Source organism: Candidatus Jidaibacter acanthamoeba (assembly GCF_000815465.1).
Lineage (GTDB): Bacteria > Pseudomonadota > Alphaproteobacteria > Rickettsiales > Midichloriaceae > Jidaibacter > Jidaibacter acanthamoebae.
Genome location: NZ_JSWE01000036.1, coordinates 57672 through 115342 on the forward strand (window position 1 = coordinate 57672; position 57671 = coordinate 115342).

The following is a 57671-nucleotide window of genomic DNA, read 5'->3' on the forward strand; positions in this document are numbered from 1 at the left end:
GATGATAGTGATTTTTATATTCTTTTGTTTTTTTAAATTTTGCGCGGCAGTAAGCCCAGCGAATCCTCCGCCTACTATTACTATATGAGAAAATTCCCCTTGCATGGCCATAACAATTACCTGTTTTATTTAATTCTACCTAAACCCCTTTTTAAATTTTAACTTAGTTTCTTTGCATAGCAACATATAATAAAATTAATAGAGCTATAAAACTGCTTAAATAATTGATTACTAAAGTTGCAATTTGGTTATAAGAGAGTTATAATTTATTTAAAATCTTCTTTTTCTATTGATTTATGAATTTTATTGGCCTTACTTCTCTTGTTAAACGCCTCCCATTTTATGCTGACGATGTTAAGCAAAATATAAAAGAACTTTTTTCAAAAGAACTTGAAGGCCTTGCAATAAGGCAGATGTACGGCATCGCTCTTGCAGCCGGGTATTACTTAAAAAATGAGCAGATGTTAAATTGTATTCGTGCGGAAGCTAAAATCCATTTGGAGGAAGCAGATGCTACTGCAGCTAAATTTGCCGTAGTTGTTACAAGTATGACCAGTACTTATTATAATTTTAATTCAAGTGTTACTGATGAAGAAATAAAAGCACTACCTGCAGATTTGCACTTAAATGCTTTTTCGGATCCTACTATCTTAAAGACTGATTTTGAGCTATATTGCTTAGCTATTTCTATATTTTTAAAGTGTAAATACTGTACCGACCTTCATATTAAATCTTTAATTTCCCAAGGGATATCAAAGGTAGCTATTAATAATGTAGCAAGAATTGTTTCCGTACTAAGGGCAGCAAAAGCAGCACTGGAAATTGAAAATATAAGAAGCTATGAGTTCATAGCCCGAGGCCCTAACTTTTAAATTTAATTAGAAACTTATGACATTTACAGTTGCGATTACAGGAAAGCCGAATGTCGGCAAATCCTCACTATTTAATAAACTAAACGGTAGGAGGCTAGCAATTGTCAATGATATGCCCGGTGTAACCCGCGACAGCAAAGACTTTACTGCTGATATAGACGGTCACTTAGTTAAGTTTATTGATACTGCCGGATGGGAAGATAAGGATAGTATTCTAAGTAAAAAAATGGTTGAGCAAACTTTAAAAGCAGTATCAAGAGCTGATCTGGTACTATTAATGCTGGATGCAAGAAACGGGATCACCCCTGATGACATACAATTCGGCGGCATTGTAAGAAAATCAGGTAAGCCCTGCGTTATAATCATCAATAAAAGCGAAAGTAAAATAAACATTCTTGAAAATGAAATTTACAAATTCGGCTTCGGTGAACCGATTTATATTTCAGCTGCACACGGCAAGGGTATTGCTGATTTATTTGAGAAGGTAATATCTCATAAGACGAAATTCTATCATGAGCAGGAGGAAGAAAATCCGGAAGATGACCAATTAAAGCTTACTATAGTAGGAAGACCTAATGTCGGTAAGTCTACCCTATTTAATGCTATTCTCGGTTTTGAAAGAGCTATAACTTCAGATATTGCCGGTACAACCAGAGATGCAATCAACCATTATTTAACTTATAAAGATACTGATATTGAGCTCATTGATACTGCAGGTCTCAGAAAAAAAGCCAATGTTAATGAAATTATTGAAGAGCTTTCCACTGCGGAAAGCATTAATGCGATTAGAAGATCTCATATAGCTTTCTTAGTAGTTGCAGCAGACCAGCCCCTTGAAAAGCAGGATTTAGCCATAGCACGAATTGCTATCCAAGAAGGAAAGCCTTTAATTTTGGTAATCAATAAATGCGACTTAATCAAAAACTTCAGGGAGTTTGAAGAGGAAATAGAATATTTAGTTGCCGATAATCTATCTGAAGTAGTCGGGCTACCTATTGTTTATATTTCAGCATTAAAACAGCAAGGTATTGATAAAATATTTGATAAAGCTTTAGAGGTCGATCAAAAATGGAAGATGAAAATATCTACAGGCAAACTTAACAGCTGGCTATGCAATGCTACTACTCACTATATTCCGCCGCTTGCGAACAACGGACGCAGAATTCGTATTAAATATATGACCCAAACCAGAGTTAAACCCCCGACCTTTAATTTTTATTGTAATATCCCTGAGGATTTGCCTGAAAGCTATAATAAATATTTACGTAATTCTTTGCGAAAGGAGTTTGATCTGCAAGGCATCCCGCTTAGAATGATTTTTCATAAGAATAAGAACCCTTATAAGAATAGATAGGATCAACTGACAAAAAATATATTAAGTTAATTGAAATAGTAAAATTAGATATATGATAGAATTTGTTAATGTAATTCCTAATGAAGTTGAAGAAAAAATGTATAAAGACATGGTAAAATATGAATATAATCATGGTATTGATGTAAATTATAAACAATTCTCGCTTATTCTTACTGAAGATAGTAATGAAGTAGTAGGCGTTTTAAAAGCATATACCGCCTTTGCAGAAGTGTATATTGACGAATTATGGGTTGATAGTTCACATCGCAGGAAAGGACATGGTAGGAAGCTTATGCAAGAGCTTGAAAACCATTTTCACGGTAAAGGGTTTAATAATATAAATTTAGTAACAAGTAATTTTCAAGCCCCGGGCTTCTATTTAAAATGTGGATTTACAGCTGAATTTGTAAGGATAAATAAGAAGCACCCGAATCTAACTAAAACTTTTTTTATTAAATATTTTACTGAGGAGTTACAAACTCAAGGCATCCTTTAAAAAGAATAGAAATATAATAGATTTTATATATTTAAATTTATTATATTTATGTTTCCTTGGCTTACAAATTAGCTATTAAGATAATAAACTCATGACATATCCACGTTAATTTTGTTCACACAACCTAGCTATACTAACAATATATTATTTCGCCTTCTTAATCAGTGTTTCAGCAGCTAAAACTGATTCTCTAGTTACATCTTCTCCTGATAACATACGGGCGATTTCATGCAGCTTCTCTTCGTAAGTTAATTCTTTGACATCTACGTTCGCTTTATTATTGATAATGTTTTTACTTACCAAATAGTGATTATCCGAGTATGCCGCGACTTGCGGTTGATGGGTGATTACCAGCACTTGGTGTTCGCCGGATAAAAACTTTAGCTTCTTACCTATACTGTCCGCAACTGCTCCCCCAACACCAACGTCAATTTCATCAAATATAATTGAAGGCGATGACTTAACCTTAGAAAGCGCTACTCTTAAACTCAAAAACAACCTTGAAAGCTCCCCGCCCGAGGCAATTTTATTTATATATCCGAATTCACTGCCCGGATTTGTTCTGGCTAGAAACCTTACCTTATCAATACCATGCGCTGCCCACTCATTTTCATTTGCAGTAACACTTTCTATCATAAAATCAGCATAGCCCATTTTTAGCTGCTCTAATTCAACTTTGACCGCCTTCTCTAAAATTATAGCATTCTGTTTTCTAATTATTGAAACTTGCTCGGCAATCTTAAGATATGCTAATTTGCTTTTCTCAGTATCAGCTTTAAATTCCTGATAAAATTTATTATAGTTACTTACTCGATCTAATTTTTCTTTAGTAAGTATTAGAAACTCTTCTAAACTATTCGGATCAACCCCGTATTTTCTGGCGATGTTTTTAAGATTAAATAGCCTTTCTTCAACTGAATTTAGGTTGAATTTTTCAGAAGCTATTGTGTCATAAACTTTTTCAACTTGGGCGATACCTTCATTGATTTCAATCAACCCAATTTCAAAGCTTTTTTCAGCTTCTTTAAATAAATTCGGTACTTTTGTAAGCGCCTTAATTAAATTATTTAGCTTTGCAACTATTCCGCTACCTGAGTTAGCCTCATTTAATACTAAACTAGATATATCCTGAATTTTTGCTTTTTCCCTCAAAGAATTCCTTAAATTGCTTAGATATTCTTCTTCACCGACTTTCGGATTGAGCTCGGATATTTCTTGAATAATATGAGTTAAGTAATTTCTCTCATCTTCAGCTTTTGACTTATTTCCAATAATCTCATTTAATTTATGCTCGTTCTCCTTCCATAGTTTGTAAGCAGAGCCTACTGCCTCCAATTCTCTATAATTACCGGAGAATTCGTCTAATATTAAGCGATGGTGTGAAGTATTAAACAAACCCTTTTGATCATGCTGACTTGAAATCTCGACTAACAGCTCCCCGATTGCTTCCAATGCGGCCACACTGGAAAGAATATCATTAACATAGCATTTAGTTTTACCGCTTTGTTCTAATACACGCCTCAATATTAAAGTTTCGGCTAGCTCAAAGCCTTGTGAGACTAAGTATTCTTTTATATGAGGGAATTGCTCTATATTAAACGCGGCTGAAATAACTGCATTACTGCCCTCACTCTTTATCAGTTTGGCATTCGCCCTTCTTCCTAAAGCTAAACCTAATGCATCAAGTATGATTGATTTACCTGCACCTGTCTCACCGCTTAACACGCATAATCCTTGATTAAAATCCAGGTTTAAAGAATCGATCAGAATAAAATTTTTAATTGAAAGTGAAACTAACATAAAATATTAGTTAAAATTACTTAGATCTATCTTTCTACGATTAGCAAGCTCAATAGTCAAATCTTTTGCTCGATCTGAGCTCATTAAACCAAGTATCGCTGCAAGTTTAGCTTCCTTCATCTGAGATGAAACATCGACCAATATAGGCATTTCAAGCTCATCAAATATTCTTGCCGCATCTTTTGGCTTCATGTTTTCATATATCTTAACCAAGGTAAGTATTTCCTGATTTCGCTTCTCATTATATTTATCAAGGATACTTTGAGCTTGAGTAATTAAATTTTGTAAAGCATCAATCTTTTGTTGAATACGCTTTTCGGTAACTTTTAGTACATTTTCTTTTAAGCTTATATCCTTTTCCCTTATATTAAGCTCCTCTCTTCGTTTAACCAGACTTTCCAGAACTTCTACTTCTGTAGAGGAAAACTGGTTTTGCCAATCAGCTTTATTACCGGTTTTATTGTCATCATCGCCCTGAGAACTCGGTTCTGCGGGATTCGTAGATTGCTGTTTAGTATCTTCCACATTTGAAGTCGGGCTAGATGTAGGTACATCCTTAGAAGCTACAGGCTCTTTGTTACTTGTATCTTGAGCATTCAATTCGGAAGCTGAGAAAATTTCCGGGATATGCTCAGAAACATTCATTACCTTTGAAAACACTAAGATGAATAAAAACCCGATCAAAAATGGTAAAAGTCTAAGCATTATATAATTCTCAAGTTTGTTTTATTAGTTTAATTGCATTACGCAAATCATCTTTAGTTTTTGAAGATCCGTTACTACTGATTACTTTTGAATTATTAAGTGTAAGAGGTTTCGTCATCTTACGGTCAAGTGCATTTGCAGAGGGAAACTGAGGTTTTGGTTGCCCTTGCTGAGCCACTTCATTTCTTGCTACACCTATCGCATTTTCTAATCTATCAGCTAGTTTTGCTGCAGTATTAGTCATAAATGAAAGATCGGAAATCAACTCACCCGCTTTATCAACATACTGCTGCAACTCTACAGAGGAAGTTTGTGACATTACCTTTAAATCAGCTATGCTTTTATGAGTTTTTATAATTGCTGCATCGAAAGTCTGCACTAGAATTCCTAAATCTTTTTTACTGTCTTTTAACTCAATAATTTTTTTATTTAGCCTCCAGCAAAAACCGATTGTTATTATAAGTAGTGAAATTACTGTAATATTAAGTAAAATATCCATCCCCTTACTTTTTATACCTCTCTAAATTAATGCTGTCATTTAGTTGTATAGCAAGCTTATCTCCGCTTTTGCCGGGTTGACCGGCGGAGATGATAGTTTCATTTAATTTTATATCCCAGTCAGCTCCGACCATCTTATCAAGCATTATAGTTTTACCTACTTTCAGTTCGGCAACATTTTTTAGCCCCGCAGGCATGCCGTCCAGACTTACTTTTATTGTAACCGTCGCTTTACCGATCTCGTTCTCAAAATGCCTTGTCCAATTAGGATCTTTGCTTCCTCTCTCACCTATATAAGGTTTAGACAATATTTTTTTAACCGGTTCAATTGTAGTATAAGGTAAAATAATATGAATATTACCTGAGCGAGTATCCATAGTAACTTTTAAATTAAGCACTATAGCTACATCTTCAGGCCGCACAATCATTGCAAATTTAGGATTAGTTTCAACTCTATCAAGCTGGAAATTTGCAGAAGTAACCGGATTAAATGCTAAACTTAAATCATGCAAAACTATTTCAGTTATACTTTTAACCACACTATTTTCTATTGAGGTAAAAGAACGCCCTTCGACTTTTAAAGAGGGTGGTGTTTTTCTTCCCCCGAACAATACCTCAACGAAAGCATAAATCATTGTGGAGTCAAAAGCTAATATACAAAAATTATCCCATTCTATTACTTTAAATACTGAAAACATTGAAGGTGCACCGATTCTGGACAAACAGTCTCCGAATCGCTCAGTTTTCATGCTTTCTATTTCAACATCAACGTTATCGGCTGTATAATTTCTTAAAGAAGTAGAGTTAATTCTTACAAATCTATCAAATGTAATTTCCAGCATTGGAAGTCTAATAGAAGTTTGTAAAATTTTATCTAATAATAGCTCCACTCCTTTAGCTTTATGGGAAGTAGAAGCAGGCTGGTTAACTCCTTCCCGGTTTAAGCTTTGAGATTTCTCATTTAATGCCTGTTCCCAAGTTTTATTAGAACTATTTTTTTCTGTTTCTTGGGTAATACTTTGATCGTGAGCCATAGTTTACTGAACAAATACATCTTTAAATAGGATATCATTAATCTGGGCAGGATATACAATTTTGTTAACCCTTAATAACATTTCGGTTTTCAACTTATATAGTGCTATAGAACCTTGCATATCTTCAGGTCTTAACTCTCTTAAATATATTATAAATGTATCCCTAATCTTAGGTGAATACATTTTCACCGCATCAAGATTTTTACTTCCTGTAACTTGCAGAGTTATTTTAAGTTTTAAGAATCCTTGACCTTTACCGCCGGTGTTCAAATTCATTAGTATTTCATCGAGATCGAAGTAAGCTATTTCTTTTTCAGCAGCCTTCTGCTCTAATTTTTTCTTATCTTCTTCGGTTTTTTGTTGTTTCAAATAAAATAAGATCCCCCCTCCAGTACTAAGCAGCAGAATAAGAAATACAGCTATAAATATAATTTTTTTCTTGTGGCTTTTAGGAGGTGGAGCTGAAGAGCCTTCTGCTTCGGTTTGCTCACCTTCAGCAACCCCTTCCTTATCATTTTCAAGTTGCTCTTTTTCTTCAGCTGCCATTTATTTCCCTTATGTAACAATACTTATTAACATATTCTTACACAAATAACATATTGGTTACAACTTTAAAAAAAATTATTCTAATTGATCAATAAAACTTGCGATCATATTTAGTCCTTTTTTCCAAAATCCTGAATGTGAAGCATCAAGACCGAATGGCTTTAATAGCTCCTTGTGCCGTAATGTACCCCCTGCTTGCAACATGATTATATATTTTTCCTCAAAATTTTCTATTCCGTCTAAATATGATTGGTACAGTGAATTGACTAAACAATCCCCGAATGCATATGAATAGACATAAAACGGCGAATGAATAAAATGCGATACATATGCCCAATAATATTTATATTCATCATGGAACTTAATACCTTCTCCTAAGCTTTCTTTCTGGGTTTTGAGCCAAATCTCACAAATTCTTTCCGAACTTAATTCTCCCCTTTCTCTACGCTCGTTATGTATCATGTTTTCAAATTCACAGAAGGCAATTTGCCTGACTACAGTATTTAGCATATCTTCAACTTTATTTGCGATCAGCAATTTTTTGTTACGCTCATCTTTTTCAATATCAAGTAAGTATCTAAAAGCAAGCTGCTCACCGAAGACTGAAGCAGTTTCAGCTAATGTAAGCGGAGTACCGCACATTAAAGCTCCCTGTTTATTAGAGAGTAATTGATGTATACCATGCCCGAGTTCATGTGCTAAGGTCATTACATCTCTAGTTCTACCTAAATAATTCAGCATCAGGTAAGGATGAGCGGAAGGAACTGTCGGGTGGGCAAAGGCTCCGCTTCTTTTCCCTGAACCGGTTGGCACATCTATCCAATTGTTTTCGAAAAAGTTATTAGCTACCTCCAGAATTTTCGGAGAAAAGTTAGCTAAGGAAACTTTAACTAATTCCACGGCTTCCTGCCAGGAATATACTTTATCCGTTTTGCCGGGGAGAGGGGCATTCCTGTCCCAATAATCCAAGCTTTCCACTCCGAACCATTTGGCTTTTAGCTTATAATATCTATGGGAGAGCTTAGGATAATAGGATTTAACCGTATCAATAAGTGCTTGAACCGTTTCATCCTCAATATAATTAGAAAGGTTACGTGAAGAGATTGGCTTAGAGAACTTCCTTAAAGTATCAATAGTCTGTTTTTCTTTAGCTAAAGTATTAGTAATTAAACTAAATAACTTGGTGTTTTTACCCAGTACTTCTCCCAAAGATTTTGCAGCTATTTTTCTCGTTTCACTATCCGGTTCGGAAAGTTTGTGTAAGATTTCACTACAAGTCAGTTGTTCTTCTTTGAAAGGGAATCTTAAATCAACCATAGTCTCATCAAACAAACGGCTCCAAGCTTGCCCACCGGTAACAGAAGTATGATGTAATATTTCTTCCTCTTTATCAGATAACTGATGTTTTTTAAAAACTCTTAAATCTCTAAACCAAGGTTTATATCCGGCTAACTTTTCATTCTTCAGCAGATTATCCAAGTGTTTATCTTCCAGCTGATTGATTTGCAAGGTAAAGAAAATTAAAGCAGCAGAAAGTTGAGTAAGTTGCTCCTGCATATTTTGAAAAAAAGCAGCCTTCTCGGGATTGGCCATATCAGTTGTATAGTAAAGAAAAGCAAAACTCCCTATCTTACCCATCAGATCACTAATGTTCTCATATTTAATTATAGCTGCATAAAATTCCTCTCCCGAAAGTTCGGCAATTTTGTTTTGGTATTCCTCAGCAAACTTTTGAATATCAGACTCCAGTCTGCTTAGGTCATCGGCTAAAGCCTTATCCTTCGGGCTTTGATAGAGGTCTTTCAGATCCCATTTCGGCATAAATCCAAGTTTGTTATTTTCTTCTATTTGTATATTATTCATGGAATCCTCTTTTTAATTTGCTGTTTTTGTTATAAGGTATAGTTGAGTTATAACCGATTTCAACTGAAACAATGCTACTGAGATACTTTTTTGCCTTCTTTTCGCTCTTACTTATTACTTCATGCGGCTTTCATCCTGTATACAGTGATAATAACTTTGGCAAACAATTAAGTGGAATAAAAGTGGGGAGTATCAGTTACGAGAGTAAAATTCCTACCCGTGAATCCATTGCACTAACTTCGGCGCTTGAGCACGAATTTAACTGGTCTTATACCGATTCTCCGAAAAACTATACTCTCGATCTTTCCTATGTAATTTCGATTGAAGGCGTCGCAATCCAAAGCAATGCTCTTGCAACCAGAAACAATTTAAGAGTTACCTTAAATTATGCACTCACTGATAATAACAGCGGTAAAGTTATTGAACGCAACACCTTAATCGGGGTAGAAAGTTTTGATATTCAATCTTCCCCTTATTCTAACTATGTTTCTAAAGAGGAAACGGCAGTGAAGGTGATGAAATCTTTGGCTACCGAGCTAAAATTAAGGCTTACCGGGTTGGTTGGGAATAATATAAAATCATAAGATAGTTAGTAGGAAAGAACTATCCTATCTAGTCATTTCCTCATCAAAAACCAATAAGCGTATGCAACCGTCATTGATGAGATAACAAGAATAATAGTGTAAAAAATATATATCTTATAATAATTTCCTAAAAGCCACTTAGCTATTATAAGACCAATAACGGAAGCTAAAAACAGCAAGCGCTGTAATGTAAGGAGCTTGTAGCGTCTCAGTATCCAATATAACGGCATACCAATACATAACAACCCTACATATGCAAAAATGACACCAATAAAACTTCCAGATATCATAACTCGCATTATAAAATACACTTCACTTAAAAAGCTTTCATACGAAAATTTTACATAGCAGATGAAACAAGAATATATACCTAGAACCAGCGCTAAAGGAATAATAGAAAGCGGTGCAACCAGAAACGCTACGATCTTTTTTCTTAAGCTGCTTATTCTATTTTCTCTCATAATTTATCAGTAAAGAGAACTATACTCCCGTTGAACCGAAGCCGCCAGCACCTCTTTCGGTCTCAGGTAGTTCTTCGACTATATTCCAATTAACTTTAGAATATTTAGCTATAACCATTTGGGCTATTCTCATCCCCCTAGTGATCACAAAATCTTTATCACTTAAGTTAATAAGTATAGCGCAAATTTCTCCTCTATAATCCGCATCAATTGTTCCGGGAGCATTAGCAACAGTTATACCGCTCTTCAGTGCAAGGCCTGATCTTGGCCTAACTTGTGCTTCATAACCTTCGGATAAAGCGATTGCAATACCGGTCGGGATTGCTTTTCTTTCCAAAGGCTTTAGAGTTATATCCTCTTCAATGGCTGCCGTTAAATCCATTCCTGCACTATTTATCGTTGCATAGGAAGGAATCGGTAATTCATTTAGATTTGAGAGTTTCTTAATTAAGATATTTTCAATCGACATAATACTTTACCCTATAAAAGTAGGTTGCTTTTCAGTTTTTTTGGAATTTATTTGAGGAATTATATCCTCAGATTTATTATTGTCATCTTCTTTTAGGATTTCATTGTTGTTTGGCCTGCTTTTAACTGGTTTTTCATTTTCTTCTTTCATATTTAATATCTTTTCTAAAACGACCTCATTTGACCAATCTAACGGACGCTTATATGAAGCAATAATATATCCGCCCTTATTAATTAAGAATGAACTCGGCAACGAGTGTACACCTAATTCTCCCATTATCTCTTTTTTAGGATCAAGAAAAAAATCTATATTTTCAATATTCCTTTGTTTTAAAAATATTTGCAGTTGCTGGGGAGATTTAAAGTCAATTGTGATCGGAAGGATTACTATATCATCAACCTCTCTATACTTTAATTCTCTCGCGAGCTGATCAAGCTTAGTTAACTCATTAATACAATCGGTGCACCAGCTTGCCCATAAATATAATACAATAAATTTATTTTTAAATTCTTTTAAGAGATGGGCGCTTCCGTCTTTATTGAATATCTTAGCTCTGGGTACTTTTATTTTGTGCTTTAATATCCCCGCCTCAAACATTTTATTTACTTCTATGCTCTTCTTGCTTTTATGTATGTCTATTGGAGATGCTTTTGCAACACTTATACAATTAAATCCAAATTCTATAGCAAAAATAAGGGTGCAAACAAAAAAAAACGTTGATATATACAAAAAATTTGTTACAAATCTTAAAAGAAGTTTTTTTAAAATTTTGTTAAACATTTGATAACTTATTTAACCCGATAAAAATTAGTATTATGACAGCACGCAAACTCAATAAACAAGAATTAACTCCGGATGTTGCAAATAGCAATGATAATTTAACATCCTCTATTTCACAAGTAGAAGGAGCTGTGAATCCTCTTTGGGGTGGCTTCTTTAACAATAGTACCAATGAACTTACCAGAAAAATGCTAAGCTCATTGAATATTGATAAAAGGCTTTATGCGGTAGCTATTGAATCTACTAAAGCTCAGCTTAGAATGCATGTGAAAAGAGAAATTATTGCAGATCAGGATGGTAAGAAGCTGATTGAAGGCTTAGATATCATTAAAAAAGAGATATCTGAAGGCAAGTTCAATTTTGATAATACTCAAAATGATATTTATGATAATATTGAAAGAAGATTAGCTGAACTTTGCGGTGGTGCCGTTGAAAGCTTATATATCGCCAGATCTAAAAATGATCAGATTTCAGGCGATTTGAAGCTATGGGTCAGAGATGCATATGATAGCCTTGATAGCGGTCTACTAAACCTACAAGCTGCATTAATTGACAAGGCGGAAGAAAACGTTAAAACATTGATGCCTGGTTATACCAACATGCAAGTTGAACAACCTATATCTTTAGGACATCACCTGATGGCATATGTTGAAATGCTCGGTCGTGATAGGGGTAGAATTAAAGATGCAAGAGCAAGGTTGAATACTTCACCTTACGGTTCTAATTCATTAGCCGGATCCGCTTTCTATATTAACCGTGAGATGGTAGGAAGAATACTCGGCTTTGATAAAGCTGCGCCGAACTCTATTGATTCAGTAACTGATAGAGATTATGTAGTTGAGTTTTTATCTTTTGCTTCTATTTGTTCCATGCATTTATCAAGAATTGCAGAAGACCTGATATTCTGGCATAGCCCTAATAATAATTTCATCTCATTTTCAAACGCGTTTGTAGTACAAAGTTCTATAACTCCTTTCAAGAGGGATCCGAAAATTATTGAATTGGTTAGAGGTAGAACCGGGAAAGTTTATGGTGCATTAGTAAATATTTTAACTACGCTAAAAGGCCTTTCAGTCGGCTTCTCGGAAGATTTACAGGAAGCTGCGGAACCGGTATTTGAAACTTATGATACCTTATTAAATAACATAAATGTTATGGCTGCATTATCTGCTGACTTTATTGTAAACAGAAAAGAAATGAAAGAAGCTGCTCAATATGGTTATTCTACGGCTCCGGACTTAGTTAACTGGTTAATTATTAATACCGGCATGAAGCCGAAGAAAGCTATTAACACAACTCAAAAAATTGTTAATTTAGCAATTCAAAAAGAATCTAAGCTTTCTTTACTTGAATTAAATGAACTTCAAGCAATTGAGCCGAAAATCAATGATGATATCTATAGTGTATTAATTGCATCAAGAGCAGTAATCAGCAGAAGAACTACCGCCGGAACCAACCCGGTACAGGTTAGAAAAGCTATAAGATCTGCAAGAAGAAGATATTTATAATAATTAATAGGAGAGGGCAAAATGATTAAGAAAACTTTACTTTCTATTATGCTATCTTTAGCACTATGTTCTTGTGGTATTAAGGGAGATTTATCTTTGCCCGATGAGGAAGGTGTTTATATTCCTCCGCAAGATAATAAATAAATCCCACTATACAAGATACCGAGTATTATAAGAACTCTTTTTGTACTACCTGCAAAAAGAGTTCTTTTAATGGCCTGGTCAAATATGCTTTTGTATAAAGCAATTGCTAACTTTAAATATTTAAAGTTATAAATGTAAGCGTTATTAGCGAAATAATAGAACTTAGAGCTACTATCATTTTAATCTTTTCCTGCTCAATAGAAAATTGCTTAGCAATCAAGTAAACAACGAAAGCCGTTGGCGCAGAAGCAGTAATTATTAGTGAATAAAACCAATACCTATCTAGATGGAATACATAGCACCCTACCAAAAAGGCAGCTATAGGATGTAAAATATTTTTTGTAAATATAATAAATATTAGCTCTTTTTTTAAGACATACTTAGATATTTTTACACTGCCAAGGCTTAACCCAAAAGTAAATAATGCCATACCGGAAGCACCGTTTCCTAGATTTCTTGTAATATCGGTTAGTGATGTGATATTAGGCTGTAATTGAAAGTAATTTAATAGCAAAGCAATAATCGGCATTGCAACTAATGGACTTGAAAGGGAAGCAAATATCCTCTTCGAAACTGATTTTTCGTGGTGGTTTAATAAGCTTAACAGAGTTACAAAAATAGTTTGAATAATAATTACTTGGATTAGGTTACCTAATATAGCAGCACTTGGATCATTAAATAAAAATGTAATAACGGGAATAGAATAAATAGCAGCATTAACATATCCGGAAGCAAGTATTTTCATAGTTATTTGAGAAACGGAGTTATTATGAAAGTAGCATGCAGCTACCAACGCCATGGCTAAAAAGGAGAGTAAATAACTATAAATATAATCAGGATATAAAAAAACTGAAAGATCATATTTTAAGACAGCCGTAAATAAATAGCACGGGATACCGACTTTAAATAGAAACAATTCAAAGCCTTCTATTTGGCTATGATTAAAAACTTTTCTTTTTTCACAGATCACCCCTAAAGCAATAATTACAAAAATAATTACTAAGTTTTGAACTAAGATCATAAATTAACCTATCTGAAATGATATTATGATGAGGAATTTCTAAGTATTCGCTTCCTCAATTTTTCCCTGCACCTTAATCCAATCAGCTTCTATAACTTCCATTTCTTTTAAAACCAAAGAAAGTGACTTATTCAAATTTTCAATTTTGCTATACTCACCTTTAGTTGAATAATCTGCAATCTCGCTTTCAATAAGTTCTTTTTTGTTGGTGAGCTCCGCTATTTTTTTCTCTAATTGTTTAGATTCTTTATCTAACTTAGAAAGTTCTGTTTTATTATGATTTGATTTATTTTTATTTTGAGATTTTTGCTTAGTACCAGAACGTTCTTTTTTGCGTTGCATGATAACCAAATCACGATACGCGGCTATATCTTCCTCATAAGGTTTGCAGGTGCCGTTTGCCACCAACCATAGTCTATCAGCAACCGCGCCTACCAAATGCGGATCATGGCTAACCAGAATTACTGCGCCCGTATAGTTATTCAGTGCCTGGGTTAAAGCTTCGCGGGCTTCTATATCAAGATGGTTAGTCGGTTCATCCAGCAACATTATATGAGGAGCATCAAAGCTCATAAGTGATAATAAAAGCCTTGCTTTCTCACCGCCTGAAAGCTCTTCCACCTTAGTATCCGATTTAAACTTGTCAAAACCAAATTTTCCTAAGGCTGCCCGAACTTTAGCTTCAGCTTGATCTTGCATTTCTCTACGCATCAGTTCATATGGAGTTTGTGTTATATCCAGCTCCTCTGCCTGGTGTTGCGAGAAATAGCCGATTTTTAACTTACTTGGTTTCTTTACCTCTCCGCTTAAGGGTGTAAGACGACCGGATAATAATTTCACCAGGGTGGATTTACCGTTACCATTTGCTCCAAGCAACGCAATACGGTCATCCATATCTATATTAAGGCTCAAATTACGCAGTACCGGCACATTTTCATAACCGACATCAACATTATCCAATACGATCATAGGAGAATATAACTGCTCAGGCTCAGGGAATATAAAAGGCTTTGTGCGTTCAGCAATTACCGCATCAACAATATCCATTTTCTCAATGGCTTTTAACCGGCTTTGCGCCTGTTTAGCTTTACTTGCCTTGGCACGAAAACGCTCGACAAATTTCATCATTTTATTTTTTTGTGCCTGTTGCTTTTCATGTATAGCTTGTTGGCTGATTAATTTTTCTGCACGTCTACGTTCGAATTGATCATAATTTCCGGTATAATTTTCTAGCCCTAAATTATTAAGATGAACTATATGGGTTACGGTTTTATTTAAAATATCTCTGTCGTGACTAATTATAATTAAGGTTTTTTCATAACGCATAAGGTAATTTTCAAGCCATACCATGGCTTCAAAATCCAGATGGTTAGTCGGTTCATCAAGCATTAAAAGATCAGGATTACGAAATAATGCCGCAGCAAGCGCAACCCGCATACGCCATCCCCCGGAAAACTTTGATATAGCGCTATTTTGCGCTTCTTCGTCGAAACCAAGTCCGGAAAGTATACTTGCCGCCCTTGCAGGCGCTTCATAAGCTCTTATTTCTTCTAATCGGGTATATATGTATCCGATACGATCGGGATCCTCCGTAGTCTCCGCTTCCTTTAAAAGACTATCTCTTTCCGTATCCGCTGCAAGCACTACATCTATAAGTTTAGTATCATCATGAGGCAAATCCTGCCTTACCATACCGACAGAAATGTTTCTTACCAGTGCTATTTCTCCGGAATCGGGAAGCAGTTCTCCGCAAATAAGTTTGAGTAAAGTAGATTTTCCTGTACCGTTGGCTCCGACTAGCCCGATTCTTTGGCCGATGGAAACTTGCAGTGAGGCATTGTTAAATATCATCCTTCCAGCAATTAGATAGGTAAGATTTGTTACTGAAAGCATATATTGTAACTTATAATAATTTATGTAAATTTGGGCTTAATATTACATAAATTTGCTTCAAGAACAATCTCTAATATTTTTTATATATTTACAGGTAAAAAGAAAAGTACTCAGCTAATATTAAAATTTTATTTTTCCTATCCATATTGCAAGTAAGACTAAGAGCCCGTATTGCAGATTAGATCTGAATTTTTTGCCTGCATCGTTCGGGTCATGTATATCCACAGTTTCCGCTTGCCAATAGAGATGATAAGTCGCAAGCCCCATGAGTATATAAAAGCCCCAGTTCATATGAGTGTTCAATCCGACTATAAATAAGCATATGGCAGCAATTCTATATAAAACCCAAATTACTTGGCTAGCAGCATCACCAAGCTTAATTGCAAGTGATTTCACACCGACTTCAAGATCATCTTTTTTATCTTGAAGGGCATAAATAGTATCATAAGCAACCGTCCAGGATACGGCGGAAATATAAACTAATAGGGGTATTAAAGAGAAGGTGGGCGAAACAGCCGCCCATGCCATAATCACCCCTAAATTAAACACGAAACCTAGAAACACTTGAGGATAATAAGTATACCTTTTTAAAAAGGGATAAATAACTATAGGAATTATACTCACAATCCCAATAAAAACTGCTGCTTTGGGTAAAAACATGAGTAAAAAGAAAGCAATTGCAAGTAGCATACAGAGGAGTATATATGCTTCTTTTAAAGAAACCTCATTACTTGCAAGCGGCCTAGTTTTAGTACGTTCAATCTTGGCATCAAAATTTTTATCCACAATATCATTAATTATACAACCTGCACTTCTAGTCACCATTGCACCGAAAGCAAATAATAGTGAAAATATTATTTTTTGTAAAAAACTACTGGTTGCGAATCCGATTGACCATAAGCAAGGCAACATTAAGAGCAAAGACCCTACAGGCTTATCTAGACGCATTAACCTCGCATATTTATTGCCGCCGATAAATTTTTGTAATGCTTTAAGGCACTCAAAATCTAAATTTGCAAACTTTATCAGTCCTTCCGATAAAGCGCTATTAATACTACTTATCTTGTTTTGCTTTTTCATCGCCAGGCAATATATATTCGGTTCCTTCCCACGGGCTTAAAAAATCAAAGCTTCTAAATTCTTGAGTAAGCTTGACCGGCTCATATACCACCCTTTTCTTTTCAATGTCATACCTGACCTCAACATGCCCAGTAAGCGGAAAATCCTTTCTCATCGGATGCCCTTCAAAATTATAATCAGTCAGGATTCTTCTTAAATCATTGTTATTGGAAAAGAAAACTCCATATAAATCCCAAGCTTCTCTCTCAAACCAACCTGCACAGCTAAATACCGGAGTAGCACTGGGAATAATAGTTTCCTCATCCGCAAAAACTTTTAATCTTATTCTCATATTATATTTTAAGCTAAGCAGATTATAAACAACTTCAAATCTCTTTTCTCTCTGCGGATAGTCCACCCCGCAAATATCAACTAACATACTAAATAAACATTTCTTATCATCACGCAGAAACTTTAAAAACCGCTCTATAGCTTTTGCTTCAAGCTCAACGATTAATTCATCATTATTGATTAAGACCTGTGTAATATCAGCCTTGCGTTTAGAATTTAGTAAATATTCCTTTAGTTCTTCCAGCTTTTGCATAAAGTTCTCTTGTTTACTATACTTATAAACATAACAAAATCATTTAAGAACTGCAAGCTAGTGCTTGAGAAAAACAAATGAAAGCTTATTATATAGTACTGAATAACAATTTAATGATAAAATTATGGCAGGTCATTCAAAATTTAAAAATATTATGCACCGTAAGGGAGCGCAAGATAATAAAAGAGCTAAGATGTTTACTAAGCTGGTAAGAGAAATTTATGTAGCGGCAAAATCCGGGCTGCCTGATCCTGATTCCAACTCGAGATTAAGAGCTGCGATAAATGCCGCACGAACGGCTAATATGCCTAAAGACAAAATAGAAAATGCCATTTCCAAAGCGACTAATCCCGGAGATGTAGATAATTTTGAAGAAATCAGATATGAAGGTTACGGCTCAGGCGGTGTAGCTATAATAGTGGAAGCGTTAACCGACAACCGAAACCGTACTGCCTCCGATGTGAGGTCAGCTTTTACCAAACATGGCGGAACTTTAGGCGAAACGGGAAGCGTAGGCTTTATGTTCAGTAAAGTAGGCGTTATAACCTATCCGGCAAGCAAAGGTTCAGCAGAAGTATTTTTAGACGCAGCAATCGAGGCCGGAGCTAATGATTCTATTTCCGATGAAGAAACCCATGAAATTATTTGTGATCCGGAAAATTTTAACGAGATTAGAGATAAATTTGAACATAAATTCGGAGCTTATCTTTCGGCCGAGATTACTTGGAAGCCACATAACACTATAATGTTAAATGAAGAAAATGCTGAAAAAATTATTAAAATGGTAGATGCGTTAGAAGATAATGATGATGTACAAAGCGTAGTGGGAAATTTTGAATTTCCGGAAACAATTTTGAATAAGTTAAAAAATGAAGACTAAAATAATCGGGCTTGACCCGGGCTTGAATTGTACGGGTTGGGGAATAATTGAAATATGGGGTAGTAATTTAGGCTATATTGCTTCGGGGGTAATTAAAACTAAGAGCACCAATTACCTTTCTTCCCGGCTGGCTTCAATATTTGTGACTTTAAATGATATATTGGAGGAATTTGCTCCTAATGCCGCGGCGATTGAAGAAACTTATGTGAATTCGAATTTCGGGTCGTCATTAAAACTTGCTCATGCAAGGGCAGCTGCTATGCTAAGTTTAGAAACAAAAGGGCTCCCTCCGGCATCTTATCAGGCAAAGCAAGTGAAAAAAGCAGTAGTAGGATACGGCGGAGCTGATAAATTACAAATGATCAGAATGATTAACTTACTCCTTCCTACTGCAAAACTACAAAAAGCCGATGCTGCCGATGCAATTGCAATTGCGATTTGCCATTCAAGTTATCACAATTTTAAAGCGTTATAAAAAGGATTTTTAAAGATGCTAAAAGACAAGACTTTTCTGATCGGCTTAGGTGTTTTAGTGTTACTATACCTATCTTATTTAATAAAAGGCATAATGCTGCCTTTTGTTATGGCTTTAGTTTTTGCATATCTACTGGACCCGTTTGTGAGAAAATTGAGATATTTTAAAATTTCAAGAACTATGGGAACTATATTTGTGACTTTGGTTTTCTTTATCATAGTCGGCTTCATTTTAATGATGATAGTACCTATGATGTATAACCAAATTTATAAACTCACAGATTTTTTACTAAAATATAAAAGCTCATTAAATAACCAAATAGTACCTACACTAATTTATAAAATAAAAGGAATCCCTCCCGAATATACGAGTAGAATAGAACAAGGGTTAAGCGATGCGTCAGGGTATATAGTCACCTTTACTACTAACCTGTTAAAAGAAATTTTTCATTCGGGCGCTGCGGCAGTAAATACCATTTCTTTAACATTACTTACCCCGATTATAACCTTTTATGTGCTAAGAGATTGGGAAAAAATTCCGCGCACGGTTAAAACTTTTGTTCCTAAACGTTTTTATAATTCGGCTAACCGACTATTTAAAGAACTTGATATAACTCTTTCAGGATACTTGAGGGGGCAAACTTACGTATGCCTAATTTTGGGGTGTTACTACGCAACCGCATTAAGTATAATGGGGCTTGAATCAGGGCTATCGCTTGGTATTTTAACCGGTATGTTCAGTTTTATACCTTTTGTAGGGATATTATTCGGAACAACCCTTGCAGTTATTACTGCGGCCTTGCAATTTCAAAGTTTAAGCCATGTGATCGGGGTAATTGCAATATTCGTCTCAGGGCAAATTATGGAAGGTAGTTTTATTACTCCAAAATTAATAGGTGATAAAGTCGGGCTCCACCCGGTTTGGATTATTTTCGGCCTTCTTGCACTGGGAGCATTATTCGGATTTATTGGAGTTCTTGTCGCTGTACCCTTGACTGCAATTGTAGGAGTAGTTATAAGATTTGCAATTACAAAATATAAACAAAGTAAATTTTATAATAGTTTATTATAATAGTATATAAAGGAGTATTATGGCAGTTGGCGGAATAGCTTCAGACGTTTTAAAACAATTTATTGAAAGAATTGAAAGGCTGGAGCAGGAAAAAAGAGAAATATCCGAAAATATTAAAGACTTATTTGCCGAAGCAAAATCTGGTGGGTTTGAGCCAAAGATCATGAAGCAAGTAATCAGAGCACGTAAAATGAAAAAGGAAGAACTGGCTGAAGAAGATGCACTGCTTGAAACATATAAGCGGGCTATCGGCTTAATTATTGAATAATACTTACTATATAGATAATCTGCTATTATTTCCCGCATAAACCGATACAATGAGCGAGGAGTGCAGTGTAGATTTATCTACATAAATGACGAGCAAATCAGTAGCATTTAAAATGGAAAATAGTATAAAGCTTAGTGCCAGGGTCTTAACTTATGCACTGAGCCGCTGTAGGTTGTTTTTATATTATTTTCAGTTAACCATATTGCAAGATTACCGCCCCTTTTAAGCTCCAGCAAACCTATTGATTTAGTCCTCAGGTCACATTTTACAGACTCTTCACTAAGGTTTATAATTAAGTCCAGGTTAACTGAGCTACAGTTTATATTGCCTTTAGAATAGATAAATATATTTTTACCGTGCTTGTTATATAAACATGAGCCTAAAGTACATGTCGGGATTTGTAGTTGCTTCAGGGTCTTTATCTCCTTTTGCATGTATGCCTGTTTCCATGCTTCACGGGTAAACTTTGCTCCGCCTCTGGAAGAAAAAATTAATTCATTTCCTATCCTAACTGCAAATATTTTCCCGTTATTTTCAATAAGTATATCCGGATCAAGGTAAGGATTTTTAGTAAATAGACCGATTAAGAGGGGAATAATAAATATAAACCTCAAGTGAGTTACTGAAACAAATAAACCTATGCTACCCAGATATATCAGAAATATACCTATATTGGAAAAACTCGGGATACTAAAAGAGGAATACGGAAGCGCACTTATTATACTTGCTACCTTAAAGATTAAGCTAACCCCATATCCCATTACGGCGATAGGAATCTGTTCTGCTCCCAAAGGCATGAGAATTAAAGATAATAATCCGAAAGGCATTACCCAAAAATCATTAATTGGTATAGCAATTAAATTAGTTAAAACACTATAAGGCGAAAACTGATTAAAGTGATAAATGATGAAAGGCGCGGTAGCGAGACCGGCAATAAGAGTTGAAAATATAATTGATATAAAATAATTAAATAATTTTATATACTTCTTATCACTATTTTTAATTAGAAACTTATTGAAAAACCCAAAACTTGAAATGAGCGCGAGGGAAGCAACAAACGACATTTGCAAACTTGGGCTCAGCACCTCTTCAGGAGTTATCACTAAAATAATAATTGCTGCAATTGCCACAGCTCTAAGCGCTGAGGAATTATGATCCGAAATTATTGCAAGCAGTATTATACTCGACATTATATAAGCTCTCTGGGCGGAGACAGGTGCTAAAGTTAGCAGCAAATATAAAGTGCTTCCTATTAGAGCTACAACTGCGGCCGCTTTTTTAGCATCTACTCTAAGCGCAAGATATTCCGACCTAATTATTAAAAAACGAATACTGATGAAAAGTATAGCAACCACTACTACCATATGCATTCCAGAAATAGCCAATAGGTGAGCTATACCTGAAACCCTGACGATATCATAATCAGCTTTTGATATAGAGCTGGAATCCCCAACCAATATACCGTTTGCAATCCCTGCCATCGGCTCGGAAAGGTTTGCTTTAACTCTTTCAATAACCTTATTTCTAAGATTAACAAAAAAGTTTCCTAAACTGCTTTCGGATTTTTCTACTACTCTTATTTTATTTACTGCGTAGCCTATAGCACTTAAATTCTTAAAATAAGCATACCTGGAAAAGTCATACCCATGCGGGGTAACCGGCTTTGGGGGCGGAAGCAGAACTGCCGCCAGTTTAACCGTATCACCTATACTTAGTCCTTCGCATTTTGTTCTTATACTCAGTCTAACATTATTAAGTCGGTTAATATTTTTATTATATATTTTTACGTCTCTTAATAATATTCTCTTCCCTACTTGCATATGCTGGATTTGAGCAACTTTACCCTTTACCCAAACTTTTCCCGTTTCTTTTTCTAAAGTTTTCGTATCTGCAGAATAAGTTCTAAGTGAAGCTGAACTGAACCCGAGCGCGATACAAAACATTAGCAGCGAAACTTTAAATAGATTAAACTTTTTAAAAAAAGATATAACAAGTATTATAAATAAGATCCCGCTAAGCACAAAACTAAAATATAAAGACGGTTCTATAGGCAGTATAAAATAAATTAAAATACCGAAACTTAAAAATACCGGAATCCAAGCAAAATAGTTTTCAAATTCTTTTTGAAGATATTCTTTTAATTTTCCCGTCACTTATTTAATATAAAGCTATTTTCAGCTAATTATTAACTCGTTTAGAAATTAAGTTCCAGGCATATTTTTTATAACTTTTTGCAGCTTTTTGAAATAAATACCAATCACTTCTCAAATAATCATCTTTCCACCGGTACCCCTTAGCGGTTTTAAGGTATGCTGAATTCTTCCATAATTTTTTATTATATAATATTATTCTTCTGTTAGAGTATTTTAGCGCTAAATTCTGATAGTTATTAATTCGCTCTCTATAACTATATTGCCCTATCTCTCCGATGGCTTGCTCCAAATCCGAACTAAGTTCTCTTAGCTCCTGCTCTATCGCACGTCTTGAAGATAAAAGATTGCTGTATTCTAAAAACAGCTCTTTTGCAGCAGCAATGAACTTTTTTTTATTATTAACTTCAGAAACTTTTAACCTATCATCATGCCAAATTAGATCTATCCTATCTGGTTTATTAAAATAATCAGCATGGCCTAGGTTAGGAATTAATGAGTTTAATAGGTTATTTCCGCTGTTGAAATCACTGTAAGTACCAACAAAATTAGCATGTGCCCAAGTATCAGCAAAAGCATGTGAAGCAACTCCTATTTGGTAAAGATCTTGGGAATCAAGAGAAACTCTTAGTATTTTGCGAGCGAGGAAACTACCCGGAGTGGTTGCAAGCAGATGTTTTGCATTATCTTTTCTTAAACCGGCAGCTTCTATAAATTCTCCGGGAATAAAATGAAAGCATAAATAAGTTTGAGTTAGTTTATTTTGGTTTATAAATGGAATATAACTTTGTGTTAAAACAGAGTTGAAAGGCTGGTTTTCTTTATTATAAACCACTATTTCTTCAGTATTATCATCAACAAATTGTGCACTATAAGCAATTTTATAAGCTTGATTTAAATTAAATCCTGCTTTCACGGCAATTAAATAATTAATATAGTAGTGAAATTCAATATCCATAAATATATCTGAAAAAGGGTAAGAAATGCTATCTTACCCTTTAAGCTTATATCTACGGAAGCCCCTTTAACCTTTTAATTTTTGAACTAGTAAATCATTTACGATCGACGGATTGAATTTACCTTGAGACAGCTTCATCACTTGTCCGACAAAGAAGCCGAACAGTTTATCTTTGCCGCTTCTGTACTCATTAACCTTATCTTGATTCTCAGTAAGCACTTGTTCGATTAATTGCTCAATGGCTTTAGTATCGGAAACTTGTACCAAGCCTTCCCTTTCAACAATTGCTTTAGGCTCGTCACCTGTTTCAAACATAATGTCAAAAACTTGTTTAGCAATTTTCCCTGAAATAGTGCCGTCTTTTATTAGTTTAACCAGATCCCCGACCTGCTTAGCTTTAATTGGTGATTGCTCGATTTCAAGGCCGGCTTTATTTAATCTGCCGAACAGCTCTGCGGTAATCCAGTTAGCTACAAGCTTCGCATCGGCATTCTGTGCTGCTTCTTCAAAATATTTTGCTACCACCTGATCAGCTACTATCACCCCTGCATCATATGTAGACAACCCCATCTGCTTGATATATCGCTCTTTTTTCTGATCAGGAAGCTCAGGTAAGCTCTTTCTGATATTTTCAATATATTCATCTGTTAAAGTAAGAGGTAAAAGATCAGGGTCAGGGAAATAACGATAATCCTGAGCATCTTCTTTACTTCTCATTGATCTTGTCTCATTAAGCAAAGCATCAAATAATCTGGTTTCCTGATCAACTGTTCCACCGCCTTCAATTAAATCGACTTGCCTTGCCGCTTCGAATTCAATTGCTCTTATAATATTTTTTATTGAATTAACATTTTTTATTTCCGCTCGCGTACCGTATTCCTTAGCACCTACTCTTCTTACGGAAACGTTAGCATCACATCTTAAAGAGCCTTTTTCCATATCACCATCACATGTTTCAAGATAACGAAGTATTGAACGGAGCTTTTTCATAAATTCACCTGCTTCTTCACTACTTCTGATATCAGGCTCGGTTACTATCTCCATTAAGGCAATACCTGAACGGTTGAGGTCAATATAAGTTTCGGTCGGGCTTTGATCATGAATACTTTTACCGGCATCCTGCTCAAGGTGGATTCTAGTGATCCCTACTTCTTTCACCGTACCGTCCGGCATATCCACATGCACTACACCTTTGCCTACGATCGGGTCTTTGAATTGTGATATCTGATAACCTTGCGGAAGATCAGGATAAAAATAATTCTTTCGATCAAATACTGAAAACTTATTGATTTGCGCACCGAGTCCTAACCCGGTTCTAACTGCCTGCTCAATACATTTTTCATTAATTACGGGCAACATCCCGGGCATAGCGGCATCTACAAATGAAACCTGGGTATTCGGCTCAGCTCCGAATTCAGTTGAACTTCCGGAAAATAATTTAGAATTAGAACTTACCTGGGCATGGATTTCAAGACCAATTACCAGTTCCCAATCACCGGTTACACCTTTAATAATTTGAGCTGCCATATTTTTTTATAATTCAATCAATAATTTATGCAGGAAAAATTAACATTTTTCCAACAATTGATCAAGCAACAGTTATTTTAAGCCTACTAACCTTATTACATTCTTGCAGAGTATTGCTCAAATCCTCTTCTCTCTTGAGCAAGCTGCTGAACATATGAAGGCAGGTGCTTACTATATAGTGAGATTTGTGAATTTTCACTTGAAGCTTGAGGTTTTTTTTCACCTTCAATTTTAACTATTAACTCTCTATATTCTTTTAATTGGTTATTTTGGCTGAAGAAATTTTGTACAACGTCGAGCAATTTGCCGTTATGATGTTTATCCAACAAATCATTTAATTCAAGAACAGCCTTAGCAGGGCGCAGAACTTTTCCTTCCTCATTTATACAAAGGTAATCATCTCTATTATATATGAAGCTTACAATTGCACGAGCATAGATATAAATATATTTATTTCCTTCACTAACAAAGTTTTTGAAATTCTCGTAAATCTCTCTCCTTAAATCTAAAACATCATATAACCTTTTAACAAACTCAAAGTATATTGACGGATTTATACAGGCTTTGATAATTTCGGTTGCTTGTTCATTTTTCAAGTAGAGTGCAGGGTTGAGTTGAAATATATCAAGCAGGGACTCCGCACACTCTGAAAAATAATCTCTCTTATCTTTAGCAGGCTTATCATATATTTTGAAAACAACCTTCTCAAGATTTTTATAATAATTAATAGAAACGGGAGCAGCCGACTCAATTTTTAAATCTCGATTGTTAAGAACTTGTAAATTTTTCATAAGTTTAAAAAGTATTAAACAGCTTTTAATGCGATTAATATGGCTTTGTACTAATTTAGCACAAAAATCTTTTCCTTCTTCTGTTAAGTACTTATTTACTTTCTCTAAAATTTTTATACTAGCGGCGCCTCTATTATTAAAGTTTGTGTTAAGGTTGCTTATTACTGAAATTATACTTAATGAGAATGAATTAATATAAGGAGTTATTATATCATTATTAGTAATAGTTTTGCTAACATAAAAAATTTTTAAAATACTTGAATACAATGAGCTGATTTCCATATCCGCATGTATTATATGCCCCTGAAACCCTTGATTTACAATATCCCTAAGAATATCTAATTTTAAACGAACTTTAGAATACAATTCATTATTTACATAAGAGCGTATAAAGCGTTCGGCAATTAAATCATCTTCAAGAATTTCTATATGTAGTAACAACACCTGCACAAAATTATATACTATAGATACTATATGTTTTTCAATTTCCACTCTATTCTGAAGATGCAGTCTATAAGTTTTACTAATTTCTTCAAGCCGCTCAACATATCTGTCAGCTGTATTATTATATATTATTCCGTCGTCCCATAAACGGGAAGCTATATTACTTTTCATGGTATTATAATATTTTATAAGTTGTTATAACATACTATTACAAAGCAGGTCATAAAATGGCTAGTTACTTTTTGCTATTCTTTTATTAAACAAAAGTTTATTTTCTTATAAAATTATAACAATAATGCTATTAATGCTTTTTAACCTGCATAATACATCTCAAATTCAATGGGATGCGGTCTTCTTTCCAACTGTTCGACTTCTTTCATTTTGAGTGCGATATAAGCATCTAACATATCATCACTAAATACCTCACCTACTTTTAGAAATTCTCTATCCTGATTTAATGACTCAAGCGCTTCCCTTAGTGACCCGCAAACAGTCGGAATTTTTTCAGCTTCTTCTATGCTTAAATTGTATAAATCATTATCATTTGCCTGCCCCGGATGGATCTTGTTTTTAATCCCGTCTAAGCCCGCCATCAACATAGCGGCAAAGGTTAAATAAGGATTAGCGGTAGGGTCGGGGAAACGAACTTCTATTCTTTTTGCTTTAGAGTTATAGACATAAGGTATCCTAATTGCAGCAGAGCGGTTGCATGCTGAATATGCAAGTTGAACCGGAGCTTCATATCCCGGAACTAATCTTTTATAACTGTTGGTTGAGGGGTTAGAAAACGCATTGATTGCTTTAGCATGCTTAATTATACCGCCTATATAATAAAGGCACATTTCTGAAAGCTCTACATATTTGCCGTTCTTATCAAAGAATAAATTATTGTCTTTAAGCCAAATTGATTGATGGGTATGCATTCCCGAGCCATTATCACCGAAAATTGGTTTCGGCATAAAAGTTGCACTTTTCCCATAAGATGCCGCCACATTTTTTATTACATATTTAAATTTTTGTACGTTATCACTTGAAGCTACCAGCTCCGCATATTCGAAACCTATCTCACACTGACTTTCCGCAACTTCATGATGATGAACACTTGCTTTTAAACCTATTGATTCAATAGCTAAAACCATTTCCGATCTGATATCATGAAATAAATCAATCGGAGGTACTGGGAAATAAGCTCCCTTTACACCTGCTCTATGACCCGTATTTCCCGATTCATATTTTTTATTACTATTACAGGAAGCCTCTTCCGAATCAAGAATCACCCCTGATTCATGAGGCGTGTTTATAAAACGAACATCATCAAAGATAAAGAATTCAAGCTCAGGACCAAAATATGCTTTGTCACCCACCTTACCGGATTGTAGATACTGCTGTGCTTTCCCGGCTATGGTTCTCGGATCACGATTATATCCTTCTTGAGTTTCCGGGTCGATAACATCACAGATAAGCACCATTGTAGATTGACTGGTGAACGGATCAATAAATGCCATTGAGCAATCCGGCTTAATTATCATATCAGAGCAGTTTATTTGCTTCCAGCCTGCAATTGATGAACCGTCAAACATTAATCCATTTATTAACTCGCTCTCACCGATAAAAGAAGATTTATAAGTGGTATGATGAAATTTACCTAAAGTATCGGTAAATCTAAAATCAATGAATTGGATATTCTCATCTTTTATTCTTCTCAGCACATCATTAATAATAGATTTTTTTGATAACATACTACTCACTCCCATGTTTTTTATCTGAGTTATATAGCATTATAATTATATTGTGCAATGCGAGAAGTGATGTAATGCTTGGCAAAGTTAAATTAAAAAGGTATACTGAGCGCCTGTTTATTGCGGATTTATGGGATGCTTAAACAAGATTTTTTAGAACAAAAAAATTTATATTTACCGAAAAGTACTGAAGCAACGGTTATTACTCAGTATTTGGAAACCTCTGACTTTATTTGTTATATAGCAAGCCAGGAGTCTGAAATTGATAATATATCTACGGCTATTAATTTTTTTATGCCTTCCGCTGAGGTAGTATATCTCCCTGCTTGGGACGCTCTTCCTTATGATCGGGTCTCCCCTAGTTCCGAAGTAGGCTTACAAAGAATAAAAACTTTAAGCAGGTTGCTTGAATCTAAAAATAGTAAGAAAGTTTTAATTACTACTTTTGCTAATCTTCTGCAAAAAACTTTTCCTAAAGATTTGCTGCTCTCGACAATTATAAATATTAAAATTTATGATAAAATTTCACGAGATGCGCTTTTAAATAATTTAAATACTTTAGGATATTTAAGATCGGCAACTGCGAACGAGCCCGGTGAATATGCCATAAGAGGCGGAATTATTGATATTGTATCTAGTAGTGATAATAAAGGCTTTAGAATCAGCTTTTTCGGAGATGAAGTAGATTCACTTAAGCTATTTGATACGGAGACTCAACTTAGCTTAGAAAAAGTTGAAGAATGTACTATTTACCCTGTAAGTGAGATAATAATCAATGATGAAACGGCTGATACGTTTAAAAATAACTATAGAAAATTATTCGGAGTTTTAAACGATCCCCTTTTAGAGGCAATTAGCGCAAAAAGTAAGTATACCGGAATGGAACACTGGCTACCGTTATTTTATGATAATTTAAGTAATTTGTTCGATTATATCCCCGCTCCTGCAGTAGTTTTATATCATGACAGGTTAATCGATGACTTAAACGGACAATATAAATTTATTGAAGAATCCTATGCTACAAGAATTAAGTTATCGACCGATAAAAATTATCATCCGTTAAATCCTGCACTTTTATATTTAAACCCCGAAGAATGTAAAACCAATTTAGATAAATATATTTCTAAAGTCCTTTATAGCTTCCGGGAAAAAAACAGTATACAATATTTTTCACCTGCTACTAATTTATTTATAGAATCAAAAGCTAATAATCTTTCCACCCTTACAACTTTAAGAAATTATATAGAGCAACTTAGAACTCCTCTTCAAAATAAAAGCCGAAGACAAAACCGATTTATTATCTGTTGTTTTACCGAGGGCTCCAGAGGGCGTTTAAAAAACATGCTTTTAGATAATAGCTTTCATACGATAGACATCAATTGCTGGGATGAAATAAGTAACCTTTCAGGGAAAACTTTAGGGCTTGCAATCCTGCCTATTGAGCAAGGTTTTACTTTTGAAAATTATATTTTCTTAAGTGAGCAGGATCTGCTTGGAGAAAGGTTATCACGAGCACGAAAGCGAAAAAAGAATTCAGCTAAATTTTTGCAGGAAGCCAACACTCTTTCTGAAGGCGAGTTTGTAGTTCATATTGATCATGGAATCGGTAGATTTGAAAGACTTGAAACCTTAGAAGTAGCAGGTGCTGTACATGACTTTATAAAGATTATTTACAGAGATGATGATAAACTTTATGTGCCGGTTGAAAACTTAGAGGTAATTTCAAAATATGGTGGGGATGACATTGCCGTAACGCTTGATAAATTAGGCGGTATAGCTTGGCAAACCAGAAAAGCTAAGCTTAAAAACAGGCTTAAACTTGCGGCCGAAGAACTGTTGAAAACTGCGGCAAAGCGTGAAGTTGAAAAAGGGATTGTTTTAGAAGCAATACCGGATATGTATGAAAAGTTCTGCCGCAAATTTCCTTATATGGAAACTGAAGATCAACTTAGTGCAATAGAAGATATAGAACAGGATTTAAGAAGCGGCAAACCTTTGGATAGGCTTATTTGCGGCGATGTAGGGTTCGGGAAAACCGAAGTTGCTTTAAGAGCTGCAGCAGTTGCCGTGCTTTCCGCCGTTCCTCTACAGGTTGCGGTCATCGTTCCGACGACGCTACTTTCCCGCCAGCATTATCAGAATTTCAGCAACCGCTTCGGAGATTTTCCGGTGAGAGTCGCTCAGCTCTCAAGGTTCGTACCTAAAAAAGAAGCCGATCAAGTGAAGAAAGATTTAGAAGAAGGTAAAGTCGATATCATTATCGGTACACATGCGCTTTTAAGTAATGATGTAAAATTTAAAAATTTAGGGCTGATAATCATTGATGAGGAACAGCATTTCGGGGTTGCACAGAAGGAAAAACTAAAAAAATTAAAATCCTATACTCATATTATTACACTTTCGGCTACTCCTATCCCGAGGACTTTACAAATGTCCTTAAGCGGAATTAAAGATTTAAGTTTAATTACTACCCCTCCCGTCAATAGACAACCGATTAAAACTTATATAATGCCTTACGATGCTTTTATAATCAGAGAAGCAATATTACGTGAATGCGCAAGAGGCGGCAGAACTTTTTATGTTACCCCGAGAATCAGTTACCTTGACGAGCTGGAATTAAAGCTTAAAGAAATTCTCCCGGAAATTAAAGTGGTAAGAGCCCATGGACAAATGCCTGCTTCAAAACTTGATCAAATAATGAATGATTTTTATGATGGAAAGTTTGAAGTTTTATTATCAACCACTATTGTTGAATCAGGATTGGATATACCTTTTGCTAATACTATAATTATTGATAAAGCGGATATGTTCGGGCTCGCTCAACTTTATCAAATCAGAGGAAGAGTAGGCAGAAGTAATAATAGGGCATATGCTTATCTGATAACCGGCAAAGGATACAACTTAAACCCGATTGCTAAAAAACGTTTGGAAGTTATTCAATCGCTTGAGACATTAGGTGCAGGATTTACCGTTGCTTCTCATGATATGGATATTAGAGGGCATGGTAATTTAATCGGAGAGGAGCAATCGGGACATATAAAAGAAGTTGGTCTTGAGCTTTACCAGGACATGCTGGCTGAAGCAATTGAAAAGTTAAAACTCAACAATACTGATGATGAACCATCTAACTGGAGTCCGGCGATTAATATCGGCGTTTCGGTGCAAATCCCGGAGAGTTACATCAGCGATGATTCGCTAAGGCTTTCAATATATAGAAAAATTGCTCAAATTTCAGAAATTAAAGAGCTGGAAAGTTTTGCCGCAGAGTTAATTGACAGATTCGGTAATTTACCTGAAGAAGCCGAGCAGCTTTTTGCGATAATAAAATTAAAGCAACTCGCTAAACAGCTGAATATAGAAAAAATTGATTTGGGAGATAAAGCTTTAGTAATTAATTTTAAAAACGGAAAGCCCGCTAATAAAGCAAATCCTTTAGAATTTATTCACAAACATTCGGATCATGCTAAACTTAGAGCTGACGGCAAGCTCTTGATTATGAGAGAATGGAAAACTCAAAATGCTAAAATTAAGGGAGTGGAAAACATATTAATCCAACTAGGGGTTTAATTTCTTTTTTACTTAATATATAAATATAGTAACAACATCATCCATACAGAAATACAATGTATAAGCTACTCGGATTCTTATCTGCATTTCTATTATGCAGTTTTACTGCTAATGCTGCCAATATTGATGACCAACAAATTACCCTAGCGCTAAAATACGCTAAGATCAATGAATGGGAAAAGGCATATAGCTTAGCCCAAGCTTCTTCTTCGCCCAAGCTTGCGACTTCTTTAGTAAGATTTAAAGAATTACTTAGCGGGAAATATCCCCTCTCTTCTTTAATTACCTTTTATGAAGAAAATTCCTGGTTTCCGGTTTGCCGATTTCAGGATGATATTGAGAGAAAAATCGGGATAAGCTCTACCCTGCAGTCAATAATCAGTTGGCATAAACTCTGCCCGGCTAAAAATGAGTCTGCAAGGTTTTTAGAGAATTATGCTTCCTCTTCTTTAAATAAGACTACTCCGAACAGCAAATTTTTTGAGCACTGGGCTAAGATTAGCAACCTAAACCCTTTAATTGACCAACAAGTTTTTGATGTATATCGTAAACAGATTCCTTCTTCTCTAATTACCAGAAAAATTCAAAATTTTATGTGGCAGGGTAATTATGAACAAGCAATATATTATAGCAAGTTTATATCACCACGTGAGCAAATGCTGACTAAAGTTAAAGTAAGTTATGCTAATAACCTTTCCGGCTATGAAATGTTGGTAAAGAGATATCCTAAACTTAAAAATGATGAATACATAAAATTTAGACACATAAGAAAATTATTAAAAGAAAAACGAGATACTGAAGCTTATAATGAGTTTGCAACGATAAAACATTTCTCAAACCCCGAACAGTGGTGGAAAGCAAGACATACCATTGTTAGGAACTTTATCCGCGAAAAACAATATAAACGAGCTTATAGGATCGCCGTACATCACGGTACTAAAACAGGTGATGAGTTTCAGGAAGCAGAGTGGATCTCAGGATGGATCGCGCTTAGATTTTTAAAAAACCCTAAAGTTGCAGCCAATCATTTTTATAGCTCATATATGGATTGTCAATATGCTACCTGCAAATCGAGAGCTGCATACTGGTTGGCGAAAAGCTATGAAAAACTTAATGATAAACCCAAGATGGAAGCTTGGTATGATACGGCGGCTAAGCATAAAATGCATTTTTACGGTATATTAGCTATTACCGAGCACCCTAAATCTTTAGATAAAAAGTTTTTTGATTATTTGCCGCAGAAGAAATCTGCTCAACAGAATATAATTACACCGGAGATAGATAACTTGGTAGCTTCAACTTATTATATGAGTGAATCCGGTAATAATCATATAGCTCGTATATTATCAAAATATGTTGCTGATAGTGACCTCGACCCTAAAGTTAAACACTTGGTTGCAGAGCATTTAAATGATAGAAAGCTTTTGCCTCTACGTATACAATATGCTAAGTTTTTATCTAATCATAAAGGCCCTTTTCTTGAATGCGGTTACCCTACTGATATCCATATTTCAAATAACAAAAATTCTAAATCTCTTTACCTTGCTATTATCAGACAGGAAAGTAACTTTGACCAATCAGCTAAAAGCCCGGCCGGAGCTATAGGCTTAATGCAGCTTATCCCTTCGACCGCAAAAAGATGTGCTAAAACTCTTGGACTTCATCATAATGCATTTAGAACCGATCCTAAAGCAAATGTTGCAAAAGGTGTTAATTACCTTGACGGATTGGTAGAATATTTCGGTAATATTGCGCCTGCAATTGCAGCATATAATGCAGGAGAAAAAGCGGTTGAACGTTGGATTAGAGAGTTCGGTGACCCTGCAACCATGCAGAGTGTATCTGAAGTGCTGGATTGGATTGAATCTATTCCTTATGCCGAAACCAGGACATATGTTAAAAAAGTATTGGAAAATATGGTGGTATATGAGAGTATACTGCAACCTGATCAACCGCAATTTTTAGCTAGTCTCTTAGGAAAGTAATGACTGATACTATATTTGCCCTTGCAACCTTAATGGGAAAATCCGGGGTTTCTGTGATAAGGATTTCCGGTGAGCATGCTTTAAGTGCGCTCCATGCTTTAGGCTTTATAAAAAAACCTACTCCTAATCATGGATATTTTTCCAAATTGTTTATCCCTAATACTTTAGATCTGTTAGATGAAGGAATTGTGCTTTATTTTAAAGCTCCCCATTCATTTACGGGAGAGGATATTATTGAATTACAATTACACGGTAGTATAGCTGTAATTTCCGATACTATTAATGCTCTTTCTCAACTCCCCTATTTGCGTCCCGCTGAAGCCGGTGAATTTGCCAAAAGAGCTTTTATGAATAATAAGCTTGATTTAACTAAAGCTGAAGGATTATCATTGCTTATAGATGCTGAAACATCCATTCAAAGAAAGTTAGCTATTAATCAACTGCAAGGCAACCTTGAAACTTTATATGAAGGTTGGCGTAAAGAATTGATTTTAATACTTGCAAAAATTGAAGCTTATATAGATTTCCCGGACGATGATATTCCTACTTCAGCTATTACTGAAGCTACCGAAGCTATTAACAATTTAATCGGTAAAATTGAAAGGCATGTATCTGATGATAAAAGAGGAGAAATTTTATTTAAAGGCATCCATGTTGCAATTATTGGTGCCCCTAATGTCGGTAAATCCTCACTACTTAACTTAATTGCTAAGCGTGATGTTGCAATTGTTTCAAACATTGCCGGCACTACTCGTGATGTGATCGAAGTGAAAATCAATCTTGAGGGCTATCCTGTAACTTTCTTCGATACCGCAGGTATTAGAGAAACTGAAGATGTTATAGAATCAGAAGGAGTTAAAAGGTCTCTTTCTACCTTAGAATCTGCCGATATAGTAATTTTTGTTTGTGACGATATTTTAAATTTAGATGCAACTAATCTTTTAAATAATTTACAAGACCCTGGAAGTACAATTTTATTACTTAATAAAGTCGATATTTTAGATTATAGCTCTCAGAAATATTTTCCTTCCTTTAACTTACCTCCTAATCATATTCTTGAAATTTCCGTAAAAACCGGGTATGGTATGGAAAATTTTTTTGATATATTACTAAAAAATATTAAAGATAAATATAACCCTTCTTCTGAGCCCGTCATCACTAAAGCCAGGTATAGAAAAGCCTTACAAGAATGTGTAACCTATTTAAAGCAATTTAGTGATATTAAAACTCTCGAGTTAGCAGCTGAGGATCTAAGAACAGCAGCCTATTTTATCGGGACTATTACCGGTAGAGTTGATGTTGAGGAAGTTTTAGATGAAATTTTTAGTAATTTTTGTATAGGGAAATAATTGTTCCACGTGAAACATTTTTAAGGTAATTATGAAATATCATTTTGATGTCATTGTGATCGGAGCCGGACATGCCGGCTGTGAAGCTGCTGCCGCCGCTGCAAGAATAGGAGCTAAAACTTGCTTAATTACTAATAAGCCGGATAATATAGGTGAGATGTCATGTAATCCCTCAATCGGAGGGGTAGCTAAAGGTATTATCGTCAGAGAAGTTGATGCCTTGGATGGAGTGATGGCAAAAGCAATTGATCAAGCCGGCATTCATTTCAAAATGTTAAACGCAAGCAAAGGGCCGGCTGTATGGGGGCCGAGGGCACAAGCTGATCGTAAATTATATAAAAAAGCTATGCAGGATATTTTATATAATTACCCTAATCTTAAAATAATAACTGCGGAAGTTACTGATTTAATAATTAATAATAATGCAATTCAAGGCATCGCTTACGGCTCAACTCAATTATATTCAAAATCTGTGGTATTAACTACCGGTACCTTTTTAGGTGGAATAATCCATATTGGTACTAAGAAAACACCGGCCGGTAGAGTTAATGAAAACCCTTCGATTGAACTGGCTAAAAAAATCAGAGCAATAGGGTTTAATGTAGGCAGGCTTAAAACCGGCACTCCCCCAAGAATTCATCGTGACTCAATAAATTGGGATATGTTGGAAAAGCAATATGGTGACAACCCTCCTATACCCTTTTCGTATATGACTAAGGAAATAAAAGTACCTCAAATTGAATGCTTTATTACGCACACAACCACAAAAACTCATGAAATTATTAATCAAAACTTACATTTATCTCCTATGTATTCCGGGCAGATTGAAAGTGTAGGCCCAAGATATTGCCCCTCTATAGAAGATAAAGTTGTCAGATTCGCCTCAAAAGAACGACATCAAATTTTTTTAGAGCCGGAAGGGCTAGATAGTGAGGTGATTTATCCCAATGGTATCTCTACTTCCCTACCCGAAGAAGTACAATTCCGGATAGTTCATTCAATTATCGGCATGGAACAGGCAAATATTTTAAGACCCGGCTATGCTATCGAATATGACTATATAGACCCGAGGGAATTAAAGCCGACCTTGGAAACTAAAAAAATAAAAGGCTTATTTTTTGCCGGGCAAATTAACGGAACTACCGGCTATGAAGAAGCTGCCGGGCAAGGTGCCATCGCAGGTATTAATGCGGCACTCAGTATAGATAATAAAGATTACACCCATTCAAGATCTGACTCATACATTGGTGTAATGATTTCAGATTTAACTACGAACGGTACAATTGAGCCTTATCGGATGATGACCTCAAGAGCAGAGTATAGAATAAGGCTAAGACCTGATAACGCAGATTTAAGACTGACTGAGGAAGCAATAAAACATAATATAGTTTCATTTGAAAGAACAAACTTTTATAATAATCAGCAGGAAAATTTAGCAAGTATTAGAAATGAACTTAACAAAATAACTTATACGCCGAACCAACTTGCTGAGCTCGGCTACGAGATTTCAAAAGACGGAGTGAGAAGAAGTTTATACCAATTGCTTGCTATTCCGACTTTTAACTTAGAAAAGCTAATTAAAATATATCCTGAAGCTAATAAGCATCCTAGAAAATATTTAGAAAAGTTACACATAGAATCAATATATTCATCTTATGAAGATAGGCAACGTAAAGACCTGGAACTTTATCACGAAGAAAAAGATATATTGATTCCAAGTGAGATTAATTATTTAGAGATCGGCTCATTATCCAATGAAGTTCGGTTAAAACTTGATAAAACAAAGCCAAACTCAATTGCTGATGCTAAGAGAATCCAAGGGATAACCCCTGCTGCTATAATTGCACTTCAAATTTTTATTAAGAAAAAATATGGTTGATTTATTATCTGAATTAATAGAAGAAAACTTTCCTAATGTTCCACGTGAAACAATTTTACAATTAAATACTTATTTAAATTTAGTTGAGAAATGGAATGCAAAAATAAATTTAGTCTCGAAAAACTGTTCGAGGGAAGAACTGGTTACCAGGCATTTACTAGATTCCTTACAACTAATAGAATATATTAATAGCCCAAATGCACTAGTCACCGACTTAGGCAGCGGCGGTGGCTTTCCGGGCTTAGTGTTGGCTATTGCAGGAAATAACTGCAACTTAGTTGAAATCAACACTAAAAAAACTGTTTTTTTAAAAGAGGCAGTTTTAAAACTAAACCTTAAAAGTAAAGTGCTGAATCAAGACTTTAAAACCTTAACAGGGTATAAAAGTGATTACATAGTCTCACGGGCGGTCAGTAATATTAATTATTTACTTAACGCAAGCAAGGCGATAGTATCGGAAAACACTGTTTGTTTATTTTTAAAAAGTAAGAATCAGATAGAAGAAATTAAAGAACTGGAAAATTCTTGGTCTTTTGATTTAGCAATATATGAAAATAAATTTAATAATGACGGCGTAATAATAGAAATAAAGAAGTTAAAAGAATGGGCAAAATAATCTGCATAGCTAATCAAAAAGGTGGAGTCGGTAAAACTACGACTGCAATTAACCTTGCAACTGCAATAGCAGCAGTAGATAAACGAACTTTGCTTATAGACTTAGATCCGCAAGGCAACGCCAGCACAGGTTTAGGCGTTGAAAGCACTGAGAGAGATAAAACTATTTATGAAGTACTGATTAGCGGTCTCAATACTAAAGATGCAATAGTAAGAACCAATATACCAAAACTTGAAATAATTACCTCAACCATAGATTTAGCAGCAGCTGAAGTTGAACTTTATGAGTTTAACAGCAAAGAAACAATCTTAAAAAGTAACCTATCTTCGATTATAAAAGATTATGATTTCATAATTATCGACTGCCCGCCTTCACTAGGCTTACTGACCATCAATGCATTAACTGCAGCGCACTCGGTTATAATTCCTTTGCAATGTGAGTTTTTTGCCTTAGAAGGACTTGCTTATTTAACTAATACAATAAACTTAATAAAAAAATCGCTAAATCCAACTTTACATGTTGAAGGTATTCTCCTTACTATGATGGATAGAAGGAATAATTTATCCGTACTTGTCGAAAAAGATGTCAGAAATACTTTTAAAAACTTAGTCTACCAAACGGTTATACCTAGAAATATAAAGCTTTCGGAGGCACCTTCACACGGCAAACCTGCTCTAATTTACGATATTAGATGTGTAGGCTCCGCAGCATATATAATGCTTGCCAAAGAAGTATTAAATAATAATAAAACTAATGATAATGAGATAAAAGATGAGCAAAGAAAGAAAAGTGCTGGGTAGGGGGTTATCAGCTCTAATCTCTCAAACTAATACCTTAGATTTTGATCCGGATAGTAATTTAGCTACTGATGACCAGCGAATACATAATATTGATATAAGAAAGATATCTCCTAATCCTAATCAGCCCCGTAAAGTGTTTGCTGAAATGGAAATTAACGAACTTGCAACTTCAATTTCAGAGCATGGTATAATACAACCCATATTAGTAAAATCTTTAAATAACGGCTTTTATGAATTAATTGCAGGAGAAAGAAGGTGGCAGGCATCTAAGAAGGCGGGTATGACGGAAATTCCTGCCATTATAAAAGAAGTAAATGAAATGAAATCTTTTGAATATGCAATGATTGAAAATATTCAAAGGCAAAATTTAAATGTATTAGAAGAAGCTTTAGCTTATCAGAAATTAATAGAAGCTTATGGGTATACTCATGACCAGCTTGCTAAAAAGCTGAGCAAAAGCCGCAGTCATATCTCTAATTGCTTAAGAATTTTAAACCTTCCGGGAGAAGTAAAGCAGCTTGTAGAAGAAAACAAGCTTTCGTTTGGGCATGCAAGAACCTTAATTAGTGCAAACAACCCTACGCAGCTTGCAAATCAAATTATTGAGCAAGGGCTATCGGTAAGAGATGCAGAGCAAATTGCTAAAAATGAAGGAGCTTTAAAAAGGCAATCTACCGCAGCTCCACCTAAATTTGAGAATGACAATTACACACTCGCTCAGGCGGAAGGTAATGAAGATATATTAGCTATAGAAAAGATGTTAAAAGAAAGCTTAAAATTACCTATAAAGATAATTAGCACTGAAAACGGTGGCCAGGTACAGATTAATTTTAATACTTTAGATGACCTGGATAATCTGATTCAAGTTTTAGGCTCCAGAGGGCTTAATTTTTAAAGCAATGCCTAAAACTATTTCATTTTAGCTTTTAAGCCCCTATACGGATGTTTAATAAGGAAATTGAGAACGCTTGTTTTACTACCTATTATAAGTCTTTTTCTAATTGCTTAACACAATTGAGGAGCCTGTCATACATTTCTTCATGAGAACATCGGCTACTCATTTTTAATCGTAATAAAGTTAAATTATTGTACATTTCATTACATTTATACCAGTAATCACTGCTATTATAGACCTCATCATCTATAAATCTTCTGGCTAAAGGAGACATAGGGTTATTTTCATTTACTACAAACCCAATAACATCAGATAATGCTTTTATGCCTTTATCCGCGGTTATTAGCCATGAGTCTTGAGTATAACCGTTTATCTTCATTAATTCTGAGATTATAGTTGCTCTGTAATAGGTAATTTCTCGTGCTGCATTTAAGCAATTTTGAAAAAGCTCTTCAGCTGTTTTATATTTTTTAATAAAGTTTTTAGTAATATATTTACATCTTAATTGTGAGCTATGGTTCTTAATAGCTGAATAATTGAAAAAAGTGAATTTGGCAATTTCAGTTTCTAGAGCACTAATATTATTAGCTTCAAAAGCCATATAAGTTATATATTTCTTAAACCTTGTGAAAGAAGAAAGCTCTTTAAATTGCTTATTTATAAAATTTATTTTTAACAAGGATAGATAAGGAATAACATAATGAAATTTTTCTTGAGAATTAAGGGTTGTAAAGTTTTGGGAATTTTTAAGCTCAGCAATATCATCAACTGAATTATGCGCATCATAAAATCTAGGAAGATATTTTGCCAAAAACAAATTAAAGTTTTTATGCATTTTAATTTTATATTCTTCATTTGCTTCCATTAATGCAAGCCCGGGGGAAAGGAAAATATATTTCAATTCATTTAAGGATTTAACTAATAATGCTAGGTATGAAGTATGGTATGGTATCGTAAGCTACCTTATTTTCTATAACTCTACTCATTTCAGCAAGAATATTTAAATCAACTAATATAGTTGTTTCAATATTTTTATAATGATTTTCTCTACAGCGCTTGCTCGTTAGTATTGGAAAATCATTTAACGATTTACGCAAAGGTTTAATATAATAAAATCTGGAATCCATAAAATATTTAAAAAATTGAAGAAAAGATATAACATATTATTATTCTATATTATAAAAGTTTTGGTTTAAAAAGATTTTAATAATTTGAATATAACTATTTTATATAAGATGAGAAAAGTTGATACTCACTATAATTTAACAAATTTTTATAAGGTTTTATTTGTGAACTTCAAGAAAGCACTAGCTCATATGTATGCGTCTATACTAATCCCAATTTGCAGGCAACTTATTATACCTGATCATAAAGCTAGCAATTTAATTTATAAGACATCTTCCAAAATAATAAAAAAAGCATTACAAAGGTCAACAAGCAATAGATATCTCTCTAAGCAGCATACCTACACACTACAGGAAAGTAAAATACTCAAAAGCGCTTAAAATCGAGCCCTTTTAGAGATTCTAATTTAAAATTATCAGGTATTAATAAATACTTCATAAGTGAGTAATATATTATATTTAGATTAACTAAATACTTTTTAAATAAATTATCGATAATCTGAATAAGAATTATCAATCATCTAAAAACCAGATAAGATAAACATCATGCTATTCTTAAGAACTTATTTTAACAATAGATAACTTTTTAAGGTTATTACTTTATTGCTAAAATTATTATAAAAAAATATCTCATTATATAAGCTTATTTAGTAGATAAAAATTATAGATAAATAAAAATAAATTTAATTTGTTATATAAATCAGCAAAATATGAAAAATAGATTTGAATGAAATTGAGTAATTAAATTTAAAGACGGTGGTACTTTGTTCTTTGACTATAGAGCTAATTGCAATGAAGCACTTTGCTCAAAATTGTCTTGAAAGGAGGTAATCCAGCCGCAGGTTCCCCTACGGCTACCTTGTTACGACTTAACCCCAGTCATCGACCTCACCGTGGTAGGCTGCCTCCTTACGGTTAGCACACCTACTTAAGGTAAGACCAACTCCCATGGCTTGACGGGCAGTGTGTACAAGACCCGAGAACGTATTCACCACAGCATGCTGATCTGCGATTACTAGCGATTCCGACTTCATGTACCCGAGTTGCAGGGTACAATCCGAACTGAGGTGGCTTTTAGGGATTTGCTCCAGGTCGCCCTATTGCGTCCAATTGTCACCACCATTGTAACACGTGTGTAGCCCAGGCCGTAAGGGCCATGCTGACTTGACGTCATCCCCACCTTCCTCCGGCTTATCACCGGCAGTTTCCTTAGAGTGCCCAGCATAACCTGTTGGTAACTAAGGATGAGGGTTGCGCTCGTTGCGGGACTTAACCCAACATCTCACGACACGAGCTGACGACAGCCATGCAACACCTGTGATGGTCCAGCCGAGCTGACTCATGAATCTCTTCATGATATGACCAACATGTCAAGGCCTGGTAAGGTTTTTCGCGTAGCATCGAATTAAACCACATGTTCCACCGCTTGTGCGAGTCCCCGTCAATTCCTTTGAGTTTTAATCTTGCGACCGTACTCCCCAGGCGGAGTGCTTAACGCGTTAGCTTTGACACTGAAAATTAAATTCCAATATCTAGCACTCATCGTTTACTGCGTGGACTACCAGGGTATCTAATCCTGTTTGCTCCCCACGCTTTCGTGCAACAGCGTCAGTGTCTAGCCAGATAGCCGCTTTCGCTTCCGGTGTTCCTCCTAATATCTACGAATTTCACCTCTACACTAGGAATTCCGCTATCCTCTCTAGTACTCTAGCCAGGCAGTTTTGAAAGCAATTCTAAGGTTGAGCCCTAGGCTTTCACTTCCAACTTACCAAGCCGCCTACGCACGCTTTACGCCCAGTAATTCCGAGTAACGCTTGCCCCCTTCGTATTACCGCGGCTGCTGGCACGAAGTTAGCCGGGGCTTTTTCTGTAGGTACCGTCATTATCTTCCCTACTAAAAGAGCTTTACAACCCGAAGGCCTTCATCACTCACGCGGCGTCGCTGGATCAGGCTTTCGCCCATTGTCCAATATTCCCCACTGCTGCCTCCCGTAGGAGTCTGGACCGTGTCTCAGTTCCAGTGTGGCTGATCATCCTCTCAAACCAGCTAAAGATCGTAGCCTTGGTAGGCCATTACCCCACCAACAAGCTAATCTTGCATGGGCTCATCTTAAAGCAATAAATCTTTCACCTCTCGGCAATATCCGGTATTAGCTGTCGTTTCCAACAGTTATCCCAGACTTTAAGGTAGATTCCCATGTATTACTCACCCGTCTGCCACTAGCAGAACTCCGTATTGCTACGGCTCTTACTCGTTCGACTTGCATGTGTTAAGCACGCCGCCAGCGTTCACTCTGAGCCAGGATCAAACTCTCAAGTTTTATCCTTGGCTATAACTCAAAAAATGTACTGACAGATTGTAGTACGTTAAGTTATATTAATCTTCTACGTACCACCGTCTTTAAATTTAATTCTCTCAATTTCAAAAGATCCGGCAATCTTTTTTGTTATCTTGCCGTGTGTGTTTGGAATTTATAGCCATTCTTTTCTCTACTGTCAAACTCTTTTTTCAAATTTTTTTCATTTTATTTCATATTTAATTTCTTAATGGGAAAGGAAATTTATAAAAGCCACGGCTAAGCTATTGTAACATCTAAATTTTAATCTTTAAAAATTTATATTAAAACTTACTTAAATTTATTACTTCAAATTTACCGTTGAATTTTCCCATTATAATAACCAGCCTAACTATTACTTATGCTACTTAGCAATAATCACAATCAATACTACTACTAAACAATATATCACAACAAGGCAGTTCCTCTTCAAGAAGCTCAGCCTCCTGATAAGCTATATTCTGAGTATTATTTTCATGCACATCAATATAGCTGCTAAAATTTTCAGCCATTAAGTTACTGAACTTGTTTAATAGCTTACCGAAGAAGCTCTCTTCGAAAGGTTTTTTAAAAGCAGTACTAGTCAGGTATATAAAAGTTTTAGCAAACCCGACAACCAAGCAACCTTCTATATGCTTTTTAGCTGTCGTTCTTTCACTATCCAACTCTGCTTTGTACTCCGTAATACCCTGATATTCATCTTGTAATTTAATTTCAACAATTTCAAAAGTATCAGGGTCAGTATAGCTTTCAATGATTATGTTTTGCTCCCAATCTAAAACAGCTTTTTGTTGCCATAATCGGTTATTATCTAAATAACTTTTATACCCGGCTTCAAAACCTTCCGGCCAATTTTGGACTATTTTAAAGTTTATCGGCTTACCTGTTTCAGCATCAAATTGATTCATTAAGTTTTCCATTGAATGCTGCTTTACTGAATATATGATATAATCAGTTAATTCAACACCTGTAGGATTAGTAAAATAATCAACCTTATAAAAATTATTTGCTATGTGTTTGCCGTGAGTATTTATAAAATTAGGATCAGTAAAATACGTAGTAATATTATCTCCTTTAATCTTATCCGGATCATTTAGCACAGCATTTGCCGCTTGATATGCACCCGGTGCTTCAAAAGAAATTACCGGCTGCTTCAAGCTCAGCCCGACAACTTCTGCAAGTAATCCTCCTAATGAATGGCCTGTATGTAAATAGCTAAAAATTGAGTTATACTTATTCTCAACAAATTTTGAAAATTTTAGAGCATAAGGAAGCTGAGTCAGTGGTTTATTGTAAAAAATACTAATATCGTTTTTAATGTCATCTAAGCTTCCTACCTCAGTACCTCTGTGCGCTATTATAATAGTATTATTAGCACCGAATGCTGCCCCGAAATAACCATTCTCGTCTCTATTTTTAGAAGATTCTAAAAGCTCCCACCCTTCTAAATTAAGATAACCACCATCTTTATAAAGCGGATTTGCATCATTATAAACTATATTACTAAATTTCGCAGCAATTCTATCAAACATAACTCCCTCCCAGAATTAATGAAAACAACCTATCTTACAGCATAATCAAGTATAAATTATCTATAACTGTTAAATATAGTTATTATTTATTATATTTATATTAAGTTTTATTTCAAACACATTTGTTTAATGATAAATCTCAACTACTTAAGTCGTTATTTTTCATTTTTATAAATTGATACTATTTATAGCTAAGAACCTAGCTCAATCCTAGGTTGTATCGTTTTATGCCAATTTCTATGTTATATTAAAAGCTTTAAGCTATTAACTAAATTTATACAAAACCTACTCAACTTAGGGTTGCTATTTCTAGTAAGAATATTATAAATTTTAACTATTAAATAAGGTTAATGCTAAAATTATGGATAATATAGATATGAGTAAAATAAAAAGTTACGAAAATGAACTTTATGAAGTAATATTAAAACTTAAAACATTAGAAGATTGCTATGCTTTTTTTAGAGATCTCTGCACCCCGGCAGAAATTAAAGCTATGCAGGAAAGATGGCATGTAGCACAGCTTTTACATGCAGGAGACCTTTCTTATCGCGATATATATAATAGAACAGGAGTAAGCATTTCAACCATCGGAAGAGTAGCAAGGTTTTTAAAACATGAACCTTACGGCGGCTACAGAAAAATTCTTTCAAAATGAAGTAAAGCTCAAAAGCTACTAATAGTCATTAGTTTGAAATTGAGAAGGGATTAAACGATGTTTTATAATCATAGTAATCGATACCGTCTTTATTTTTAAGAAAGTTCACTATTTTATAGGTTAAAGGTAAAGCAACTATTTCATAGAATAACTTAAAGAAATATCCGGTAATTATAATGTTCCAAATCACGGAAAGCTCCATAATACCAAGAAATGCTATAAAGCAAAAAATAGTATTTTCTACAAATACACCTAATGCGGAACTTAATATTGCTCTAAACCAAAAATGCTTACCTTTAGTCTTTATTTTAAGCTTTGCTAAAACGAAGGCATTTATAAACTCACCAAATAAAAAACTGATAAAAGAGGCTAAAAGCACTCTAAACGATTGATGGTATATTATGTCAAAAGCTTCTTGATTCTGCCACTCGGCAGCCGGCTTAATAAGCATTACTAAATATAATCCGACAATAACTACAAGATTACTGAAAAATGCCAGCCAAATTATCCTTCTACATACTTTAAAACCATATACCTCAGTCAGAACATCATCAAATATATAGGTAAGCGGAAAGAATACTAACCCGCCGGCAAAATAAAAGCCATAGATCTCACAAATCTTATTTTCTGCAAGGTTAGATAAAATTAAAAATGCACTAAATAATACTCCGATAACTAATAAGCTATTAGTATTTTTTTGGTAAGACATTTTTGTGGTAGTGTTCATTGCTAAAGATACAGATCAATTTTTTTTGCATTTTATCTGTATTTTTATTAATAATCAATTTCTGTTATATAAATAACAATATTAAAAATTGCTTTGGTCTTAATTAAATTAAGTACTCCATAATAAATTAATTATTTATCCTTTTCCATAACACTATCGAGCATGGCTCCAGCTTTCTCTCCGGCTTGCTCAACTCCCTCTCCGGCCTTATTAGCTACTTGGCCTACTCCCGGAGCTGCCTTGTCCCCTACAGCCCCGGCGGTTTTAATACCTGCTGAGGCCATTTGGGTAGTAGTGCTTATTGCAGTTTTAACAGTGTTCTTCATAGCACTCATTGTAGTATCAGCAGGTGCGGCAGCAGTTGCCTCTCTTTGAACACTACCGGTAATTAGCACGGCACAAATACTTGCAATGAAACCTGTAAACTTATACATTGAATTGCCTAGTAAAGCAAAAGCAAGAGCAGTTGAAATAACATTTTCGGGTATAAAGAAATTCGGTACATTACCGGGAATATTCATTGCAAGAGTAGTTCTATATCCCGGAATCCAGCACTCATTATAGATAGATCCTAAATCTATCCCTAATATACAGAATTCACATGCAGTAAAATTCAGACAAGTATAAAGTAAAACCATTATTACTAAGTTAAAAATAGCTATTGCGGCAAAAACCATTACAGGTTGTAAAGTATAAGAAACTAAATATTTCCACCAACTATCAAACAACGTTTTCGTAATTTCAAATAATAAGCAGCAAATGAATATCGGAGCGGTTGTGATTAAAAGTGCAATACCAACCAGTGAATATATATATACAAGAGTAGCTTTAAGCAAAGACAGCACATAAATTATTGCACAATACATAACTACTAATGCAACTATAAGACCTAAAAGCCCCGTACATATAAGAGCATATATTTTTTTCCAAACAGCTGAGCTGAATATCTGAGAAATCGGACCGTCAAATAAACTAAATACGGCAAACGGATCTCTAGTAACATCTACAACTTCACTGCTGAAAGAACCTGAGACTATTATAGCAATTAACTCAATCCCGCCTTCTATGAACATATTAAGCAAATAAGTACCGAAGAAATCCCACGAATTAGGAGAAATCAAAGTAATTATTACTCCTACTTTTACCATACGAATCAGAGCTTCCTGTTGATTAAGTTTTATAGTGCCGATTAAAAACCCTACGCCAAAAAATGCAACATAGAATACTAAAAGCGCACGTACTAAACCTATATACTGAGCATCCCTTGTAATTGAAGAAAAAATTGATTGTGCTGCACCGGGTCTTCCATCGCCCGAGCCGACTAATACATCATGAATCATATTTATAAACTCACAGATGGTGCCGCAAGTAATTGTTGCATCAGATTTAAGTAACTCGGCTACTATATAATATTGACCGAAATAGCTGCCCGGACTCTCATAAAGTTTTTTAATTTCAGCAGATGAGCCTGCCGGCGGTGTTAAAGTTTTTATCCTAAAAAACAAGGTTCCCGGATCGTTAAAATTAATATTTAAATAGTTCCCTTGTAGGTATGAATTTTGCGGAACATCTTTCCACATACTCTCAGTAATAGCACTTCCTGAGGGAGCAACTGCATATTGGACATTCTCACCATTATATTTCGGGCACCCGCCCCAACTGATATCGACATTATATCCGCCGAAGTTATCACTATACCACATTTTCAATGTCTCAATGTCTGTATGGCCGTCATTATGCCTGATTGCAAGTGGTGTTCTCTCAGCACTAAACCCTTTTAGTATGCCGGAATAATTATAATGAGGCGTACCTAAATCATCAATCTGTATACATTCAGGCTTCTCTGAACTTTGAAGTTTAGAGATAATAGGGTCATTAACCGCAGAGGCATTAACACAACCGGGAATGTTTGTCAGAATTGTAGTCTTTAGATTCTCATCAATAACATTCCCTTGTAGCCCTAATAGAGTAGTTTTTTTTATTTCTGGATTTATTTGAAAAGAGGTAGTCCCAATCGGAGTTAAGCGCGTAGCTTCGCCGTTCATAACTATACCCGGGATAGAGGATACATTAAATCCTGATTGGCGTGCAGACTTAATTTGGATTGAACTATCAGCATAAAATGAATCAAAACAAGCTTTCCTAATACTTGAGGATTTTTTAGGATCAGTCATACACTTTGCCAAGCCGTTAGTATCTAACTCTCCAAGGGCATGATTAAAATGACTATACCTACCGCTCCAACTAATTGATAATTCATCACCATCTGCAACATTTATCCCAGTATCGGTAAAATTATAATTCCTTGCACTCCATTTACAGGGGCCATAAATACTACTTAGATTTGAAGGAACGACAACTTTGCAAAAACTATTATCCGGGGTATTTTGTGTTGTAGATCCACCTAAATTGGCGTTAAGTATTGCTTCAGTTACATTGTCAATTTTTATTGAGGCAGCATCCGGTACATTTACGCTTTGACCGGCAACACATTTAGAAGCATAATTTTGGCTGAGCGGCGAGTAATTTAAGCTCCATAACTTATAATTTGTAAGATTGTTCCATTCACCAGTATTCATATAATATAGACATTCATGCTGCGCCTGACTTATCCATTGTGTTTGGTTGGAATCATTTTCCCATTCGGATGGTTTTGAAGAACTAAAAATCGGCTGTAATAAAACATCTTTTTTTCCGCATAAATAAACTATATTATTACTTGAGTTGCCGGCTATAGACAACCGTATTTTATCACCTTTTTTTACATTAATATTAGTTGCATATGTGTTATTTTTAGCCCATTCATTATCTCCGCAATGTGTTTTTATCGTGATAGGGGCTTTAATTTCTATGACGGGCGGAATTACGGATGCATCTTTAACGTCATAATAACTACTTGAGTAATAAACTCCGTTTTGGCAATCCGTTTTACATGCAGTAATTACTGATTGATTTAATTCTACTCCGTTAACCTCTCTTGAAAAACTTGTACATTCAATATTACAACGATCTTGGCAGACAGGATTTAAAGGAGCAAGAACCATGTTTTCTATTTTATTAGATCCGCCGAAATCATTCCCGGTAATACAATTGGTATAAAAGCTCCCTGCAAAGGCTACTTTACAAGTAAAAATGATTACTATAGCTAGTATGTTTTTAAGCAAATGCGGCATATAAGTGCTAAGTGCCTATAATATAATAAGTTAATTATTTCAAGGTTAAAAGTTTATTCTTTTTTATACAATAGAAAACTTACTTTTATTGAAAAGTAGTTTTCTTTATGCTAGCAATTCTTAACAGTTAGAACTTTATCCTTTTTTTATGAAATATATAAATTTTAGTATTACAGCTTTATCCTTATTAGCTTTAACCGGTTGCAGCAGTATGTCAAACTTATGGCTTGGCGATGATAAAAAAGAAAGATTAGTCGGCGAAAGAATTACCGTTTATCCTTCCGTTTTCTCAACTAGTATTGATGAAGGTTATAAAGGCACATTAATTTCCATTCCTCAAGCTCAAAATATAAATGAAATAAAAAGTTCAAACGGCATCAATTCCGTTTTATTTCCAAATTTAAGTTTTACAGCTAATTTTAAAAAATCTAAAGAATTTAGCTTTAAAGGTTCAAATACTTTTTCTAGCATTACTCAACCGATATTATTTGATAACCAAATAATAATTTTAGACCCCGCCGGTATGTTATTAGCATACGATCTGGATTCTAACAAAAAATTGTGGGAAACTGCTGAGCTTAGAAAAAAATCAAGTGCCGGGTTGTTTCACATCTCTCCGGATTTTTACCACGGCGGTATAACTCTTAAGGATAATATTCTTTTTGTAACTCTGGGTTTAAATACCATAACTGCTATTAATGCTGATGACGGTAGTATTATATGGTCTAAAGAGATAGCGAGCCCTACTCGCTCTACTCCCGCTCTTGCAAATGATTTACTGTTTATTCAAACACTTGATAACTCAACATATGCATTAAATGCTAAAACAGGTGAGATAGTTTGGGCGCACTATGGGGTTAAAAGTGATGTTAGTACAGTAGAAACCTCTTCACCTGTTGTGGTTAGTAATATTGTATTAGTTCAATATAGCTCAGGGGAAATCGTCGGAATAGAAACAACAACCGGTAATGAGCTTATGTCCTTAAGTAATAATAGCGGACTCGAAAGGCTTGGTGCACATAAGCAGTTTCATAGCGTAGTTCATAAAATTATTTTAGAAGAAAGCTTATTAATTTTTTATGATAATGAGGGGATCGTTTCAGCACTGAATTTAAAAGACGGTAAACAGTTGTGGAGTAATAAACTTGGTTTTAATAAACCGCTCTGGTCATGCGGAGAGCTCGCAATCGGAATCAATGAATCCAAAGAGCTTATAGCTTTCAATAAATATGATGGCAGAATAAAGTGGCAAACCAATCTGAAGTTATTTGAAGATCAAAAAAATAAACATCATACTATTTGGTCGGAACCTATTGTTGGAAATAATAAAATTTTAATAGTAAATTCCCAAGGACAATTATTCGAATTTGATATAAATAGCGGTGAAAAATTATTTCAAAGAGAGGTAATTAAAAATGTAATGACGGCTCCGATTATTTTTAATGGTAAATTATATTTACTTTCCAATAACGGTAAAATTGTAGAGTATTCTTAAATTGGCGCACTGCGAACACCATCATGCTCACAGCTCTTTTAATATAAATGAAATTTTATCGTTTATAGGGCTTGATGCGAGTAGTGAGGGTTTAATACTAACCCTATTTTTAACCGGGCTTGCTGCAAGTTTTACTCATTGTATTGGTATGTGCGGGCCTATAGCCTTAACTCAGATGAGTATGAGGCTAATGCATTTGCCTAAGGAAAAGATGCAGGAAAAATACAAATTAAATGCTGCACTTTCCTTACCCTACTATTTCGGTAAAGCTTTTACATATGTAATGTTGATGTTAATTGCGATGATATTTTCAAAAAGTATAAAAAATATTCCTTATATAAAGTGGGCAGCTCTGACATTATTGATTATTACTGCTCTTCTGTTTATAAAGTCAGGCATTACTAAAACTTTCCAACTCTTTGATTTAAAATTACCTTTTAAAAATAAACTTGATAACTTTTTTGCCAGAAAAGTAAGTAAGTTAAATTTAAGCCCATTTGGTTTTAAAGGATTTATTATGGGAATGATTTTAGGGCTTATCCCCTGTGGAATTGTATATGCTTCTATAATTACCGTTATATCACGAACTGAAAGCTATTTTACAGCTATAATAGCTATGTTTATGTTCGGGCTTGCCACTATCCCTGGCTTATTTTTAGTCTCATATGTAGGAGGACAAATACTTAACAGTAAAAAAGCTATTTTTAACTCTCTCTATTCACTAATGATGTTTGTTAATGCCTACCTAATAATTTCATATGCTTTTAACTTAATATCCTAATAAATTAATATAAGCACATTATTAAAAACTACAAAAAATAAATTATATCATTAATATTAAAATATAGTTATTTTTTATTTTATTTAATGAAAAAATTATTTTTACTAAGACATGCCGATGCTCCTTTTAATAGCAGTCAATCAGATTTTGATAGAGCTTTAAGTAAAAAGGGTAAGGAGGAATGTTTATATTTAAACAAATATTTTCTAAATAACCCTGTTCCTGAACTCATTTTATGTTCTAATGCTATACGTACTAAGCAAACAGCTGAAATAGTTCTTAACAATTTATCCGATAAAACCAATCTGATATTTAAGCAAGAATTATATAATTCCTCTATTAATAACCTTATAAGCATTATTGAAGATACAAATGATGATATAAACACTTTAATGGTAATCGGCCACAACCCTTCAATCACCCTGCTTTCAGAAATTTTATCTCCTACCAATAAGCACGTATTTCCTGAAGTTTCAGATTATGCAATAACCGCTAAATTAGTTGTGCTAAATATAGATACTAACAATTGGTTTCCTCTTACAAATTACCAAACTTCTATATTAGATCTAGTTTTCCACAAAACTTACTAACATTTTATGTTAATAAGTTGTGAGCAATTTATCTCCTGTTAGTAACTAACACTTTATTAGACACTCCTAAGAGTTATTCACACGTATTATCAACATGTGAATAAAAATTTTGAGGTAAATGTTGATATGTTGATAACTCATTTTATAAAATGTTTCTAGAGCTCTAAAAATATATATTTATAAGATGTTTTTTACATAAAATATTTTTGTTGATATCTATGTTGGTAATGTATTTAAAAGTTTTAATTAACATTTCAACACTCCTATATTATCTATTACTTATTAAAGTATTTAAGATAAATAATAATGATAGTAGAAAAGACTCTGTTGAAAATTTTAAATGATAAAAAACCTACAAGTAGAGTGCCGGTATGGTTAATGAGACAAGCCGGGAGATATTTACCCGAATATAGAGAGGTACGAAAAAATTTTAAAAATTTCCTGGAATTTTGTTTTACTCCCGAAGCTGCCGCTGAAGTTACCATTCAACCGTTAAGAAGATTTGATTTGGATGCGGCAATTATTTTTTCCGACATACTAACCATACCTTACGCTTTAGGAGTTGAAGTAAATTTTAAGCAAGGTGAAGGTCCTCACTTGGAAATTACAAACACCGAAGAACGTATAAATCAACTTGAAATGGTGAAAATAAAAGATCTGGAAAAAGTTTTCACGACAATAAAATTAGTAAAGAAAGAACTGGATAGCAACTACCCCGGTAAAACTTTAATCGGGTTTGCAGGTTCTCCCTGGACAATTGCCTGCTACATGGTGCAAGGAGTAAGTGATCAAAAATTTGGGAAAGTTAAAGTTTTCGCAGAGGAGAACCCCTATGTATTTCAAAAATTAATTGATAAAATAATTGAAGCTACCGTGTTTTATCTAAAAGAACAGATTAAAAGTGGGGCTGATGTAATAAAGTTATTTGATTCATGGGCAGGGGTGCTGTCAGGTACCGAATATCAGAGGTGGGTAATAGAACCTAATAAAAAAATTATAAAAAAAGTCAGAGAAGAATTCGAACAGATCAAAATAATAGGGTTTCCTCGAAATTCCGGGGAACAACTATATAAGGAATATGCCACACAAACAGGAGTGGACTGCTTAAGTATATCAGATGATATCTCACTTTTACAGGCAAAAGATAATATTAAAGATAAGGTAATACAAGGAAACTTTAACAATCTTTTGCTTGCAACTTCCAAAAAAGATATTAAACAAGAGGTGGAAAAAATTTTGAGAATTACTCATGGCCGCCCATACATTTTTAATTTAAATCATGGTGTGGTTCCGGAAACTCCGATAGAAAATGTACAAGAACTTATAGAAAATATTAGAAACTTCAGAATATGAAAGCCGAAAGCTTAGAAAATATACATATTGAGCAAAACATAACTCAAGTACTACGTGAGCAGCCTAGTAACATTGAAGCCGAGCAGGGATTACTGGGCGCTTTACTTAACAACAATGAGCATATTAATAAGGTTGCTGATTTCCTTATTGCCGATCACTTTTATCTGCCGCTGCATAAAAAAATTTATGAAAATATTATAAAGTTCATTGAAAAAGGTTTAGTAGCCAATCCGATTACCTTAAAAAATTATCTTGAAAAAGAAGAAGATTTGCAGGAATCAGGAATAAAAAGCTTCGATTATTTGGTTAAGCTTGCTGCAAGTGCAACAACTATTGTGAATGTGGAATCATTTGCTCGGCTTATTTATGAATGCGCAATCAGAAGAAAGTTAATAACTATCGGGGAAGACATAGTAAATGATTCTTTTATCAATAATTCTGACGAAGATGGCTTTAAGCAGATAGAGAAAGCTGAGCAAAAGCTGTTTAATTTAGCTGTACAGGGTCAATCCGACTCAAAACTTCTTACCCTAAAGGACTCAATCAAGATAACTTTAAAACGTCTTGATACAGCTTTAAAACGCGGTGGCGGATTAAGTGGGGTAACTACAGGGTTTATAGAACTTGATAATTTGCTTGGTGGATTACAAAGTTCTGATTTATTGATACTTGCTGCCAGACCCTCGATGGGTAAAACTTCACTTGCTATCAATATGGGTATACATGCGGCAGAAAGCTTTCTTGAAGAAAATAAGAAATCAGGTGAAGGTAAACCGAAATCGGTTGCTATATTCTCACTTGAGATGTCAGCTGAGCAAGTTGCTATGAGGATGCTTTCCGTAAAAACTAAGATAAACGGCAGTAAAATAAGGCTAGGAACAATCAGACAGGAAGAGCTTGCCCTGCTTTCCTCGGAAACTAATAATTTGAATCAGCTTCCGGTATTTATTGATGATACTGCTGCTATTTCAATTTCCGCTTTAAGAACAAGGGCAAGAAGATTAAAAAGGCAGCATAATTTAGGCTTGGTTATTGTAGATTATTTACAGCTTTTAACCGGCTCCGGCTCAAGTGATAACAGAGTACATGAAATAGGTGAAATTTCTCAAGGTTTAAAAGCTATTGCAAAAGAACTGGATGTTCCTGTGCTTGCGCTATCGCAGTTATCGAGGGCGGTAGAATCAAGAGAAGATAAACGTCCGCAGCTTTCGGACTTACGTGAAAGCGGTAATATTGAGCAGGATGCTGATGTGGTAATGTTTATTTATCGGGAAGAGTATTATCTTGAGAGAAGGAAACCAGTATCCGACCCCGATAAAATGAATGAGTGGCAATTAAGCCATGACAGGGTGCATAATACCGCGGAAGTAATTGTTTCCAAACAAAGGAACGGGCCGATCGGTAGTAAGTTACTATACTTTGATTCTTCAACTACGGCTTTCGGGAACTTGGATATTAATATGGATCATCATAATCCGGATTATTAAAATTTAAAAAATTGAAGAGAAGTAATATAGCTAAAAAAGGTAGTTAATAATCTAAGTACAATACTATTATAAAAAACAATATTTTTTATTTCTTTAATTTTAATATTCTTTCTTAAAATTTTATTAATAAGCTTATATCCAAGGGTGGTTTTTTGTGCTTTTATCGTTTTATAATAAAAGAAATATACCTATTTAAAATTTAATAATTAACGTTAATTATATATTTAATATATGGATATCCCTTTACTAAATATAAGCTTTACATAAAAAATATTGAATGATAAATGAAAATGAGTAATTCTAAGATCAGTTATTTAAACTAATTAAATTTTAGGATTAAAAATATGAATAAGAAGTTTGTAAGCCTTTTAAGTGTATTTGCAGTTATGGTTGTTTTAGCAGCTAAAGAAGGTAGTAGAAGGGATCCTGATTACTTAGTTTCTCCTCTTAAGAATGTGAAGTTTGTTGAGCAATCTATGGATGCTATGGCTATAGGTGCTTATTAAGTTGCCCAAGCTATAGAAAAGTATATAACTATTGTTAGTTTTATATAAAGAAGAAAATTGAACTTAATGATAGGATTTAAAAATATCAATTTATATATTATAGCAACTTGTTTTTTAGCCTTTTTTTTAATCGCGTTTTATAAAATGCATAAGATAAAAAGTATTAAGCAATTTGCAATTGGATATTATAAAACAACTAATATTAACTCTTTAATTTTTGCCTTTTTTGCTTCCTCAATCGGTGGAGGAAGTACTATTGGTATGTCAGCAAAGTTATATTTTATGGGAGGAATATTAATTGTTGGTCATTATCTATTTCAGCCGGTATGCTGGATGATAATGTCTAAAATAGTTTCAACTGGTATAGAAAAATTTAAGGGGTGTATTTCAGTTAGTGAAATAATGTATAAGCTATATGGCAACTATGCTAGAAGATTAACTAGTGCAGCTGCAGTAATTATGGGGATAGGAATAACTGCTGCACAAATAACCGTATTATCTAAAGTATTAAATTATATTTTTGGTATAGAACCAATTAAAGGTATTTTAACTGGTTATTGTGTTTTAATTTTATACTCTTTATTGTCTACCTATAAAACTATTTATTTCATTGAGATATTAAAATTTATAATGTCTTTTTTGATTTTTCCGATAGTTTATATAGTGACTTTTGCTGAGATAGGTGGTGTCGATACTATAATTGAAAGACTTCCAGATACGCATTATAAAATTGATTTAACACCAAATAATCTTATAATGCTACTAAGTTTGATGCTTTTTAGTTTACTACCTGAATTTACTCCCCCTTTTATTCAAAGATGTTTAATGGCTAATAATGCTAAACAGTTAAAGGAAAGTTTAAAATATATAATGTATATTTTTATTCCTTTTACTTTATCATTATGTGCAATAGGATACATTATAAGTATATCTGCTATTGATATAAATCCTGACGAAGCATTATTATATTTCATAAATTACTTATTACCAGCGGGGCTAAAAAGCCTAATGATAATTGGGATTATAATTATCATTATAGTGATGGCTGGAACCTGGTTAAACTCAATTACTATAATTTTAACTAGTGATTTAATAGAAACCTTAAATTTAAAAATACCTAATAGTAAACAACTACATATTTTAAGGTTTGTAAGTTTAGGCCTATCCATAATTTCAATATTTGCTGCTATCAATGCTAAAGAATTTTCAACATTATTAAATATTGTTTTGAATATTTGGAATCCCATTACTTTAATTCCCCTATCCGCAGGATTCTTAGGGTTTAGAACAAATTCTTCATCATTTATAGTAAGTACAATATTAGGATTATCATCTACATGTATTAGCGGCTATGTTACCGGCGAATTAGCTGTGCTTAGCTTATGTTTCGGTACTATGGGTAGTGCGATCGGTTTATTCGGTATGCATTATTTACAAGTGCTGAAAGGAAAAATAGGAATGGAATTTAAGGAAACAGCTAAATTCGACTTGAGGAAACTCATTAAATATAAAACCAAAGTAATAAAACAAGCATTAAGCAAACCGCTTAAAGCTATCCCGCAGGTATTCAAAAAGAAAAGCGAACATATTAAATATCATGGTTTCTGTGCTTTTACTTTAACTTATTACTTTATTTATACCTTAAGTTTAACTTCCGACCCGGCACATAAAATATTTGCTTATATTATTTCTGTTGGATACTTATTATGTATGTTGCTGCTGTTAAAAGATTTTGTATTTTCTAAATCTTTTCAGCAGAAATATTTACACTTATATTGGTATTTTACCGTAACTTTTTGCTTACCACTTGCTTCAAGTTTCATGTTATTCGCAAGTCATGGGGATAATTTCTGGGTAATTAATGGAGTACTGGCTGCAATTTCGCTTTATTTATTTGTTGATGCAATAAGCTTTTTGGTTCTACTTTCTATAGGGGTAGTGTTCGGGTACGTTATTTTTACGCTTACCGGGCAAAAGGTAGGAAATACAGAAGATTATAATGCGCTCACGATTGGCTATATTTATCTCTTTTTAATGTTTATCTCTTTATTCTTTTTTAGAAGAAAAGAAAAAGAGCAAGAGGAGAGGGTGCAAACTATGCATATATTTGGCGGGGCAATGGCACATGAGGTAAAAAGCCCACTTGCCACCCTTAATATGTGCGCGTCGACAATAACAGGTCAGTTAGAAAAAACTTATAATGAAAGTCATGATAAAGAACACTTTTCTATACAAAAAGAAGATATGGAAATATTACTTCAGTTCAGCAAAATGCTGGAAAAAGTAAGCGTACAAGGAATATCCACCGTAGACGGTCTTCTTACCTCTTTAAAAAGTGATGTTATTGCAGATGATAAAGAAGTTTATTTTATTAAAGATTGCGTTATGCAGGCAGTTTCCGAGTATCAGGCATTAAATAATAACTTAAATAAAATTAGTATCAAATTAACTAATAACTTTAAATTTTACGGATCACTGCATTATCTAAAGCATGTACTTTTCAACCTGCTTAGCAATTCATATAAATACGGCGGCAGAAATATTGAAATTGATATATGGACAAAAGGCAACCAGCTATACTTTAGAGATAAAGGCAAAGGAATAGCGGAAGAAGATTTACCTTATATATTTGATAGGTTTTACAGCAAAAATAAAACCGGTACAGGTATAGGACTTGCATTCTGTAAAATGGTTATGGAAGATATAGGCGGGAATATTAATTGTAAATCCAAGCTTGGGGAATATACCGAATTTGCTCTTTTCTTCCCGAAAATCAGTAAAGCGCACAAGCTCTATTGAAAACTTCGGTATTTAATAAACTATTTTT

At 34.4% G+C, this 57671-nt stretch carries 50 protein-coding genes and 1 rRNA gene (2 of these 51 cut by a window edge); 25 read left to right on the forward strand and 26 right to left on the reverse strand.

The annotated features are described in order from the left end of the window. Nucleotides 1–111 carry the beginning of an NAD(P)/FAD-dependent oxidoreductase gene (locus NF27_RS00750; RefSeq protein ID WP_039454712.1) on the reverse strand. 1146 nt of this gene lie to the left of the window's left edge, so 111 of the gene's 1257 nt are visible here — the first part of the coding sequence; its start codon is at nucleotides 109–111; its stop codon lies beyond the left edge, outside the window. A gap of 185 nt (nucleotides 112–296) precedes the next feature. Here NF27_RS00750 and NF27_RS00755 point away from each other — a divergent pair, with 185 nt between their 5' ends. Genes NF27_RS00755 through NF27_RS00765 form a run of 3 tightly spaced genes read left to right on the forward strand, consistent with a single transcriptional unit; the run spans nucleotide 297 to nucleotide 2722 of the window. Beyond that, nucleotides 297–872, forward strand: a complete 576-nt coding sequence (locus NF27_RS00755; protein WP_039454714.1) for a carboxymuconolactone decarboxylase family protein — start codon at nucleotides 297–299, stop codon at nucleotides 870–872. Between the two features lie 16 nt (nucleotides 873–888). Then, a complete protein-coding gene (gene der, locus NF27_RS00760) occupies nucleotides 889–2226 on the forward strand; it encodes a ribosome biogenesis GTPase Der (protein WP_039454717.1) in 1338 nt (445 codons plus the stop codon). A 52-nt stretch (nucleotides 2227–2278) separates the two neighbouring features. Continuing rightward, complete coding sequence (locus tag NF27_RS00765) at nucleotides 2279–2722, forward strand: GNAT family N-acetyltransferase (RefSeq protein WP_053332452.1); 444 nt, start codon at nucleotides 2279–2281, stop codon at nucleotides 2720–2722. A gap of 144 nt (nucleotides 2723–2866) precedes the next feature. Here NF27_RS00765 and recN read toward each other — a convergent pair whose 3' ends face one another. From recN to NF27_RS00795, 6 genes are all read right to left on the reverse strand, one after another. Continuing rightward, nucleotides 2867–4522, reverse strand: a complete 1656-nt coding sequence (gene recN, locus NF27_RS00770) for a DNA repair protein RecN (protein ID WP_039454719.1) — start codon at nucleotides 4520–4522, stop codon at nucleotides 2867–2869. Nucleotides 4523–4528: 6 nt separating this feature from the next. Continuing rightward, nucleotides 4529–5227 (reverse strand): MotE family protein, encoded by a 699-nt coding sequence (locus tag NF27_RS10955; RefSeq protein ID WP_152606800.1) that lies wholly within the window; start codon nucleotides 5225–5227, stop codon nucleotides 4529–4531. 10 nt (nucleotides 5228–5237) lie between these two features. Next, nucleotides 5238–5726, reverse strand: a complete 489-nt coding sequence (locus NF27_RS00780; RefSeq protein WP_039454721.1) for a DUF6468 domain-containing protein — start codon at nucleotides 5724–5726, stop codon at nucleotides 5238–5240. 4 nt (nucleotides 5727–5730) lie between these two features. Next, nucleotides 5731–6759 (reverse strand): FliM/FliN family flagellar motor switch protein, encoded by a 1029-nt coding sequence (locus NF27_RS00785; protein WP_053332454.1) that lies wholly within the window; start codon nucleotides 6757–6759, stop codon nucleotides 5731–5733. A 3-nt stretch (nucleotides 6760–6762) separates the two neighbouring features. Then, nucleotides 6763–7305: a flagellar basal body-associated FliL family protein gene (locus NF27_RS00790; protein WP_053332455.1), complete on the reverse strand. Its 543-nt coding sequence runs from the start codon at nucleotides 7303–7305 to the stop codon at nucleotides 6763–6765. Between the two features lie 75 nt (nucleotides 7306–7380). Next, nucleotides 7381–9168 carry a M3 family oligoendopeptidase gene (locus tag NF27_RS00795; protein WP_039454723.1) on the reverse strand — a complete coding sequence of 596 codons (1788 nt, stop codon included), beginning with the start codon at nucleotides 9166–9168 and terminating at the stop codon, nucleotides 7381–7383. A 182-nt stretch (nucleotides 9169–9350) separates the two neighbouring features. On the opposite strand from NF27_RS00795, the gene lptE reads away from it, so the two are divergent. After that, nucleotides 9351–9752 carry an LPS assembly lipoprotein LptE gene (gene lptE, locus NF27_RS00800; protein ID WP_161791747.1) on the forward strand — a complete coding sequence of 134 codons (402 nt, stop codon included), beginning with the start codon at nucleotides 9351–9353 and terminating at the stop codon, nucleotides 9750–9752. Between the two features lie 32 nt (nucleotides 9753–9784). On the opposite strand, the gene NF27_RS00805 is transcribed toward lptE, so the two are convergent. From NF27_RS00805 to NF27_RS00815, 3 genes are read right to left on the reverse strand one after another with little or no spacing between them, the layout of a single operon-like run. Continuing rightward, the gene (locus tag NF27_RS00805) at nucleotides 9785–10213 is read right to left on the reverse strand and encodes a hypothetical protein (RefSeq protein ID WP_039454727.1); all 429 of its coding nucleotides are present in this window, start codon (nucleotides 10211–10213) and stop codon (nucleotides 9785–9787) included. A gap of 19 nt (nucleotides 10214–10232) precedes the next feature. Then, a complete protein-coding gene (gene dut, locus NF27_RS00810) occupies nucleotides 10233–10682 on the reverse strand; it encodes a dUTP diphosphatase (protein ID WP_038540394.1) in 450 nt (149 codons plus the stop codon). 6 nt (nucleotides 10683–10688) lie between these two features. After that, a complete protein-coding gene (locus tag NF27_RS00815) occupies nucleotides 10689–11279 on the reverse strand; it encodes a TlpA family protein disulfide reductase (protein ID WP_161791748.1) in 591 nt (196 codons plus the stop codon). 218 nt (nucleotides 11280–11497) lie between these two features. On the opposite strand from NF27_RS00815, the gene argH reads away from it, so the two are divergent. Together argH and lptM are read left to right on the forward strand one after the other, a co-directional pair. Next, complete coding sequence (gene argH, locus NF27_RS00820) at nucleotides 11498–12970, forward strand: argininosuccinate lyase (protein WP_084173816.1); 1473 nt, start codon at nucleotides 11498–11500, stop codon at nucleotides 12968–12970. Nucleotides 12971–12991: 21 nt separating this feature from the next. After that, nucleotides 12992–13114: an LPS translocon maturation chaperone LptM gene (gene lptM, locus NF27_RS12925; RefSeq protein ID WP_239647804.1), complete on the forward strand. Its 123-nt coding sequence runs from the start codon at nucleotides 12992–12994 to the stop codon at nucleotides 13112–13114. Nucleotides 13115–13226: 112 nt separating this feature from the next. Here the strand turns inward: lptM and NF27_RS00825 are convergent, their stop codons facing one another. The 4 genes from NF27_RS00825 to NF27_RS00840 form a co-directional block, all read right to left on the reverse strand. Continuing rightward, the gene (locus NF27_RS00825) at nucleotides 13227–14135 is read right to left on the reverse strand and encodes an AEC family transporter (protein WP_039454732.1); all 909 of its coding nucleotides are present in this window, start codon (nucleotides 14133–14135) and stop codon (nucleotides 13227–13229) included. Nucleotides 14136–14174: 39 nt separating this feature from the next. Then, a complete protein-coding gene (locus NF27_RS00830; protein ID WP_039454734.1) occupies nucleotides 14175–16028 on the reverse strand; it encodes an ABC-F family ATP-binding cassette domain-containing protein in 1854 nt (617 codons plus the stop codon). Nucleotides 16029–16148: 120 nt separating this feature from the next. Further along, nucleotides 16149–17108 (reverse strand): 4-hydroxybenzoate octaprenyltransferase, encoded by a 960-nt coding sequence (ubiA, locus tag NF27_RS00835; protein WP_053332456.1) that lies wholly within the window; start codon nucleotides 17106–17108, stop codon nucleotides 16149–16151. After that, nucleotides 17083–17691 (reverse strand): NADH-quinone oxidoreductase subunit C, encoded by a 609-nt coding sequence (locus tag NF27_RS00840; protein ID WP_039454736.1) that lies wholly within the window; start codon nucleotides 17689–17691, stop codon nucleotides 17083–17085. Before NF27_RS00840 ends, ubiA begins: the two co-directional genes overlap by 26 nt. A gap of 124 nt (nucleotides 17692–17815) precedes the next feature. On the opposite strand from NF27_RS00840, the gene NF27_RS00845 reads away from it, so the two are divergent. From NF27_RS00845 to NF27_RS00860, 4 genes are read left to right on the forward strand one after another with little or no spacing between them, the layout of a single operon-like run. Further along, nucleotides 17816–18571, forward strand: coding sequence for a YebC/PmpR family DNA-binding transcriptional regulator (locus NF27_RS00845; protein ID WP_039454737.1), 756 nt, complete (start codon nucleotides 17816–17818; stop codon nucleotides 18569–18571). After that, a complete protein-coding gene (gene ruvC, locus NF27_RS00850) occupies nucleotides 18561–19046 on the forward strand; it encodes a crossover junction endodeoxyribonuclease RuvC (protein ID WP_039454738.1) in 486 nt (161 codons plus the stop codon). The genes NF27_RS00845 and ruvC overlap by 11 nt, the downstream gene beginning before the upstream one ends. Nucleotides 19047–19061: 15 nt before the next feature. Next, nucleotides 19062–20117, forward strand: a complete 1056-nt coding sequence (locus tag NF27_RS00855) for an AI-2E family transporter (RefSeq protein ID WP_039454740.1) — start codon at nucleotides 19062–19064, stop codon at nucleotides 20115–20117. Between the two features lie 19 nt (nucleotides 20118–20136). Continuing rightward, the gene (locus tag NF27_RS00860; RefSeq protein WP_039454741.1) at nucleotides 20137–20385 is read left to right on the forward strand and encodes a DUF2312 domain-containing protein; all 249 of its coding nucleotides are present in this window, start codon (nucleotides 20137–20139) and stop codon (nucleotides 20383–20385) included. 131 nt (nucleotides 20386–20516) lie between these two features. On the opposite strand, the gene NF27_RS00865 is transcribed toward NF27_RS00860, so the two are convergent. From NF27_RS00865 to glnA, 5 genes are all read right to left on the reverse strand, one after another. Next, a complete protein-coding gene (locus NF27_RS00865) occupies nucleotides 20517–22538 on the reverse strand; it encodes a ComEC/Rec2 family competence protein (protein ID WP_039454743.1) in 2022 nt (673 codons plus the stop codon). Nucleotides 22539–22563: 25 nt separating this feature from the next. Beyond that, complete coding sequence (locus NF27_RS00870; protein ID WP_039454744.1) at nucleotides 22564–23493, reverse strand: DUF6765 family protein; 930 nt, start codon at nucleotides 23491–23493, stop codon at nucleotides 22564–22566. A 66-nt stretch (nucleotides 23494–23559) separates the two neighbouring features. Then, complete coding sequence (gene gatB / locus NF27_RS00875) at nucleotides 23560–25020, reverse strand: Asp-tRNA(Asn)/Glu-tRNA(Gln) amidotransferase subunit GatB (RefSeq protein ID WP_039454746.1); 1461 nt, start codon at nucleotides 25018–25020, stop codon at nucleotides 23560–23562. A gap of 95 nt (nucleotides 25021–25115) precedes the next feature. Then, entirely contained in the window at nucleotides 25116–26426 is a 1311-nt protein-coding gene (locus NF27_RS00880; protein WP_039454748.1) for a serpin family protein, read from the reverse strand. Nucleotides 26427–26566: 140 nt separating this feature from the next. Beyond that, nucleotides 26567–27994 carry a type I glutamate--ammonia ligase gene (glnA, locus tag NF27_RS00885; protein ID WP_039454750.1) on the reverse strand — a complete coding sequence of 476 codons (1428 nt, stop codon included), beginning with the start codon at nucleotides 27992–27994 and terminating at the stop codon, nucleotides 26567–26569. A 135-nt stretch (nucleotides 27995–28129) separates the two neighbouring features. Between glnA and mfd the strand changes: the two genes are divergently transcribed. From mfd to NF27_RS00920, 7 genes are read left to right on the forward strand one after another with little or no spacing between them, the layout of a single operon-like run. Further along, nucleotides 28130–31561, forward strand: a complete 3432-nt coding sequence (gene mfd, locus NF27_RS00890) for a transcription-repair coupling factor (RefSeq protein ID WP_039454752.1) — start codon at nucleotides 28130–28132, stop codon at nucleotides 31559–31561. Between the two features lie 56 nt (nucleotides 31562–31617). Next, a complete protein-coding gene (locus NF27_RS00895; protein WP_039454754.1) occupies nucleotides 31618–33546 on the forward strand; it encodes a lytic transglycosylase domain-containing protein in 1929 nt (642 codons plus the stop codon). Further along, entirely contained in the window at nucleotides 33546–34895 is a 1350-nt protein-coding gene (gene mnmE / locus NF27_RS00900; protein WP_039454756.1) for a tRNA uridine-5-carboxymethylaminomethyl(34) synthesis GTPase MnmE, read from the forward strand. The genes NF27_RS00895 and mnmE overlap by 1 nt, the downstream gene beginning before the upstream one ends. A gap of 28 nt (nucleotides 34896–34923) precedes the next feature. After that, nucleotides 34924–36774, forward strand: coding sequence for a tRNA uridine-5-carboxymethylaminomethyl(34) synthesis enzyme MnmG (gene mnmG, locus NF27_RS00905; protein ID WP_039454758.1), 1851 nt, complete (start codon nucleotides 34924–34926; stop codon nucleotides 36772–36774). Beyond that, nucleotides 36767–37390, forward strand: coding sequence for a 16S rRNA (guanine(527)-N(7))-methyltransferase RsmG (gene rsmG, locus NF27_RS00910; protein WP_053332457.1), 624 nt, complete (start codon nucleotides 36767–36769; stop codon nucleotides 37388–37390). The genes mnmG and rsmG overlap by 8 nt, the downstream gene beginning before the upstream one ends. Then, nucleotides 37378–38190 (forward strand): ParA family protein, encoded by an 813-nt coding sequence (locus NF27_RS00915; protein WP_039454760.1) that lies wholly within the window; start codon nucleotides 37378–37380, stop codon nucleotides 38188–38190. Before rsmG ends, NF27_RS00915 begins: the two co-directional genes overlap by 13 nt. Next, nucleotides 38162–39085, forward strand: coding sequence for a ParB/RepB/Spo0J family partition protein (locus NF27_RS00920; protein WP_039454762.1), 924 nt, complete (start codon nucleotides 38162–38164; stop codon nucleotides 39083–39085). Before NF27_RS00915 ends, NF27_RS00920 begins: the two co-directional genes overlap by 29 nt. A gap of 88 nt (nucleotides 39086–39173) precedes the next feature. Here the strand turns inward: NF27_RS00920 and NF27_RS00925 are convergent, their stop codons facing one another. The 4 genes from NF27_RS00925 to NF27_RS00940 form a co-directional block, all read right to left on the reverse strand. Beyond that, nucleotides 39174–39950 carry a hypothetical protein gene (locus NF27_RS00925; protein WP_152606802.1) on the reverse strand — a complete coding sequence of 259 codons (777 nt, stop codon included), beginning with the start codon at nucleotides 39948–39950 and terminating at the stop codon, nucleotides 39174–39176. 49 nt (nucleotides 39951–39999) lie between these two features. Next, a complete protein-coding gene (locus tag NF27_RS11985) occupies nucleotides 40000–40212 on the reverse strand; it encodes a hypothetical protein (RefSeq protein WP_161791749.1) in 213 nt (70 codons plus the stop codon). A gap of 817 nt (nucleotides 40213–41029) precedes the next feature. Continuing rightward, nucleotides 41030–42530, reverse strand: a 16S ribosomal RNA gene (locus tag NF27_RS00935). A 383-nt stretch (nucleotides 42531–42913) separates the two neighbouring features. Next, nucleotides 42914–44077 carry an alpha/beta hydrolase family protein gene (locus tag NF27_RS00940; RefSeq protein WP_039454767.1) on the reverse strand — a complete coding sequence of 388 codons (1164 nt, stop codon included), beginning with the start codon at nucleotides 44075–44077 and terminating at the stop codon, nucleotides 42914–42916. A gap of 361 nt (nucleotides 44078–44438) precedes the next feature. Between NF27_RS00940 and NF27_RS00945 the strand changes: the two genes are divergently transcribed. Next, nucleotides 44439–44732: a YerC/YecD family TrpR-related protein gene (locus NF27_RS00945; RefSeq protein ID WP_199398802.1), complete on the forward strand. Its 294-nt coding sequence runs from the start codon at nucleotides 44439–44441 to the stop codon at nucleotides 44730–44732. A gap of 28 nt (nucleotides 44733–44760) precedes the next feature. On the opposite strand, the gene NF27_RS00950 is transcribed toward NF27_RS00945, so the two are convergent. Then, nucleotides 44761–45441 (reverse strand): queuosine precursor transporter, encoded by a 681-nt coding sequence (locus tag NF27_RS00950; protein WP_039454769.1) that lies wholly within the window; start codon nucleotides 45439–45441, stop codon nucleotides 44761–44763. A 149-nt stretch (nucleotides 45442–45590) separates the two neighbouring features. Continuing rightward, complete coding sequence (locus tag NF27_RS00955; protein ID WP_039454770.1) at nucleotides 45591–48632, reverse strand: TrbL/VirB6 family protein; 3042 nt, start codon at nucleotides 48630–48632, stop codon at nucleotides 45591–45593. 211 nt (nucleotides 48633–48843) lie between these two features. Here NF27_RS00955 and NF27_RS00960 point away from each other — a divergent pair, with 211 nt between their 5' ends. The 7 genes from NF27_RS00960 (at nucleotide 48844) to NF27_RS00985 (ending at nucleotide 57643) form a co-directional block, all read left to right on the forward strand. Then, nucleotides 48844–50127 (forward strand): outer membrane protein assembly factor BamB family protein, encoded by a 1284-nt coding sequence (locus NF27_RS00960; RefSeq protein ID WP_161791750.1) that lies wholly within the window; start codon nucleotides 48844–48846, stop codon nucleotides 50125–50127. A gap of 1 nt (nucleotide 50128) precedes the next feature. Beyond that, nucleotides 50129–50908, forward strand: coding sequence for a sulfite exporter TauE/SafE family protein (locus tag NF27_RS00965; protein ID WP_039454773.1), 780 nt, complete (start codon nucleotides 50129–50131; stop codon nucleotides 50906–50908). 86 nt (nucleotides 50909–50994) lie between these two features. Continuing rightward, nucleotides 50995–51498: a SixA phosphatase family protein gene (locus tag NF27_RS00970; protein ID WP_039454774.1), complete on the forward strand. Its 504-nt coding sequence runs from the start codon at nucleotides 50995–50997 to the stop codon at nucleotides 51496–51498. A 306-nt stretch (nucleotides 51499–51804) separates the two neighbouring features. Then, entirely contained in the window at nucleotides 51805–52851 is a 1047-nt protein-coding gene (gene hemE / locus NF27_RS00975; RefSeq protein ID WP_053332458.1) for a uroporphyrinogen decarboxylase, read from the forward strand. After that, complete coding sequence (locus NF27_RS00980) at nucleotides 52848–54338, forward strand: replicative DNA helicase (RefSeq protein ID WP_039454776.1); 1491 nt, start codon at nucleotides 52848–52850, stop codon at nucleotides 54336–54338. The genes hemE and NF27_RS00980 overlap by 4 nt, the downstream gene beginning before the upstream one ends. Before the next feature lie 344 nt (nucleotides 54339–54682). Then, entirely contained in the window at nucleotides 54683–54844 is a 162-nt protein-coding gene (locus tag NF27_RS12195; RefSeq protein ID WP_161791751.1) for a hypothetical protein, read from the forward strand. 144 nt (nucleotides 54845–54988) lie between these two features. After that, nucleotides 54989–57643 (forward strand): ATP-binding protein, encoded by a 2655-nt coding sequence (locus NF27_RS00985; RefSeq protein ID WP_161791752.1) that lies wholly within the window; start codon nucleotides 54989–54991, stop codon nucleotides 57641–57643. 20 nt (nucleotides 57644–57663) lie between these two features. Here NF27_RS00985 and NF27_RS00990 read toward each other — a convergent pair whose 3' ends face one another. Then, on the reverse strand, nucleotides 57664–57671 hold the end of the coding sequence (locus NF27_RS00990; RefSeq protein ID WP_039454779.1) for a DUF2610 domain-containing protein. The gene runs 280 nt beyond the window's last position; 8 of the gene's 288 nt are visible here — the last part of the coding sequence; its start codon lies off the right edge, out of view; its stop codon occupies nucleotides 57664–57666.

Coding starts and splice junctions, on each gene's coding strand:
- NF27_RS00755 (WP_039454714.1), top strand. CDS start 297: ATGAATTTTATTGGCCTTACTTCTCTTGTTAAACGCCTCCCATTTTAT.
- der (WP_039454717.1), top strand. CDS start 889: ATGACATTTACAGTTGCGATTACAGGAAAGCCGAATGTCGGCAAATCC.
- NF27_RS00765 (WP_053332452.1), top strand. CDS start 2,279: ATGATAGAATTTGTTAATGTAATTCCTAATGAAGTTGAAGAAAAAATG.
- recN (WP_039454719.1), bottom strand. CDS start 4,522: ATGTTAGTTTCACTTTCAATTAAAAATTTTATTCTGATCGATTCTTTA.
- NF27_RS10955 (WP_152606800.1), bottom strand. CDS start 5,227: ATGCTTAGACTTTTACCATTTTTGATCGGGTTTTTATTCATCTTAGTG.
- NF27_RS00780 (WP_039454721.1), bottom strand. CDS start 5,726: ATGGATATTTTACTTAATATTACAGTAATTTCACTACTTATAATAACA.
- NF27_RS00785 (WP_053332454.1), bottom strand. CDS start 6,759: ATGGCTCACGATCAAAGTATTACCCAAGAAACAGAAAAAAATAGTTCT.
- NF27_RS00790 (WP_053332455.1), bottom strand. CDS start 7,305: ATGGCAGCTGAAGAAAAAGAGCAACTTGAAAATGATAAGGAAGGGGTT.
- NF27_RS00795 (WP_039454723.1), bottom strand. CDS start 9,168: ATGAATAATATACAAATAGAAGAAAATAACAAACTTGGATTTATGCCG.
- NF27_RS00805 (WP_039454727.1), bottom strand. CDS start 10,213: ATGAGAGAAAATAGAATAAGCAGCTTAAGAAAAAAGATCGTAGCGTTT.
- dut (WP_038540394.1), bottom strand. CDS start 10,682: ATGTCGATTGAAAATATCTTAATTAAGAAACTCTCAAATCTAAATGAA.
- NF27_RS00815 (WP_161791748.1), bottom strand. CDS start 11,279: ATGTTTGAGGCGGGGATATTAAAGCACAAAATAAAAGTACCCAGAGCT.
- argH (WP_084173816.1), top strand. CDS start 11,498: ATGACAGCACGCAAACTCAATAAACAAGAATTAACTCCGGATGTTGCA.
- lptM (WP_239647804.1), top strand. CDS start 12,992: ATGATTAAGAAAACTTTACTTTCTATTATGCTATCTTTAGCACTATGT.
- NF27_RS00825 (WP_039454732.1), bottom strand. CDS start 14,135: ATGATCTTAGTTCAAAACTTAGTAATTATTTTTGTAATTATTGCTTTA.
- NF27_RS00830 (WP_039454734.1), bottom strand. CDS start 16,028: ATGCTTTCAGTAACAAATCTTACCTATCTAATTGCTGGAAGGATGATA.
- ubiA (WP_053332456.1), bottom strand. CDS start 17,108: ATGAAAAAGCAAAACAAGATAAGTAGTATTAATAGCGCTTTATCGGAA.
- NF27_RS00840 (WP_039454736.1), bottom strand. CDS start 17,691: ATGCAAAAGCTGGAAGAACTAAAGGAATATTTACTAAATTCTAAACGC.
- NF27_RS00845 (WP_039454737.1), top strand. CDS start 17,816: ATGGCAGGTCATTCAAAATTTAAAAATATTATGCACCGTAAGGGAGCG.
- ruvC (WP_039454738.1), top strand. CDS start 18,561: ATGAAGACTAAAATAATCGGGCTTGACCCGGGCTTGAATTGTACGGGT.
- NF27_RS00855 (WP_039454740.1), top strand. CDS start 19,062: ATGCTAAAAGACAAGACTTTTCTGATCGGCTTAGGTGTTTTAGTGTTA.
- NF27_RS00860 (WP_039454741.1), top strand. CDS start 20,137: ATGGCAGTTGGCGGAATAGCTTCAGACGTTTTAAAACAATTTATTGAA.
- NF27_RS00870 (WP_039454744.1), bottom strand. CDS start 23,493: ATGGATATTGAATTTCACTACTATATTAATTATTTAATTGCCGTGAAA.
- gatB (WP_039454746.1), bottom strand. CDS start 25,020: ATGGCAGCTCAAATTATTAAAGGTGTAACCGGTGATTGGGAACTGGTA.
- NF27_RS00880 (WP_039454748.1), bottom strand. CDS start 26,426: ATGAAAAGTAATATAGCTTCCCGTTTATGGGACGACGGAATAATATAT.
- glnA (WP_039454750.1), bottom strand. CDS start 27,994: ATGTTATCAAAAAAATCTATTATTAATGATGTGCTGAGAAGAATAAAA.
- mfd (WP_039454752.1), top strand. CDS start 28,130: ATGCTTAAACAAGATTTTTTAGAACAAAAAAATTTATATTTACCGAAA.
- NF27_RS00895 (WP_039454754.1), top strand. CDS start 31,618: ATGTATAAGCTACTCGGATTCTTATCTGCATTTCTATTATGCAGTTTT.
- mnmE (WP_039454756.1), top strand. CDS start 33,546: ATGACTGATACTATATTTGCCCTTGCAACCTTAATGGGAAAATCCGGG.
- rsmG (WP_053332457.1), top strand. CDS start 36,767: ATGGTTGATTTATTATCTGAATTAATAGAAGAAAACTTTCCTAATGTT.
- NF27_RS00915 (WP_039454760.1), top strand. CDS start 37,378: ATGGGCAAAATAATCTGCATAGCTAATCAAAAAGGTGGAGTCGGTAAA.
- NF27_RS00920 (WP_039454762.1), top strand. CDS start 38,162: ATGAGCAAAGAAAGAAAAGTGCTGGGTAGGGGGTTATCAGCTCTAATC.
- NF27_RS00925 (WP_152606802.1), bottom strand. CDS start 39,950: ATGGAAGCAAATGAAGAATATAAAATTAAAATGCATAAAAACTTTAAT.
- NF27_RS11985 (WP_161791749.1), bottom strand. CDS start 40,212: ATGGATTCCAGATTTTATTATATTAAACCTTTGCGTAAATCGTTAAAT.
- NF27_RS00940 (WP_039454767.1), bottom strand. CDS start 44,077: ATGTTTGATAGAATTGCTGCGAAATTTAGTAATATAGTTTATAATGAT.
- NF27_RS00945 (WP_199398802.1), top strand. CDS start 44,439: ATGGATAATATAGATATGAGTAAAATAAAAAGTTACGAAAATGAACTT.
- NF27_RS00950 (WP_039454769.1), bottom strand. CDS start 45,441: ATGTCTTACCAAAAAAATACTAATAGCTTATTAGTTATCGGAGTATTA.
- NF27_RS00955 (WP_039454770.1), bottom strand. CDS start 48,632: ATGCCGCATTTGCTTAAAAACATACTAGCTATAGTAATCATTTTTACT.
- NF27_RS00960 (WP_161791750.1), top strand. CDS start 48,844: ATGTCAAACTTATGGCTTGGCGATGATAAAAAAGAAAGATTAGTCGGC.
- NF27_RS00970 (WP_039454774.1), top strand. CDS start 50,995: ATGAAAAAATTATTTTTACTAAGACATGCCGATGCTCCTTTTAATAGC.
- hemE (WP_053332458.1), top strand. CDS start 51,805: ATGATAGTAGAAAAGACTCTGTTGAAAATTTTAAATGATAAAAAACCT.
- NF27_RS00980 (WP_039454776.1), top strand. CDS start 52,848: ATGAAAGCCGAAAGCTTAGAAAATATACATATTGAGCAAAACATAACT.
- NF27_RS12195 (WP_161791751.1), top strand. CDS start 54,683: ATGAATAAGAAGTTTGTAAGCCTTTTAAGTGTATTTGCAGTTATGGTT.
- NF27_RS00985 (WP_161791752.1), top strand. CDS start 54,989: ATGCATAAGATAAAAAGTATTAAGCAATTTGCAATTGGATATTATAAA.